55 protein-coding genes (1 of these 55 only partly in view) are annotated in these 56,024 nt (G+C 71.7%); 20 read left to right on the top strand and 35 right to left on the bottom strand.

Annotated elements, in window-relative coordinates; genetic code table 11:
* Positions 1-86: 86 nt before the first annotated feature.
* From AC3DE3_RS10355 to AC3DE3_RS10320, 8 genes are all read right to left on the bottom strand, one after another.
* On the bottom strand, positions 87-1,052 hold the full coding sequence (locus AC3DE3_RS10355; RefSeq protein WP_488369893.1) for a cutinase family protein: 966 nt from the start codon (positions 1,050-1,052) through the stop codon (positions 87-89).
* 162 nt (positions 1,053-1,214) lie between these two features.
* The gene (locus tag AC3DE3_RS10350) at positions 1,215-1,709 is read right to left on the bottom strand and encodes a DUF732 domain-containing protein (protein WP_488369892.1); all 495 of its coding nucleotides are present in this window, start codon (positions 1,707-1,709) and stop codon (positions 1,215-1,217) included.
* A complete protein-coding gene (locus AC3DE3_RS10345; RefSeq protein WP_488369891.1) occupies positions 1,706-3,664 on the bottom strand; it encodes an alpha/beta hydrolase-fold protein in 1,959 nt (652 codons plus the stop codon). The genes AC3DE3_RS10350 and AC3DE3_RS10345 overlap by 4 nt, the downstream gene beginning before the upstream one ends.
* A gap of 240 nt (positions 3,665-3,904) precedes the next feature.
* Entirely contained in the window at positions 3,905-5,029 is a 1,125-nt protein-coding gene (locus AC3DE3_RS10340) for an alpha/beta hydrolase (protein WP_488369890.1), read from the bottom strand.
* 195 nt (positions 5,030-5,224) lie between these two features.
* On the bottom strand, positions 5,225-7,255 hold the full coding sequence (locus AC3DE3_RS10335; RefSeq protein ID WP_488369889.1) for an arabinofuranosyltransferase AftB family protein: 2,031 nt from the start codon (positions 7,253-7,255) through the stop codon (positions 5,225-5,227).
* A 16-nt stretch (positions 7,256-7,271) separates the two neighbouring features.
* Complete coding sequence (locus AC3DE3_RS10330; protein ID WP_260486400.1) at positions 7,272-8,309, bottom strand: decaprenyl-phosphate phosphoribosyltransferase; 1,038 nt, start codon at positions 8,307-8,309, stop codon at positions 7,272-7,274.
* Positions 8,306-8,941: a phosphatase PAP2 family protein gene (locus AC3DE3_RS10325; RefSeq protein ID WP_260486399.1), complete on the bottom strand. Its 636-nt coding sequence runs from the start codon at positions 8,939-8,941 to the stop codon at positions 8,306-8,308. The genes AC3DE3_RS10330 and AC3DE3_RS10325 overlap by 4 nt, the downstream gene beginning before the upstream one ends.
* Positions 8,925-10,925, bottom strand: a complete 2,001-nt coding sequence (locus AC3DE3_RS10320; protein WP_488369888.1) for a glycosyltransferase — start codon at positions 10,923-10,925, stop codon at positions 8,925-8,927. Before AC3DE3_RS10320 ends, AC3DE3_RS10325 begins: the two co-directional genes overlap by 17 nt.
* Before the next feature lie 176 nt (positions 10,926-11,101).
* Between AC3DE3_RS10320 and AC3DE3_RS10315 the strand changes: the two genes are divergently transcribed.
* Complete coding sequence (locus tag AC3DE3_RS10315; protein ID WP_488369887.1) at positions 11,102-11,839, top strand: peptidylprolyl isomerase; 738 nt, start codon at positions 11,102-11,104, stop codon at positions 11,837-11,839.
* Positions 11,840-11,897: 58 nt separating this feature from the next.
* Here AC3DE3_RS10315 and AC3DE3_RS10310 read toward each other — a convergent pair whose 3' ends face one another.
* A complete protein-coding gene (locus AC3DE3_RS10310) occupies positions 11,898-13,328 on the bottom strand; it encodes a DUF5129 domain-containing protein (protein ID WP_488369886.1) in 1,431 nt (476 codons plus the stop codon).
* Between the two features lie 64 nt (positions 13,329-13,392).
* Between AC3DE3_RS10310 and AC3DE3_RS10305 the strand changes: the two genes are divergently transcribed.
* Entirely contained in the window at positions 13,393-14,745 is a 1,353-nt protein-coding gene (locus tag AC3DE3_RS10305) for a hypothetical protein (protein ID WP_488369885.1), read from the top strand.
* A 120-nt stretch (positions 14,746-14,865) separates the two neighbouring features.
* Here the strand turns inward: AC3DE3_RS10305 and glf are convergent, their stop codons facing one another.
* Positions 14,866-16,068 (bottom strand): UDP-galactopyranose mutase, encoded by a 1,203-nt coding sequence (gene glf, locus AC3DE3_RS10300; RefSeq protein WP_488369884.1) that lies wholly within the window; start codon positions 16,066-16,068, stop codon positions 14,866-14,868.
* 380 nt (positions 16,069-16,448) lie between these two features.
* Between glf and AC3DE3_RS10295 the strand changes: the two genes are divergently transcribed.
* A complete protein-coding gene (locus tag AC3DE3_RS10295) occupies positions 16,449-18,629 on the top strand; it encodes an N-acetylmuramoyl-L-alanine amidase (RefSeq protein ID WP_488369883.1) in 2,181 nt (726 codons plus the stop codon).
* Positions 18,630-18,783: 154 nt separating this feature from the next.
* Here the strand turns inward: AC3DE3_RS10295 and AC3DE3_RS10290 are convergent, their stop codons facing one another.
* Together AC3DE3_RS10290 and AC3DE3_RS10285 are read right to left on the bottom strand one after the other, a co-directional pair.
* Positions 18,784-19,617 (bottom strand): HAD family hydrolase, encoded by an 834-nt coding sequence (locus tag AC3DE3_RS10290; protein WP_488369882.1) that lies wholly within the window; start codon positions 19,615-19,617, stop codon positions 18,784-18,786.
* Positions 19,614-20,435, bottom strand: coding sequence for a lysophospholipid acyltransferase family protein (locus AC3DE3_RS10285; protein WP_260486391.1), 822 nt, complete (start codon positions 20,433-20,435; stop codon positions 19,614-19,616). Before AC3DE3_RS10285 ends, AC3DE3_RS10290 begins: the two co-directional genes overlap by 4 nt.
* A 60-nt stretch (positions 20,436-20,495) precedes the next feature.
* Here AC3DE3_RS10285 and AC3DE3_RS10280 point away from each other — a divergent pair, with 60 nt between their 5' ends.
* Positions 20,496-21,029 carry a PaaI family thioesterase gene (locus tag AC3DE3_RS10280; RefSeq protein WP_260486390.1) on the top strand — a complete coding sequence of 178 codons (534 nt, stop codon included), beginning with the start codon at positions 20,496-20,498 and terminating at the stop codon, positions 21,027-21,029.
* A 78-nt stretch (positions 21,030-21,107) separates the two neighbouring features.
* Here the strand turns inward: AC3DE3_RS10280 and serS are convergent, their stop codons facing one another.
* Complete coding sequence (gene serS, locus AC3DE3_RS10275) at positions 21,108-22,370, bottom strand: serine--tRNA ligase (protein ID WP_260486389.1); 1,263 nt, start codon at positions 22,368-22,370, stop codon at positions 21,108-21,110.
* Between the two features lie 60 nt (positions 22,371-22,430).
* Positions 22,431-22,874 (bottom strand): ankyrin repeat domain-containing protein, encoded by a 444-nt coding sequence (locus AC3DE3_RS10270; protein ID WP_260486388.1) that lies wholly within the window; start codon positions 22,872-22,874, stop codon positions 22,431-22,433.
* 47 nt (positions 22,875-22,921) lie between these two features.
* On the opposite strand from AC3DE3_RS10270, the gene AC3DE3_RS10265 reads away from it, so the two are divergent.
* Both AC3DE3_RS10265 and AC3DE3_RS10260 read left to right on the top strand, forming a co-directional pair.
* A complete protein-coding gene (locus AC3DE3_RS10265; RefSeq protein WP_260486387.1) occupies positions 22,922-24,040 on the top strand; it encodes a septum formation family protein in 1,119 nt (372 codons plus the stop codon).
* Positions 24,037-24,387 (top strand): metallopeptidase family protein, encoded by a 351-nt coding sequence (locus AC3DE3_RS10260; protein ID WP_260486386.1) that lies wholly within the window; start codon positions 24,037-24,039, stop codon positions 24,385-24,387. The genes AC3DE3_RS10265 and AC3DE3_RS10260 overlap by 4 nt, the downstream gene beginning before the upstream one ends.
* Before the next feature lie 74 nt (positions 24,388-24,461).
* Here the strand turns inward: AC3DE3_RS10260 and AC3DE3_RS10255 are convergent, their stop codons facing one another.
* The 3 genes from AC3DE3_RS10255 to AC3DE3_RS10245 are packed head-to-tail and all read right to left on the bottom strand — an operon-like array spanning position 24,462 to position 26,583.
* Positions 24,462-25,094, bottom strand: coding sequence for a histidine phosphatase family protein (locus AC3DE3_RS10255; protein ID WP_488369881.1), 633 nt, complete (start codon positions 25,092-25,094; stop codon positions 24,462-24,464).
* The gene (gene pheA / locus AC3DE3_RS10250) at positions 25,091-26,023 is read right to left on the bottom strand and encodes a prephenate dehydratase (RefSeq protein ID WP_260486384.1); all 933 of its coding nucleotides are present in this window, start codon (positions 26,021-26,023) and stop codon (positions 25,091-25,093) included. The genes AC3DE3_RS10255 and pheA overlap by 4 nt, the downstream gene beginning before the upstream one ends.
* A 20-nt stretch (positions 26,024-26,043) precedes the next feature.
* On the bottom strand, positions 26,044-26,583 hold the full coding sequence (locus tag AC3DE3_RS10245) for a hypothetical protein (protein ID WP_260486383.1): 540 nt from the start codon (positions 26,581-26,583) through the stop codon (positions 26,044-26,046).
* 67 nt (positions 26,584-26,650) lie between these two features.
* Here AC3DE3_RS10245 and AC3DE3_RS10240 point away from each other — a divergent pair, with 67 nt between their 5' ends.
* From AC3DE3_RS10240 to AC3DE3_RS10230, 3 genes are all read left to right on the top strand, one after another.
* Entirely contained in the window at positions 26,651-27,343 is a 693-nt protein-coding gene (locus AC3DE3_RS10240; RefSeq protein WP_488369880.1) for an APA family fibronectin-binding glycoprotein, read from the top strand.
* A complete protein-coding gene (locus AC3DE3_RS10235) occupies positions 27,324-28,205 on the top strand; it encodes a CPBP family intramembrane glutamic endopeptidase (protein ID WP_488369879.1) in 882 nt (293 codons plus the stop codon). Before AC3DE3_RS10240 ends, AC3DE3_RS10235 begins: the two co-directional genes overlap by 20 nt.
* Before the next feature lie 219 nt (positions 28,206-28,424).
* On the top strand, positions 28,425-29,933 hold the full coding sequence (locus AC3DE3_RS10230; protein WP_488369878.1) for an LCP family protein: 1,509 nt from the start codon (positions 28,425-28,427) through the stop codon (positions 29,931-29,933).
* 10 nt (positions 29,934-29,943) lie between these two features.
* On the opposite strand, the gene AC3DE3_RS10225 is transcribed toward AC3DE3_RS10230, so the two are convergent.
* From AC3DE3_RS10225 to AC3DE3_RS10210, 4 genes are all read right to left on the bottom strand, one after another.
* Positions 29,944-30,900, bottom strand: coding sequence for a DUF8176 domain-containing protein (locus tag AC3DE3_RS10225; protein WP_488369877.1), 957 nt, complete (start codon positions 30,898-30,900; stop codon positions 29,944-29,946).
* Between the two features lie 156 nt (positions 30,901-31,056).
* On the bottom strand, positions 31,057-31,968 hold the full coding sequence (locus AC3DE3_RS10220) for a DUF5926 family protein (RefSeq protein WP_396119793.1): 912 nt from the start codon (positions 31,966-31,968) through the stop codon (positions 31,057-31,059).
* A gap of 71 nt (positions 31,969-32,039) precedes the next feature.
* The gene (locus AC3DE3_RS10215; protein WP_260486377.1) at positions 32,040-32,870 is read right to left on the bottom strand and encodes a glycerophosphodiester phosphodiesterase family protein; all 831 of its coding nucleotides are present in this window, start codon (positions 32,868-32,870) and stop codon (positions 32,040-32,042) included.
* 3 nt (positions 32,871-32,873) lie between these two features.
* On the bottom strand, positions 32,874-33,716 hold the full coding sequence (locus AC3DE3_RS10210; RefSeq protein WP_260486376.1) for a DUF4328 domain-containing protein: 843 nt from the start codon (positions 33,714-33,716) through the stop codon (positions 32,874-32,876).
* A 59-nt stretch (positions 33,717-33,775) separates the two neighbouring features.
* On the opposite strand from AC3DE3_RS10210, the gene AC3DE3_RS10205 reads away from it, so the two are divergent.
* Both AC3DE3_RS10205 and AC3DE3_RS10200 read left to right on the top strand, forming a co-directional pair.
* Positions 33,776-34,144 (top strand): DUF488 domain-containing protein, encoded by a 369-nt coding sequence (locus tag AC3DE3_RS10205; RefSeq protein ID WP_260486375.1) that lies wholly within the window; start codon positions 33,776-33,778, stop codon positions 34,142-34,144.
* Positions 34,145-34,345: 201 nt separating this feature from the next.
* Entirely contained in the window at positions 34,346-34,549 is a 204-nt protein-coding gene (locus tag AC3DE3_RS10200) for a cold-shock protein (RefSeq protein WP_007629661.1), read from the top strand.
* 148 nt (positions 34,550-34,697) lie between these two features.
* Here the strand turns inward: AC3DE3_RS10200 and msrA are convergent, their stop codons facing one another.
* Positions 34,698-35,375 carry a peptide-methionine (S)-S-oxide reductase MsrA gene (gene msrA, locus AC3DE3_RS10195; protein ID WP_488369876.1) on the bottom strand — a complete coding sequence of 226 codons (678 nt, stop codon included), beginning with the start codon at positions 35,373-35,375 and terminating at the stop codon, positions 34,698-34,700.
* Between the two features lie 74 nt (positions 35,376-35,449).
* Between msrA and AC3DE3_RS10190 the strand changes: the two genes are divergently transcribed.
* A complete protein-coding gene (locus AC3DE3_RS10190; RefSeq protein ID WP_260486373.1) occupies positions 35,450-35,653 on the top strand; it encodes a hypothetical protein in 204 nt (67 codons plus the stop codon).
* Between the two features lie 10 nt (positions 35,654-35,663).
* On the opposite strand, the gene AC3DE3_RS10185 is transcribed toward AC3DE3_RS10190, so the two are convergent.
* Positions 35,664-36,110: an NUDIX hydrolase gene (locus AC3DE3_RS10185; protein ID WP_260486372.1), complete on the bottom strand. Its 447-nt coding sequence runs from the start codon at positions 36,108-36,110 to the stop codon at positions 35,664-35,666.
* 159 nt (positions 36,111-36,269) lie between these two features.
* On the opposite strand from AC3DE3_RS10185, the gene AC3DE3_RS10180 reads away from it, so the two are divergent.
* From AC3DE3_RS10180 to AC3DE3_RS10170, 3 genes are all read left to right on the top strand, one after another.
* Positions 36,270-36,872, top strand: coding sequence for a superoxide dismutase (locus AC3DE3_RS10180; RefSeq protein WP_260486371.1), 603 nt, complete (start codon positions 36,270-36,272; stop codon positions 36,870-36,872).
* Positions 36,873-37,072: 200 nt separating this feature from the next.
* The gene (locus AC3DE3_RS10175) at positions 37,073-39,151 is read left to right on the top strand and encodes a neutral/alkaline non-lysosomal ceramidase N-terminal domain-containing protein (RefSeq protein WP_488369875.1); all 2,079 of its coding nucleotides are present in this window, start codon (positions 37,073-37,075) and stop codon (positions 39,149-39,151) included.
* Between the two features lie 77 nt (positions 39,152-39,228).
* Positions 39,229-39,996 (top strand): SDR family NAD(P)-dependent oxidoreductase, encoded by a 768-nt coding sequence (locus AC3DE3_RS10170; RefSeq protein WP_260486369.1) that lies wholly within the window; start codon positions 39,229-39,231, stop codon positions 39,994-39,996.
* 110 nt (positions 39,997-40,106) lie between these two features.
* On the opposite strand, the gene AC3DE3_RS10165 is transcribed toward AC3DE3_RS10170, so the two are convergent.
* Both AC3DE3_RS10165 and AC3DE3_RS10160 read right to left on the bottom strand, forming a co-directional pair.
* Positions 40,107-40,841, bottom strand: a complete 735-nt coding sequence (locus AC3DE3_RS10165) for a hypothetical protein (RefSeq protein WP_488369874.1) — start codon at positions 40,839-40,841, stop codon at positions 40,107-40,109.
* A gap of 277 nt (positions 40,842-41,118) precedes the next feature.
* Positions 41,119-42,798, bottom strand: coding sequence for a TM0106 family RecB-like putative nuclease (locus AC3DE3_RS10160; RefSeq protein ID WP_260486367.1), 1,680 nt, complete (start codon positions 42,796-42,798; stop codon positions 41,119-41,121).
* 111 nt (positions 42,799-42,909) lie between these two features.
* Here AC3DE3_RS10160 and AC3DE3_RS10155 point away from each other — a divergent pair, with 111 nt between their 5' ends.
* Positions 42,910-43,755 carry a DUF6474 family protein gene (locus AC3DE3_RS10155; RefSeq protein ID WP_488369873.1) on the top strand — a complete coding sequence of 282 codons (846 nt, stop codon included), beginning with the start codon at positions 42,910-42,912 and terminating at the stop codon, positions 43,753-43,755.
* Entirely contained in the window at positions 43,752-44,360 is a 609-nt protein-coding gene (locus tag AC3DE3_RS10150) for a copper resistance CopC family protein (protein WP_488369872.1), read from the top strand. Before AC3DE3_RS10155 ends, AC3DE3_RS10150 begins: the two co-directional genes overlap by 4 nt.
* A gap of 168 nt (positions 44,361-44,528) precedes the next feature.
* On the opposite strand, the gene AC3DE3_RS10145 is transcribed toward AC3DE3_RS10150, so the two are convergent.
* Positions 44,529-46,094: a succinic semialdehyde dehydrogenase gene (locus AC3DE3_RS10145; protein ID WP_260486364.1), complete on the bottom strand. Its 1,566-nt coding sequence runs from the start codon at positions 46,092-46,094 to the stop codon at positions 44,529-44,531.
* 136 nt (positions 46,095-46,230) lie between these two features.
* Here AC3DE3_RS10145 and AC3DE3_RS10140 point away from each other — a divergent pair, with 136 nt between their 5' ends.
* Complete coding sequence (locus AC3DE3_RS10140; protein ID WP_488369871.1) at positions 46,231-47,025, top strand: MerR family transcriptional regulator; 795 nt, start codon at positions 46,231-46,233, stop codon at positions 47,023-47,025.
* A 55-nt stretch (positions 47,026-47,080) separates the two neighbouring features.
* Entirely contained in the window at positions 47,081-47,968 is an 888-nt protein-coding gene (locus AC3DE3_RS10135; protein WP_488369870.1) for an oxidoreductase, read from the top strand.
* Between the two features lie 42 nt (positions 47,969-48,010).
* Here the strand turns inward: AC3DE3_RS10135 and AC3DE3_RS10130 are convergent, their stop codons facing one another.
* The 3 genes from AC3DE3_RS10130 to AC3DE3_RS10120 form a co-directional block, all read right to left on the bottom strand.
* Positions 48,011-49,090, bottom strand: a complete 1,080-nt coding sequence (locus AC3DE3_RS10130) for a hypothetical protein (protein WP_488369869.1) — start codon at positions 49,088-49,090, stop codon at positions 48,011-48,013.
* 108 nt (positions 49,091-49,198) lie between these two features.
* The gene (locus tag AC3DE3_RS10125; protein WP_488369868.1) at positions 49,199-50,716 is read right to left on the bottom strand and encodes a phospholipase D-like domain-containing protein; all 1,518 of its coding nucleotides are present in this window, start codon (positions 50,714-50,716) and stop codon (positions 49,199-49,201) included.
* Complete coding sequence (locus AC3DE3_RS10120; protein WP_488369867.1) at positions 50,713-51,879, bottom strand: amidohydrolase family protein; 1,167 nt, start codon at positions 51,877-51,879, stop codon at positions 50,713-50,715. Before AC3DE3_RS10120 ends, AC3DE3_RS10125 begins: the two co-directional genes overlap by 4 nt.
* 134 nt (positions 51,880-52,013) lie before the next feature.
* Between AC3DE3_RS10120 and rraA the strand changes: the two genes are divergently transcribed.
* Positions 52,014-52,496: a ribonuclease E activity regulator RraA gene (rraA, locus tag AC3DE3_RS10115; protein ID WP_488369866.1), complete on the top strand. Its 483-nt coding sequence runs from the start codon at positions 52,014-52,016 to the stop codon at positions 52,494-52,496.
* Positions 52,497-52,587: 91 nt separating this feature from the next.
* Here rraA and AC3DE3_RS10110 read toward each other — a convergent pair whose 3' ends face one another.
* The 6 genes from AC3DE3_RS10110 to gltB all read right to left on the bottom strand — a co-directional run.
* Positions 52,588-52,998 carry a hypothetical protein gene (locus tag AC3DE3_RS10110; RefSeq protein ID WP_488369865.1) on the bottom strand — a complete coding sequence of 137 codons (411 nt, stop codon included), beginning with the start codon at positions 52,996-52,998 and terminating at the stop codon, positions 52,588-52,590.
* A gap of 112 nt (positions 52,999-53,110) precedes the next feature.
* Complete coding sequence (locus tag AC3DE3_RS10105; RefSeq protein ID WP_260486356.1) at positions 53,111-53,665, bottom strand: hypothetical protein; 555 nt, start codon at positions 53,663-53,665, stop codon at positions 53,111-53,113.
* Complete coding sequence (locus AC3DE3_RS10100) at positions 53,665-53,877, bottom strand: RNA-binding S4 domain-containing protein (protein WP_260489242.1); 213 nt, start codon at positions 53,875-53,877, stop codon at positions 53,665-53,667. The genes AC3DE3_RS10105 and AC3DE3_RS10100 overlap by 1 nt, the downstream gene beginning before the upstream one ends.
* Positions 53,878-53,986: 109 nt before the next feature.
* Positions 53,987-54,337: a hypothetical protein gene (locus tag AC3DE3_RS10095; RefSeq protein WP_488369864.1), complete on the bottom strand. Its 351-nt coding sequence runs from the start codon at positions 54,335-54,337 to the stop codon at positions 53,987-53,989.
* 88 nt (positions 54,338-54,425) lie between these two features.
* Positions 54,426-55,898 (bottom strand): glutamate synthase subunit beta, encoded by a 1,473-nt coding sequence (locus tag AC3DE3_RS10090; RefSeq protein WP_260486353.1) that lies wholly within the window; start codon positions 55,896-55,898, stop codon positions 54,426-54,428.
* Positions 55,891-56,024 carry the 3' portion of a glutamate synthase large subunit gene (gltB, locus tag AC3DE3_RS10085; protein WP_488369863.1) on the bottom strand. The gene runs 4,468 nt beyond the window's last position, so the window shows 134 of its 4,602 coding nt (coding positions 4,469-4,602); the start codon falls outside the window, past its right edge — the gene reads right to left on this strand; it ends in the stop codon at positions 55,891-55,893. The genes AC3DE3_RS10090 and gltB overlap by 8 nt, the downstream gene beginning before the upstream one ends.

Raw genomic sequence — 56,024 nt, 5'->3', positions numbered from 1 at the left:
ACAGCCTGCCCCAGAGCACATCCGAACTCCGAATCATCCGGAACGTCAGGCGTGTCGCCCGGGCCCCCGGAGGCGGGGCCCACCTCTCACCCGTGGGCGATCTCCGGGGCGCCGTCGACGAGCTCGCGAACGTGCCCGATCGTCCACTCCGGGACCGTGGTGCCCTCGATGACGTCCGGGTTGGTGGCGTACATCGCGTGGATGGCGTTGTTGGCGACGAACTCCTGGAACCGGGCCGCGCCGTCCACGACGTTGAGCGGGGCGTTGCAGATCAGGTCGCGGGAGTCGCAGATCTGGGCCGTCCTCTCGGCGAGTTCGCCGAACCCACCCGGGCGCGGCCCGGTCATGGTGGCGCCGGCGATGAGCTGGGTGAGCCCGGTGGCCGGCTGCAGGGAGATCTCCATGCCCTGGCCGTTTCCGGGGGACAGACCGGGTGACAGCCCCTCGCCCGGCAGTCGGCGGCCGTCGGCGATGAGCACCGATCCGCGGACCAGGTCGGCGGGCACCGGACCGTTGCCGGTGCCGATCTCGCTCGTGAGGTCACCGGCGATCACCGCGCCCTGGGAGAAGCCCAGCAGCACGAACGAGGTGTACGGGCACCGCTCGTGGGTGGCCGTGAGCTCGGCACGGGCACGCTCGGTGCCCTCCGCCCGACTCTGGTCGTAGGGGATCTCGTTGGGCGCCTGCGGATTCCTGAACTGCGCCACGTAGGGGACGGTGAACACCTCGAGCCGGTCGTCCGGGTACTGCTGGCTCAGCGGGTCGGTGATCGTCCGCAGCAGGGCGTTCGGCAGGAAGCCCGGGTTGTACGGGTCGTCCGTCGGGCTGCTCTCCCACGTCCCCGGCACGGCGATCAGCTCCACGTCCGGGCAGTCCGCCGGCTGGGACACCTCCGGCTCCCCCGGGGTCGGCAGCGGTCCGTCGGGGCCCGTGGGGAGTCCGCGGTTCCCGATCCACCATCCGACGCCCACGACGAGCAGGACCACCAGCACGAGCGCCCCCAGCGAGCAGCCGAGACGACGGCCTCCGCCACGACGGGATCCACGAGCCACGATACGACCTCCTTCCCGGCCTGCCCACGCGACTGTGGCGGGCGGCCGACGATCGGTCAACGTCCCGAGGACGGTCGGGGTTCCGTGAGACCCCTGAGGGTGTCGGGGCTCACCTCTCGGCGGTGCGTGCCGGGGCCCGGGCGCGTGGGGGTCGCCGGGGAGCTACGGGCAGAGCTGGCCCGCCGAGGCGTCCACCACGATGCGCGAGAGCTCGTCGACCTCACGGTCCGAGTACCCACCCGCCGAGATCTGCCCCGCCACCGCGTCCGCGATCGTCGTGGTCTCGTCGGCGGCTCCCCCGGTCGTCCGGATCCGGCAGATGGTGTTACCCGCAGCGACGAGCGAATCGGAGAGCTCCGCGGTCTCGATGCCCTCGTTCTCGAGGGCCGCGAGGTACCCGCGCTCCCGCGCACCGACGGCCGGCGCCGTGTACCCGGAGGCGTCCGGGTCGACCGGTGCGGGCGCCTCGGTGTAGCGGCCGGAGTCCTCCGTCGCGGGCACGCGCGAGGCGCCGGGCGTCCCGCCGCCACCCGGCGGCGGGGCCAGCGTCTCGGAGTCGGGCACGCCGGAGACCGTCGAGTCCCCTCCGCCGCAGGCGGTGAGCATCCCGCCCGCGATGAGCAGCGCGCCGGTCAGGGTCGCCAGCCGGGATCTCACGACGAGATCTCCGCCCGGCCGCCGCTCACGGTGATGCTGCCGCCCTCGAACTCCATCACCTGGCCGTCCCTGGTGTTACGCAGCGGGCCGGTCGGGTACCCGAGCCGGCCGCGCTCGTAGTCGACAGTGCCCCAGGCATCGAACACCGGCCCGCGCGGGACCACGTGTGCCCCGGTGCGCGGGGACCAGTAGATCGCACCGCCCTGGAACCTGTTGAACGCCCCTCGACGGGTGCTCAGGGCGATCTCGTCGGTGGTCGGGTACCCCAGCTCGGAGTTCTCGGCCCCGGCCGCACGGTAGGTCTGGAGGATCGCACCTTCGACGACCTTCGGACCCGTCTCCTCGGACCAGTAGACCGTTCCGCCCTGGAAGCCCTGGACGACGCCCGGCTTGTTGGGGTTCGTGATCTCGTCGGTGGTCGGGTAGCCGAGCTCGCCGCGCTCGGAGCCGCGCTCCTGCCACATCGCCCGGATGCCGCCGCGGACGGCGTGCGCGCCCGTGGCGGGCGACCAGTAGATGACACCGTTCTGGAAGGTGGAGAACCGGCCGCGGCCGTCCGGGGTGGCGGTCTCACCGGAGGTCGGCAGACCGAGCACCCCGTCGGGGCCGCCCTCGGCCTGGTAGGCGGCACCGATCGCGCCGAGGACCGAATGGGCGCCGGTCTGCTGAGACCAGAACACGCGACCGAAGCGGAAGTCGGTCGCCTTGCCGCCGCGGACGTCGTACTCGCCGGTCAGGCACGGACCGAGACCGGGCTGGCGCTCGGCCAGGCGGGCGATGTCGCCGCTCGCCGCGCACGGCTTCTCCACGTTCTCGATCCCCACCGCGGTCGCGAACTGCGGCCACGCCTGGGTCATCTCGAACTGCCAGTACGGCCAGGTGTGCGTGCCGGACGGGCGGAAGTTGGCGGTGACCTCGACCCCGGCGGCGCGGGCCCTGTTGACGAAGGTCTGCGTGGTCATCCGGGAGAGCAGTTCCAGGCCGTAGCCGGGGAAGTTGGTGGGGATGTCCGGCAGTCCGGACGGCTGGTCCCAGGGCCCGGTGTTGCCGCTGCCGGCGGAGACGTAGACGCTCTGCCCGCGCATCCTCTCGGTGTGTAGCTTCGGGTCCTGCTCCTGCCAGCGGCGCGACCCGAGCGGGCCCCACATGTTCTCGGCCGGGTAGCCGCCGGCGTCCTGCATGGCCACCTTGACGGCCTCGGGCATACCGAAGCTGGTGGTGTCGAGGAACCCCGAGTAGCTGGCGGCGAAGTTGAAGTGATCCGGGTAGCGCTGCGACAGCATCATGGCGGCCGTGCCGCCCATGGACAGCCCGGCGACGCCGTGCTTGTCACCCACCCGCCAGTCGCGGGCCAGCAGCGGCGGCAGTTCCTGCATGAGGAACGTCTCCCACTGGTAGGCCGAGCCCTTGGCGTCGGCGACCCAGTCCGTGTAGAAGCTCGACTCGCCACCGACGGGCAGCACGATGACCGCGTTCTTGGCGTCGAAGAACTGTGAGATCTTGGTCTCGAGCGTCCAGCCGCTGGCGTCGTCGCGGGCCCGCAGCCCGTCGAGCAGCAGCAGGGAGGGATAGGTGCGCTCGGGGTCCGCGTTCCACTGGGCCGGGAGCATGAGCTGCACCTGGATCGCCTGTTTCATGGCCGGCGACTGGACCCAGAGCGCCACCCGGTTGGCGGACTTCCACTCGACCTTGTCGAGACGGACGCCCGACGGTGGTGCCGAGGGCACGCGCAGGCTGGGCGCCTCGGGCGCGTTGGCCGGACTCTCCGCGGGGGTCGACCGGGCCGGACTCTCCGCCGGGCTGGTCTGCCCCTGGGTCGGCCGGACTGGCGTCTCCTGCGCCGCGGCGACGGGCGGGAGGACGAGGCCGGATCCCACCACGGACGCCACGAGGGGAGCCGCGAGGAGGGACGTCCACCGGGAACGGGGGCTCGCGTGTGCGCTGGGGGTCGCCATGTGTTGTTCTCTTCCTTGCCGCGTCGTGTCGCCGAATAGTTAGTGGGCGCGCGTCTCACCGACCCGCGTCACCTGTATCCGGAGCCCGGGTCCCGGTGCGCCCGCGGGTTCCCCTCCCGCGGCCGAACCCGGTGGTCACACAACGACCGGGGCCCCGCACGAGAATCTACGCGCGGGGCCCCGGTGTGACGGGTGAGGACTCGCTGATGGGAGTCCGATTCGTCGGCTAACTCGGTGTGATCACCACGCGTGGGCGTTCATCACGTCGAGGATCTGCGCCGAGCGGGCCGCGATGAGGTCGTCGTTCCAGTAACCCCAGCCGTGGATGCCGGTGGTGCGGTACTCGAACGTGGCCTTGTTCGGCGCGGCGTTCATGGTGTTCTGGAACGCCAGCGTCGAGCCGCGGGACAGGCCCTCGAGGATGATGCCGTTGAACGTGTTGAACACGGCCTGCAGGCTGGAGGGCTGGTCGTACCGGCCCGGGATCGCCGATCCGGCGGTCACGTACATCGGGATGTTGCGCAGTTTCGCGGCGTTGAGCAGCGGGTCGTTCTCGCCCCAGCGCGGCGAGCCGGGCAGGCCCCACATCGCGAACGGGTCGCACTTGCACTGGTCGAACATCGCAAGCGGGATCATGGTGTACATGCCCGGCGCGGTCGGGTTCATGTAGCCGGAGAACACCGAGACCTGCTTGAACTGGTTCGGGTGCTTGGCGGCGAGTGTCGCGGCCGCCGAGCCGCCCATCGACAGTCCGGCGATGGCGTTGTTGTCGCGTCGGACGCCGAAGTGGGCCGCGAGGTAGTCCGGCAGCTCCTTGGTCAGGAACGTCTCGTACTTGTACTGGAGCAGGGTGCCGCCCAGGTTGATGGGCCGCTCCCAGTCGGAGTAGAAGGACACCTGACCGCCGACGGGCATGACCAGGGTGATGTTGTCCTGCAGGAAGATGCGCTGCGCCTGGGCGTCGTGGGTCCACGCGTTCCAGTCGTCACGGGCACGCAGGCCGTCGAGCAGGTACAGCCCGGCGTTGCCGCCGAAGCGGGCCGGCTGCACCTGGACCTTGATGGGCCGGTTCATCGACGGCGAGTGGACCGTGCAGAGCTGGACCCAGGAGGCGACCGGGTCCCACTCACAGCCGGGACGCAGCCAGTTGCGGAAACCAACCGGGTTCTCGTTACCTCCGGCCGGCCGGAACGCGGGGGCGGCGGGCGGCGGGGCAGCCGAGCCAGCGGACCCGAGGCTGGCCGACGAGCCCTGCTCGGTCGCCTGCGCGCCGACCAGTGCCGGGGCCCCGACGATGAGCCCTGCGGCCGTCGCCAGAGCGGTGAGCCCGGCGGCGAACCTGCGCCGGAGGGTGGATTGGGACATTCGTTGGTTCCTTTGTTCGTTCCTGGTGCCCTGGAGGGCATCGGTGACGTTCATCGGACCGGCCCCACCAGGGGAGGACCGGAACTGCGACATCGAGTTCATCGATACTGTCGCGCACTTTGGGACAGGTGTTACAGGTCAGGGACCAATTCGACCCCCGACTGTTACCGTTTCGAGATAACAGCTTGGGCCACACTACCGAGTGCCCTGGTACTTCTCCACTTTCTCAGGCATCGGTAACCCGCACCTCTGCACCTCGTACGCAGGGATTCTGTTGATCCGGTACTCGGCGTATGAAAATGCGTTCATGACGTTCGACCAGCGCTTCTCCAGCGTCAACGGACCCGAGTACGACTCGATCAACGCCTGGGTGGCCGGGCACTGCAGCGCGACCTCCGCCTGGTTCACCCAGTTCACGTCGATCCACCGCGGGAAGTTGACCGGATCCTCGACCACACCGGTGCGGGCGAGCACCCAGTCGTACGGCAGGAACTTGTCGTGCCCGATCCGACCGTCCTCCATCCGATCCGTGTGCGCGGCGAGCGGCGACGCGAGCCCCACGGTGTCGTAGACGTCCACGTCGAGCGGCAGGTTCATGCTCGTCATGCCGAGATTGAGGAACACGACGGTCTTGAGCGGCTCCTCGGGCAGCTCGAACGGCGCCAGCCCGGGCATGGGGCGGTCGTAGGAGACCACGTCCCACCGGTCCTGGAATCCCGGCACGGGCAGGAAGACCGCACCCGTCCGGTTAGCGGTGACGTCCCGCACCAGCGCCCGCATCCGGGGGAAGTCCAGGTAGTCCTCGGCGAGCAACGGATGCTTGTGGCCCGTGCGCTGGATGTAGAACTGGCGCTCGTCGACGATCCCCGCCGCCGTGATCGACTCCGGTTCCTCGCGGAAGGGGTCCTCGGTGACCTGGACGGTCACCGCCCAGCCGACGACGACGAGCCATGCGACCACGGTGAGCGGGACGGTCACCCGGCGCACCGAGGCCTCCGCGGACCCGCGGGCGGGACCGACGGGAAGGGGCACCACCGAGACCGGCAGGAGGAACAGGAACAGGGACGGCAGCAGCACGCGGCCGTGCATGAAGTCGCCGCCCACGCGGACCACGTAGAGCAGCATCACCAGGGCCACCCCGAGGAAGACGGCCGTGACGACCGGGGTGGAGCGGACCCGCTGGCGCAGCCGGAGCAGGCGGCCGGCCTCGTCGTCGTCGTCGTCGGCGCTGCCCCGCGGATCCGCTACCGTCCCTCCGGATCCGCTACCCGAATGCGGGTAGCGGATCCGGAGCGGGAGTAGCGGATTTCCGCGGCGGGGGGCCAGGCGGGCCCAGAGCGCGACCAGTCCCGCGATCAGGACGGCGGCCAACGGCAGCAGCAACGCGTACGGCGCCACCAGGTTCCACGCATACTCGGCGCCCTTGTCCCACTTCGCCCCGCCGGCGTCCTTGGCCACCGCCGTGAGCGGGTACGGAAGGGCGTAGTACGACATCCGCCAGAGCTGGTACAGAACGGGGACCGTGCCGGCGATGACCACCAGCCAGCCGAGGTGACGCCACGACTGGCGGGCCGCGGCCATCAGCGCGAGGAACGCGGCCGCGGCCAACGCCATCTCGGGGCGCACCAGGGGACCGAGACCGGCGAGGAAGGCGACCGCGGCGGTGCCCGACGCGGGCAGACCGAACCGCCCCTCACGGCGGGGCGCGCGGGCCCAGAGCTGCAGCCCCATCCACATGGCGCCGATCCAGCAGATCACCAGACCCGTCTCGAGGCCCGAGGTGGCGAAGTCGCGGGCCGGCGGCAACATGACGTAGACCAGCACGCCGAACGGCAGGAGCAGCACCGGCCCACCGGCGGGCGCACGGCGGGTGCCGCGGTACATCACGCGGGTGCCGACCATCGCGCACACCACCGCGACCATGCTCAGCGTGAGCGCCACGCCCAGGACCACCAGCTCGAGCCGGTACCCGACGAGCTCATGGACCCCGTAGATGAGATAGGTCCACAGCGTGGAGGTGTTGGACTCGACCCGCTCCCCCGCATTGAACACCGGGCCGTTGCCGGCGATGAGGTTGCGGACGGTGCGCAGGACGATGAGTCCGTCGTCGGCGATCCACCGCCGCTGCCAGGCCCCGGCGAGGAAGATCGCCACCACCACCACGACCCCGGTCCAGAAGACCGGTGCGGTGCGCCCGGTCCGGCGCGCCGCCGTCACCTCCGACATCGACCGTCCGCCGGACTCAGGAGATCGACGGGACGATATAGACGCCGATCACCACGGTGAGGACCCACAGGGCCGCGAGGACCTGCAGGACCCGGTCGCCGAGCGCGATGTCCTCGGGCTCGCCGGCCTGCGCGGCGTCGACGTCGACCGCGTACCGCAGGACCGCGATGGTGAACGGGACGATGGAGATCTGCAGCCAGATCGCCGCGCCGGCCGGCTGCGTGGGGTCGGACCCGCGGTCGTACGCCCACAGGGCATAGCAGAGCACGAGCACCGTCGCGGACAGCGTCCAGACGAACCGCAGGTAGGTGGGGGTGTAGCTCTCCAGAGCCTTGCGGATCTTGGCGCCGGTCTTGAGGTGCAGGTTCAGCTCGGCGTACCGCTTGCCGGCTGCCATGAACAGCGAACCGAACGCCATGACCAGCAGGAACCACTGCGAGATCTCGACCTCGGCGGCCGCGCCACCGGCGACCGCGCGCAGCAGGAAGCCGGAGGAGACGAACGCGATGTCGAGCACCGGCTGGTGCTTGAGACCGAAGCAGTACATGAGCTGCAGCACGATGTACACGGCCACGACGATCGCCAGCGCCGGGTGGGTGAACAGCACCGAGATGGCGAGCGAGGCGATGATGAGCACCACCGCCATGCCGTAGGCCAACCCGACGGGGAGCACGCCCGCGGCGATGGGGCGGAACCGCTTGGTCGGGTGGGCGCGGTCGGCCTCGACGTCCATCGCGTCGTTGATGAGGTACACGCTCGAGGCGGCCATGCAGAACGCCACGAACGCGATGAACACCGAGAACAGGACGTTGCCGTCGGTGAGGGTCTGCGACCCGGCCGCCGCGGGGGCGGCGATGACGAGGACGTTCTTGACCCACTGGCGCGGCCGGAGGGCCTTGATCATGCCGTCGAGGAGGTTCTTGGGCGGCGCGCCCTTCGCATCCTCCTCCGCCTCGGCGATGTCGTCTATCTCGTTGGCCGTGTGGGGTTCGGCTCCGACGAGGTGGTGGTCTGCCACGCCCCGGGACGCCGGCGCTCCGGAATGATCGGTCATCGCTTCTCCTCGGGATTCTGGGTGAGGCCTGGGCCGGACGCACCGTCGCGCAACGCCTCGGGCAGCACGTTCTGGACGGCTGCGGAGGGCCACACCGCACGGGTGAGCGCAGCGCAGCCCGCACCGACCGCGGCACCGGCGAACACATCCGAAGGGTAGTGGACTCCCAGCACCAGCCTGGACGCCAGCATCACCGGCACGAGCGCCGGCGCCACCGGGACCCCGGCCACCGACCCCGCGAGCAGGGCGAACGCGGTGGTCGAGGTGGCATGGGAGGACGGGAAGCTGAGCTTGGAGGGGGTACCGACGCCGACGGTCACCGTGGGGTGGTCCGGGCGCCGGCGGCGGATGACGCGCTTGACGACAACAGAGGTGGCGTGGGCACCGAAGCTGCCGACCCCCACCATCGCCCAGCGGCCGCGCCGGGCCGGATCGACCGCCATGCCGGCGGCCGAGATCGCCATCCACCCCAGGGCGTGCTCGCCGACATGAGACAGCGTCACGGCCGCCTCCCGCGAACCGGGCACGGCCAACAGCTGACGCTGGATCGCCGCCAGCAACCGGACCTCGCCGGTCGGTACGGGGATCTCCACGGCGGGATCGGACACCACCGGATCAGGATTCGAAGACACGGCCCCAGGCCTCCTTGGTCACGAGATCGGCGTGGGCGTCGCGGTAGCGGCGGCGCATCTCCGGGAATCGACGGAACAGCTCACGGTGCACGGCGGCCGATTCCTTGAACAGGGCGGCGGCGAGGTCGCGGTCGCGCTTGCGGTAGACGACCCCGCGACCGTCGGCGGTGGTGACGGTCGCACCGTCGACCCTGCTGAGCGAGTACCAACGGGCCTCGATCGGCGGGAAGTTGGCCTGCGGCACCTCGTGGTGCGTCTTGTCGTCCCTGCTCAGGGTGTGGGCCAGGCCGCGGGCCAGTGCCACGGCCTTGCGGACCGGGCCGCGGGGTTCGGAATGGATGCCGGCCGGGCCGCCGGACGGGGCGGGCAGGTCCACGGCCGACGGGATGACCACCGCGTCGGGGAACTCCGCTCGCATGGCCCGCACCTTGGGCAGGGCGGTGGGCAGCAGTTCGTACAGGGCCTCCGGGCCGCGCAGGAAGTCGCGGATGGCCTCGATCTGGATGGCCACCGTCGAGTACTCCAGGCACACCAGATGCTTGACCAGCGCCTTGAGGCTGGACTGCATGATGCCCTTGTGGTCGCCCTCGTGGTACATCGACGCCACCACGAGGCGGTTCCGCAGGTGGAAGTAGGCCTGCCAGTCGATCGCGTCGTCCTTGTCCGACCACGCCATGTGCCAGATCGCCACACCCGGCATGGTGACCGTGGGGTGGCCGGCCTTCCGCGCGCGCAACCCGTACTCCGCGTCATCCCATTTGATGAACAGTGGGAGCGGCTGCCCGATCTTCTCGGCGACCACGCGCGGGATGAGGCACATCCACCACCCGTTGTAGTCCACGTCGATACGGCGGTGCAGCGGCTTGGGGTTGTCCCGGTCCGTCAACTGGTGGCGCGAGAAGTCGTAGTCGTAGTCCGCGTGCGGCGCGGCGGTCCACATGAAGTCGTGGGCGCCCACCACCTCGCCCATCGTGTGCAGGTGACTGCGTTCCTGCAGGTTGAGCATCTGGCCGCCGACCAGCATCGGGACGGTGGAGAAACGCCCGAAGGCCAGGGCCCGCAGGATCGAGTCGGGCTCGATCTCGATGTCGTCGTCCATGTACAGGATGTACGGCGAATCGGTGAGACGCCTGGCCTCGTACATGATGCGGCTGTACCCGCCCGAACCACCGAGGTTGGGCTGGTCGAAGATGTGGAGCCTGTCGCCGAGGAACTCCGCCGCCTCCGCGAACCCGGGCTCGTCGCGGACCTTGCGATCGCCCTGGTCGGGCATGAGGACGGCGTCGATCACGGCGTCGACCTCGGGATCGGAGGTCAGTGCCCGCAGCGCGGCCACCGCGTCGCCGGGCCGGTTGAACGTGGGGATGCCGACGGTGAGCCGGCGGTCGTTGGGCACCTGCACCGCCGGGTCGGGCGTGCCGTCGGGGTGGGCGTCGGGGCGCGTGTCCGGGGCGTCGACAGACGAGTACCACCCGCCCGCGAGCAACTCGACGTCCGTGTCGGAGGTGAGGTCGAACCAGATCCACCCGCCGTCCTCGAACGGCCCCAGGTCGCAGGTGAACTCGACCGTCGTCACCTGGTCGGCCCGACCCCGCTCGCCGACGACGTCACCGGTGATCGCGATGCGCGACCCGTCGATCTTGGAGCGGTACAGGTCCACCCGTCCGGACCCGCGCACAGTCAGCCTCAGGACGACCTCGCCGAGAACTGACCACCGCCGCCAGTACGCCGCGGCGAACGCATTGAAGTACGTGGCGAACGAGACCTCGGAGTCTGCGCCGATGCTCAGCGAGGTCCGCGAGGAGGAGTGCGCCCGTCGGACGTTGGTGGACGCCTCCGCGAGGTAGAGCGAGCGCACGTCGAGCGGCTCACCGGCCCGCGGGAGGATGATGCGCTGGAGGCATTCCCGGCCACGTGGAGTGGAGAGCGCGACGACCGACCGCTCGATCTCGTCGATCAGTTCGTGGTGGCCGTGGTGTTCCATATATGCCAGTCCCCGTCCCGACGGCCGGGGGCCGCCCTCATCAGCCTTGCTGCGCCTCGCCCTACCCGCACCCGCGGGCAGGAAAGCCGGGTCGATCGTACCCGGCGGGGGCGACACGGCCCGTCCAGCACGCGCCGGGGCCCCACCCGGGAGGACAGAAGAAGTAGGTTCGGTACATGCGCCTCACCGGATCCGCCCGTCGCCGCCCGACCGTCCGCACCGCCCTGGGGGTGCTCGCACTCGCCACTCCCCTCGCCCTCGCCGGGTGTGGTTCCGATGACGCCCCGTCCGACGACGCGGCGACCAACGGAGCCACCGCGGCATCGCAGTCCGAGGGCCGCGAGTCCGGTGGGTCCGCCGGGGGCGCAGCCGAGTGCCCGCCCGCCGAGGGCACAGCGGAGCGCACCACCTCGTTCGACTCGGCCCCGCCGATGTGTCTGACCGACGGCGTCGATTACTCCGCCGTCATCAGCACCGACGCCGGCCCCGTCACCGTGGACCTGCTCGAGGAGAAGGCCCCGGAGACGGTGAACAACTTCGTGTTCCTGGCCCGCAACAAGTACTACGAGGGCATCACCTTCCACCGTGTCATCCCCGGCTTCATGATCCAGGGCGGCGACCCGCAGGGCACCGGCAGCGGCGGCCCGGGATACGAGTTCGCCGACGAGCTGCCCGAGTCCGGCGAGTACGAGATCGGGTCGATGGCCATGGCCAACGCCGGACCGGACACCAACGGCTCCCAGTTCTTCATCGTCACCGGCGATTCCGGCGTCTCGCTGCCGCCGGATTACAGCCTCTTCGGCACCGTCACCGACGGGATGGACGCCGTCACCGCGATAGAGGACGACGGCAGCCCGCAGGGCCGCCCGCAGTCGCTGCACACGATCGAATCCGTGGAGATCGTCGAGGGCTGAGCCACGACCCGCGCGCCCCTGCCGGAGCGCGCGGGTCGCGCCGGTCGCGGGCCGGGAGTCAGTACCCGCTGGAGCCGCCGCCGCCGGAGAACGACGCGTTCGAGTAGCCGGTGTTGGTGGAGCTGGCCGCCTGCGCCGCCTGCACGTCGTGGGCGTGCCAGCCGGATACCACGTAGTACGGCACGAAACCGTTGTAGCCGTACCCGGCCCGCCAGTCGCGGTCGTACAGCCTCGGCGCGTGGCGGTCGCCCGCGTCCTTCGCCGCCTCGACGTCCGCCATCTCGCGGGCCCGGATCGCCTCCACGACGAGCCGGTAGTCCACGACGAGCCGGGCGTAGCGGCCCATGAAGTCGGGGGCCTGCGTATCCCGGGCCAGCTCGTCGGCGCGGGCGTCCAGGGCCCGGGCCTCGGCGGCCAGCCGCTCGTCCTTCGTCCCCAGCGCGGCGGCGAGCATGTCCTCGTGCAGCTCGCCGAGCTGGCGACGGCGCACGTCGGCGTCGCCCTGCTCCATGCGGAAGAGCTGGTCGATGTTCTGTTCCGCCGTGAGCATCTGGTCGACGGTGGTGTGGGCGGTGTCGATGTCGCCGGCCTTGGCGCGGAACTCGGCGTCCGTCGAGTCGGGCCGCAGGTCTCCGATCCGGCCCATGACCTCATCCAGCGCGAGGAACCGACCGCGGACGTCCTCCCACTGGGACCGCAGCTCGTCGTCCGCCAACGGGGAGGTGAGCGAGTTGGCGCGGATGTCCAGCCCGCTGAGCTCCCCCGCGACCCGCCCGTACTCGCGGGAGACCCGGTCGTAGCGCTCCCTCGCCGTCGTCGCCTTCTTCTTGCGGCTCGCCGCGACCCCGGCGCCGACCGCGCCCGCGACGACCACCCCCGCTCCGGCGAAGGCCCACGGCAGCCACGCCGGCGCGGGCTCGGGCTCCGGCGCCTGCACGGTGGGATCGGCTGCGGCCCGCGCCCCCGCCAGCAGCCCGACCGCGTGGTTCTCGCGCCGCATCGGGTCCTTCATCGCCTCGAGTGAACCGTCGAGGTGACCGCCCTCGAACAGGTCGAGCGCTGCGCACACGTCGTCTCCGCAGTAGATGCCGACGTCACGCGCCTCCGTGTCGTTGGCCACGATGAGCGTCCCGGGCGCCCATTTCTCCCGGTCCTCCGCCACGAGGTCCGGTCGATCGTCCTGGGCGAAGCGCTCGGTGGTGTCGTTGAGGTTGTCGCCGTCGTCATCGAAGACCAGGTACTCGACGCGCGCGACCTGCGGCGGGAACCCGATGCGCCCGGTCTCGGTGCGGAGCAGGTCCTGGTCTCCGGGTGAGAGCACGCCCGCGCGGTCGGTGATACCGACCTCGACCGCCCGGGCTGGCGCCTCCGCGGGGGCGGGGGCCTGCGCGCGGGCCGACGCGAGCGGGAACAGGAGCAGCAGCAGTCCCACGACACCGGCGACCACCGGCAGCAGGCGCAGGGTCGGGGCGGTGGTCGTCCGTGTCATGACCCGAGCCTAGTGCCGCGGGTGGTCAGTGGCGCCCGCGATCGTCGGCGATAGTCTCGATCGGGTGTTCGTCCTGGAAACGCTCATCGCCCTGACCGTCGCACTGACCACCGCGTTCGGTGGCCTCGTCGCCGAGGACCTCATCACCCGGGACGCCTCGTGCACGATCTCCTCCGTGCCGGACCTGTGGTCGGAGGCCTGCACGTCGCCGTCGCGGCTGGGGTGGTTCGTCGGCACCCTGGTCGTGCTCGTGGTGGCGATGGCCCTGCGCGCGTGGCTCCTCGCCCACAACGGCACCCTCTATTACCTACGACTGCTGCCGGCCGAGAGCGCGGACCGGATGCGCGCCGCGGTGGACGTGGCGAACGCCCGCAGCCTGGGCTTCCGCTCCGCCACCGGCTGGTTCGGCACCGCGAACGACGTGGTGGACCTGCGCCGGGAGGTCGACCACGTCTCCGACGAGCTCGAGCGCGCGATGAACGACGACGACGACGCGACCGGCTTCGTCCTGGCCCCGAACCTCGCGTTCCCGGCGGCGCTGGCGGTCGGATACGACGTCCTCCTGCGCGAGCGCACCCACCTGGCCGAGTTGCCGACCGAGGCCCGCAGGCGCCGTCTGCCCGGAGGCGACACGGGCGTGCGGACGGTGTACTTCGACGACGGCGACGACATGTGGGCCGAGCGCCGGTGGCGGTCCCGCCGTGGCCAACCGGGAGCCGAACTGTCGATGGTCACCCTCCCCGCCGGGTCGGCTGCCGCGGCGCGGGCCGACCGGACCTCCGTGCAGCTGGTCTGGCTCTCCCTCCAGCTGGACGGGGGCGGTCCCGTCTCCGAGGTCGACGCGGGTCATCCACTGAGGGAGGCGGCGGACCTCGTCGTCGTCGTCGCCCCCACCGACGGCGGACCCGCCACCGGCACGAACGGTGACCGCACGGGCGACGCCGGCCCGGGCGCAGCCCAGACCCTCGTCCCATGGACGCTGCCCTCGGGGCGCTGGTACCCGGGCGCGAGCGGGCGGCAGATCGACCGGCGGGCCTTCGCGCGGCTCGTCGAGGAGCTGTCCGGCGCGGTCGAGCAGGTCCTCGACGAGTACCCGGAGGCGCAGGTCCTGCTGACCGGGCGGATGCCGCGGAGTGTGGCGTTCGCGCTGGGTTACGTGATCTCGCAGCGCAAGGACGACCGGATCGAGGGCAAGCGCGCGGCCCTGCACCCGACCCGCGCCGACGACACCCGCGCCGAACGCGCCCAGGCCCGGGCGGAGAACGAGGGGCTGAGCTCGCTGAGCCGCTTCTGGACCTCGGTCACCCCGGTGCTCGAGCACCTCGGCGAGGCCAAGCCCACGCTCGTGCACGCGGCCCAGCGCGATGCGGTCGTGCGCGAGCTCGCCGCCCCGGCCGGCAGCACCACCGCCGACTGACCTCTGCCGGCACGCGCGCGCGATTCCTGCAGACGCAGAGGAAAGTTCGTGCGCGGCTGCAGGAACTGCGCGCGGCTGTGGGGCGGCGGCGGTCGTTCCGTCAGGCCGCGGCGAGCACGCTCAGGCCTCGGCCAGCGGGGCCCCGTCGCGCAGGTGCGGCGCCAGGGTGTTGTCGAACATCGTCAGCGCCGAGGCGATCGCCATGTGCATGTCGAGGTACTGATAGGTGCCCAGGCGTCCGCCGAACAGCACCTTGTTGGCCGCGGTCTCGGCCTTGGCCCGCTCGCGGTAGGCGGCCAGCCGCTCCCGGTCGGTGGACTCGTTGATCGGGTAGTACGGCTCGTCGTCGCGCTCGGCGAAACGGCTGTACTCGCGCATGATCACTGTCTTGTCGGTGGGGTAGTTCTTGCGCTCCGGGTGGAAGTGACGGAACTCGTGGATGCGGGTGTAGTCGTACTCCGCGTCGTTGTAGTTCATCACCGGGGTGCCCTGGAAGTCGCCGGTCGGCAGGACCTCGGTCTCGAAGTCCAGGGTGCGCCAGCCCAGCTCGCCGTCGGCGTAGTCGAAGTACCGGTCCAGCGGGCCGGTGTAGACGACCGGCGCGTCGGGGCTCGCGGCGCGGACGGCCTCGCGGACGTCGAACCAGTCGGTGTCCAGGACGACGTCGATCCGCTCGTCGGCGGCCATGTTCTCCAGCCAGGCGGTGTAGCCCTCGACGGGCAGGCCCTCGTGGGTGTCGTTGAAGTAGCGGTTGTCGAACGTGTACCGCACGGGCAGGCGCGTGATGTTGCCGGCGGGCAGGTTCTTGGGGTCGGTCTGCCACTGCTTGGCGGTGTAGTCCTTGATGAACGCCTCGTACAGCGGGCGGCCGATCAGGGAGATGGCCTTCTCCTCGAAGTTCGCCGCGTCCTCGGCGGAGAACTCGGAGGCCTGCTCGGCGATGAGCGCGCGCGCCTCGTCGGGCGAGTAGTAGCGGCCGAAGAACTGGTTGATCAGGCCCAGCCCCATGGGGAACTGGTACGCCGTGCCCTTGTGCATGGCGAACACGCGGTGCTGGTAGCCGGTGAAGTCGGTGAAGCGGTTGACGTACTCCCACACGCGCTCGTTGGAGGTGTGGAAGAGGTGCGCACCGTACTTGTGGATCTCGATGCCGGTCTCGGGCTCGGCCTCGGAGTAGGCGTTGCCGCCGATGTGGTGGCGCCGATCGAGCACCAGTACGCGCTTGCCGAGTTCGGTCGCCGCCCGCTCCGCGACCGTCAGGCCGTAGAAGCCCGACCCCACCACGATGAGGTCATAGGTGTCCCACTGCCGCTCGCCTGCCATAACCGTCGGGCCTTTCCGTAGTACGTCGCCGCGGTGCGTCCGGGAGTAGTGCGCCCGCCGACCGCTCGCCTGACCACGCGCCGGTCGGCGCGGGTACGGGTCCCAGGGTATCCGGCGGGTCGGGGGTGGGTTCAGGGCACGCCGACGACGACGAGGTGGACGACTTCTCGAACCGACCGCGGTGGCCCACGGTGCAGGTGGGGCGTTCCCGTCGTCGTACGCCGGTTCGAAACTACATCCCTGTAGTCCCAATATTCACGTCTTTATCACTTGGTTTCACACGTTTCTTGGATAACATTGACCCCGTTCGTCACATTCGTCCCAGTGGTCACGCCCCGGCGTGGCCCCCGGGCAGTTGTGCCCCGCGGGTGAGCACCCGCGTGACACAGACATCTGATCTGGAGAAGCCCTTGAGAACACGACGCCGCCCCCTGTACGTCAGTGGTCGACGCCGGACCCTCGCCCTGGCGGTGGCGGTCGCGGCATCCGTCGTCACGCCCCTCGCCGTATACGGGGCGGACCAGGTCGTCCAGTCCGGCGACAAGATCGCCACCACCGCGGGCAGCGCCCTCCCCACCGCCGAGACCGAGGTCCCCCTCGCCGGGGCACCGCCCGCCGTCGGCGTGGACACGGACATCGCCTCCGGCGGCGGCCCCGTCCGGGAGGTCACCTCCGAGACCCCGTTCTCGATGGTCGGCGTCACGTGGAAGGGGCACAACCCCGCCGCCCTGGCCGCCGTTCGTGCGAAGAACCCGGACGGCTCCTGGGGGCCCTGGTACGAGGCGGAATCGGTCGACGGCAAGGGTGAGAGCGTCAACGGGACCGGCGGCACCGAGCCCGTCTACCTGGGCACGGACACCACCGCCGTCCAGATCAAGCTCTCCGGTGTCGACCCCGCCGACACCTCGCTGGCCGACGCGCCCGAGGTCACCGGCCCCGAAGACGCGCCCGACGCCGCCGCGGGGCCCGCCACGGAGCCCGCCACGGCCTCGGCCCCGGCTTCGGCGGAGCCCGCCGATGACGCGGACGCCGATGACGCGGCCACCGCGGACTCAGACACCGCGGGCGCAGACGCCGCGGACGCAGACGCCGCCGCCACGCGCGCGGCCGAACCCGCCGCCGACCGTACCCCGCCCGTGCCCACCCGCTACGCGGACATCAGGCCCGTCGCCGAGACCTCAGACCTCGGGTCCGGCTCGAACAGCGCCGACTCGAGCAGCGTCGACTCGAACAGCACCGACTCGAACACAGCCGACTCCGTCAAGGCCGTCCTGCTCTCCCCCGACGACACGCCGACGCCCGATCCCGAGGCGTTCTCCGACATCACCGCCTCCGGCGGGACCGGCACCCACGGCGACATCGCCGCCAAGCAGCCGTCGATCATCAGCCGCTCGGGCTGGGGCGCCGACGAGTCCATCCGTTGCCGCAACGCCACGTACGACCCGTCACTCGCCGCGGCCGTCGTCCACCACACGGCGGGCAGCAACAACTACACCCGCGAGGGTTCCGCCGGCGTCATGCGCGGCATCTACACCTACCACGCACGCACCCTCGGCTGGTGCGACGTCGGCTACAACGTGCTGGTCGACAAGTACGGCCAGGCTTTCGAGGGTCGCCACGGCGGGCTCAGCCGCAACGTCCAGGGCGCCCACGCCGGCGGCTTCAACGGCAACACCTGGGGCATCTCGATGATGGGCGACTACTCCACCGTCGCCCCGTCCGACGCGACCGTCCGCAAGGTCGGCGAGATCGTCGGATGGCGCCTCTCGGTCGCGGGGATCGACCCCAAGGGCTCGGACACCCACTACTCCGAGGGCACCTCGTACACCAAGTACTCGTACGGCACCGCCGTCCGGCTGCCGAACATCTTCGCCCACCGCGACGTCGGCCTCACGTCCTGCCCGGGCAACGCGGGCTACGCCAAGATGGGTCAGATCCGCGACATCGCGGCGTCGTACGCCAAGAGCGGCGGAGGCGGCGGCGCGGCCCCGTCCAACCCGAGCCCCGGCCCGGGTACCGGTGGCGGTGGCGGTGGGGGCACCGGCGGTGGCGCCGGCGCCGGTAGCACCGACCTCCCGTCGACCATCACCCAGGGCAGCGTCCAGGACGCCGTCACCACGGCCCTGCGGACCGTCCTCACGGGCGGCAGGCTCGACCCCGCGACCCTGACCCGGATCCTCACCGGCGGCAAGACGCTGGCGGACATCCCGCTCGACGCGGGGTCGGTGCAGAACGCGATCGGCGGCGACTTCTCCGCGCTCGCCCAGCGGCTCGCGGGCCCGCTCGGCAAGGCCCTGTCCGGGATCCAGCGCTTCGGCAACGTCTCCCTCGTCAAACACGAGAACGGTGCGCTGTACTCCTCCCCCGAGACGGGCACGCACCCGGTGTGGGGCGTGATCGGTGACGCGTGGGCCGCCCAGGGCTACGAGCACGGTCCGCTCGGCCTGCCGGTCGCCGCGGAGGCCGAGCGCGCCGACGGGACGGTCGCACAGCGGTTCCTCGGAGGCACGCTGGTCTACGACCCGGCCACCAGGGAGCTCACCGTCGAGCCGAACCCCTGATCTCCGGCCGGGCGCCGCTCCCGCGAGGAGCGGCGCCCGGCCGACCAGACTTGCGGACCGGGTCCCACCAGGTGTGCCCGCCTCCCCCACCAGGGGCGGCGGGCACACCGGGGAAGTGGTGGGGACCGGTCCGCAACCTATTTCCCCGGAGCCCTCAGCTCCACCAACGCCGCAGGACGTGGGCGATACCGGCCTCATCGTTGGTGAGCGTGATCTCGTCGGCGGCGGCGTGCACGGAGGGGAGGGCATTGCCCATCGCGACTCCGTGATCGGCCCAGCGCAGCATCTCCAGGTCGTTGGGCATGTCGCCGAACGCGACGGTGACCGGCACCGCGGAGGACGGCACGGCCGCGCCGGCCGCCGTGCGCGAGGCGATCTGAGAGAGCCCGCTCGCCTTGGTCACACCGCGCGCCGCGAACTCGATCAGTCCGTCGGTGGTGGAGTAGGTGACGTCGGCCAGGTGGTCCACCTCGCCGTGCAGGGCGGCCACCATCTCGCCACTGGGCATCCCCGGCACTCGGGCCAACAGTTTGAGCACCGGCTCGGAGAGGACCTCGTCGTGGCCCACCTCGAGGTGCGCCGGGTGGATCCAGGCGTGCTCGTAGTCGGGGCTGGCCACGAAGTCGGCGTCCGCGGCATCGGCACCGAGGCGCTCGGCCGCGATCCCGCTGCCGGGCAGCAGACGGCGCAACACCGCGTCGATCGCCGCCAGCGTCTCGGGGTCGAGCAGGCTGGTGGCCAGGAACTCGCCGGTGTCGGTGTCCATGATGACGGCACCGTTCGCGCAGACCGCCAGTGGCGCGACGGGCAGTTGGTCGACCACCTGGGGTAGCCAGCGCGGCGGGCGCCCGGTGGCCAGGACGAACGTGGCGCCGTCCGCGACGAGGTCCTCCACCACGGCCCTGTTCGCGGCCGGGACGAGGTGGTCGTTGTCGATCAGGGTCCCGTCGACGTCGGAGGCGACGAGAAGCGGCCGGGAACGGGTCACGGAGCGTCCGGGCCCGCCGGTCCCGTCGGTTCGTCACGGGCGTCGGCCTCCGGGTCGACCGCCTTCTGCGCGCGGCGACGGAGGCGCTCGGCGTGCTCGGCCTCGTCCAGGGCCGTGGCCTCCTCCAGGGTGGGGGCGGAACCGCCGAGACGGGCGGGCACCCAGTTGGCGCCGGCCGGGTAGGCGCCGTAGCGCTCCGCGTACTCCTGCTGGAGTCGCTCGAGCGTGGCCTGCATCCGTGAGCGCAACTCCTGCGTGCACTCCTCGACCGGCTCGTACGCGGCCATCGGCTCGCCGACCTCCATCATGATCGGCACCCGGGGACGCAGCAGCTTCTTGGGCAGGCCCTTGGTCCACACCCGCTGCGATCCCCACAGGGTCACGGTGATGATGGGAACGTCGGCCGCCAACGCCATCCGGACCGCGCCCGACTTGAAACCCTTGACCTCGAAGCTGCGGCTGATGGTGGCCTCCGGGAACACACCGACCAACTCCCCGGCCCTCAGCCGGGCGACGGCCTCGTCGAAGGACGCCTTACCGGCCGTCCGGTCGACGGGGATGTGCTTCAGCTCGCGCATGATCGGCCCGGACACCTTGTGCTCGAACACCTCGACCTTGGCCATGTAGCGGATGAACCGCTTGTGCACGCGGGCCGGGATGCCGCCGTAGACGAAGTCGAGGTACCCGGTGTGGTTCATCACCACCACCGCCCCGCCGACCTCGGGGAAGTTGCGCTCCCCGCGAATCGTGAGGTCCAGGCCCTGGACCCTGAACATTGTCCGGGCGAACCCGATGATCCCCGTATAGAGCAGCTCCACGTCCCCCAGCCTAGCGGGCCGCCCCGACGGGCGGCTGTCCCCGCCGGTAGGTTCGACGACGTGGACGACGCCCCCCGCGACCTGAGTGCCCCCTTCGATTCCGTCGACCCGGAGGCGCGCAGCCGCCACTACTCCTGGCCCGCCCAGCCGGCCGCGGGCGACCGCTCCCCCCATGCGGGCCTCGACGCGCTGCGCCTGATCATCGACGGCGAGCGCCACCTCTCCCCCGGCGCGCACACGCTGGGCCTCCGCCTGGCCGCCGCGGAGGAGGGTGCGGTCACCATGACGGCCGAACCGGCGGAGTGGGCGCTCAACAACGGCGGGACGGTCCACGGCGGGATCGTCTCCGGGTGGGTGGACTCGGCGCTCGGATACGCCACGGCGACGGTCGTGGAGGAGGGTGTCGGCTACAGCACCCTGGACCTCACCGTCCGCTACCTCCGGGCACTACGGCTGGACAAGACCCCCGCCACGATCCGCGCGGAGGTCGAGCACGCGGGCCGGTCGACGTGCGTGGTGCAGGTCCGGGTCACCGACACCGATGGTCGGACCTGCGCCAGCGCGAGTGGCGTGATGATGCTCTTCCGGCCCTGACCCCGGCGGCGGCCCGCGAGGCGTCCGAAGACCTCGTCGTCGTCCCCGGAGACCCCGGCGACCACCCGCGGTTCGGGGTCAGCGGATCGGCTCGAGCACGTCCTTGCCCACGAACGGCCGAAGCGCCTCAGGGACCACCACGGACCCGTCGGCCTGCTGGTGGTTCTCCAGGATCGCGACCAGCCACCGCGTGGTGGCCAGCGTGCCGTTGAGTGTCGCGGCGGTCTGGGTACGACCCTCGTCGTCGCGGTAGCGCACGCCCAACCGGCGAGCCTGGAAGGTCGTGCAGTTGGAGGTCGAGGTGAGCTCCCGGTAGGTGCCCTGGGTGGGGACCCACGCCTCGCAGTCGTACTTCCGGGCCGCCGAGGAGCCGAGGTCGCCGCCGGCGATGTCGATCACCCGGAAGGGCAGGCCCATCGCCTCGAGCATCTCCTTCTCGAACCCCAGCAGCCGCTTGTGCTCGGCGTGGGCCTCCTCGGGCTTGCACCAGGAGAACATCTCGACCTTGTCGAACTGGTGGACGCGGATGATGCCGCGGGTGTCCTTGCCGTGACTGCCGGCCTCGCGGCGGAAGCAGGAGGACCAGCCGCAATAGCGCCTGGGCCCGTCCGACAGGTCGAGGATCTCGCCCTGGTGGTAGCCGGCGAGCGCGACCTCGGAGGTGCCGACCAGGTAGAGGTCGTCGGCCTCGAGCTTGTAGACCTCATCGGCGTGCGCACCCAGGAACCCGGTGCCCTGCATGATCTCGGGCCGCACCAGAACGGGCGGGATCATCATCGTGAAGCCGTTCGCGGTGGCCTTCTGCGCGGCCAGCTGCAGCATGCCCAGCTGTAGAAGGGCGCCGTAGCCGGTGAGGAAGTAGAAGCGCGCGCCGGAGACCTTGGCACCGCGCTCCATGTCGAGCAGCCCCAGGCTCTCGCCGAGCTCGAGGTGGTCCTTCGGCTCGAAGTCGAAGCTCGGGATCTCGCCGACGCGCTCGATCTCCACGAAGTCGTCCTCGCCGCCGGCGGGCGTGCCCTCCTCGACGATGTTGGACAGCATCCGCTGGAGCCGGTCGACCTCCGCGGCGGCGGTCTTCTCGGCTTCCTCCGCGTCCTTGACCGCCTGCTTCAACGCGCCCGCGGCCTCAAGCAGCGCGGGGCGTTCGTCGGGCGTGGCCCGGCCCACCTTCTTGCCGTGGGCCTTCTGCTCGGCGCGGGCGCCGTCCGCGGCCGCGATCGAGGACCGGCGGGCCTCGTCCGCCGCGAGCAGCTGGTCGACCAGCGACGGGTCCTCACCACGGGTGCGCTGGGAGTCGCGGACGACGTCGGGGTTCTCGCGGAGCAGCTTGAGATCGATCACGCGTCCCAGCCTAGCGGCCCCGCCCGCGCGCCCCGATCCGCGACCGCGACCGCGGGGTGGTCAGACGCCGAACAGTTCGAGGAAGGCGTCCTTCTCGAACATGCGCGCCGTGTCGACCGCGGTGGGCGTCCCGCCGTAGGGATCCGCACCCGCCTCGAAGAGCGCGCGGACGACCTCGCCGTATCCCTTGAACACCGCGCCCGCCAGCGGGGTCTGGCCCCGGTCGTTGGCGCGGTCCACCTGGGCGCCGCGTGCGAGCAACGCGCGAACGGTGTCCGGGTGACCGTTGTAGGCGGCGAGCATGAGCAGGGCGTCGCCCCGCTCGTTGGTCAGGTCCGGGCTCACCCCGGCGTCGACATACGCCGCGAGCCGCTCCGTCTCGCCGTCGCGCGCCAGCTGGAACAGCATCTGCGCGAACTCGAGGACCTCCGGGTCCACCCCGTCCCGCGGCGAGCGCACCTCGCCGTCCGCACCGGCCGGCTCGTCGTGGTTCTGTCCGCTCATGCCGAGGATCCTATCGGGACCGCGCGATTGCGGCATCATGGAAGGCGATGACCACTCCCACCCGATCGTCGCGCCGTGGTCGATCGCTGCTCCGCACACGGGGCGCGGTCATGGCCTCCCTCCTCGCCGTCCTGTCCGGCGGGGCGGTCACCGGTGCACTCATGGCGTCGGCGATCAACGATCCCAACTCGTCCCGCGCCGAGCGCATCGCGGCGGTCGTGCCCCAGGTCGACCCGCGAACCCTGTCCGGGCCCGCGTACGCCGAGGCCGCGCCGGGGACGTGCCTGACCTGGTCGCTCGACGCCGCGGACCGCGTGACCTCGTTCGACACGGTCGACTGCGCCGAGCCACACCGGTTCGAGGTGGCGGCCCGGATCGACCTGTCGAAGGTCCCCGGCTTCGGGGAGGGTGCGCCGCTGCCGGTCAGTGCCGAGCTGGCGCCGGTGGGGACCGAGCGCTGTCTCCCGCTGATCTCCGGGTACGCCGGCGGGCGCGAGGTCGACCCCGGCGGACGCTTCACCGGGCTGGTCGTGCCGCCGTCCGAGGAGGGTTGGGAGAAGGGCGACCGCAGCGTGCTCTGCGGTGTCGCCGCCGCCGAACTCGACGGCCGCTCCGCCCTGTCGACGGGAACGTTCGCCGAGGCCGACCAGCACCGCCGATGGGAGCCGGGCACCTGCCTGGGATTCACCGACGCGGGCCTGCCCGGCGCGACCACGCCCTGTTCCGAGGACCATTCGATCGAGATCGTCGCCGACGTGGACGTGACCGGTACGTTCCCGGAGGGGCCGGTCCCGCCGGATCCCCGCCAGCAGTCCGAGCTCACCGCGGACGCCTGTCGGGAGGCCGGTGTCTCCTACCTCGGTGACTCCGAGGCGCTCCGACGGACGACCCTCATCTCGACTCTGGTCAACCCGATCTCGGAGGTCTCGTGGCAGACGGGTAGCCGGACCGTCAACTGCGGGTTGATGAAGGCCGCGGAGCCCGGCCCGTTCGCCGTACTGCGGGGGTCGGCGCGGCAGGGCGTGCTGATCGACGGGGCCACCCCGGTCGCGCCCACCACCACCCAGATCCCACCGCCGGGTCAGCCGCCGGGGGGCGTCCCCGGAGCCCCGACCGACACGGGCCAGGGCACGGTGTCGGTGCCGGTGCCCGGCGGGACGCCGTGAGCCTGAGGGTCGACGAGACCCGCTTCGAGGAACTGGTGGACGACGCGTTGGACTCGGTCCCGGACGCGCTGTTCGAGGCGATGGACAACGTCGTGGTGCTCATCGCCGACCGCCACCCGGACGAGCCCGACCTGCTGGGCCTGTACGAGGGGGTGGCGCTGACCGAACGCGACACCACCTATTCGGGCTTCCTACCGGACACCATCACCATCTACCGGGGCGCGCTGTGCGCGTTCTGCTCCACCGAGGAGGAGCTGGTCCACGAGGTGGCGGTGACGGTGATCCACGAGATCGCACACCACTTCGGGATCGACGAGGAGACCCTCCACGAGCTCGGCTGGGGCTGAGCCCGATCAGAGCTGAGCCCGATCAGAGCTGAGCCGATCGGGGCTGAGCCCGATCAGAGCTGGACCCGCCGCGATCAGTAGCCGGGCCGCCCCGGGTGGTCGCCCCACCGTTCGCACGACCAGCCGCCGCCGTCCGGTGCGAGCTCGATGACCCCGCAGTTGGGGATCCGGTTGTCCAGCGCCCACTGCGACGGCACGGCCCCGGCGAACACCGCGAGCATCCGCATGAGCGTGCCGTGCACCACCAGCACCACGTCGACCGCGTTGTCCAGGTACGACTCGCGCAGCTCGGCGATCAACGGCATGGCGCGGTCCTGCACGTCCAGGGCGCTCTCGCCGCCGGGGAGCCGGGAGTCGAGGTCGCCGTTCTCCAGCCAGTCGCGCACCATCCGGTTGTAGGCCAGGAGCGCCTCGGTCCCGGTCCGCATCTCGTAGTCGCCGGCCTGCACCTCGTGGACGCCGGGCACGGCCTGGGTGGGCAGCGCCATCTCCCGGGCGATGAGCCCGGCGGTCTCACGGGCACGCGCGGCCTCGGAACTGAGCACCACCGACGGCCTGATCCCCGAGCCGGCGAGCTCCTCCCCCACCAGCCGGGCCTGGTCGCGGCCGAGGTCGGTGAGCGGCGCCCCGGGCAGGGCGGTGTCGAGGGAACCGGCGACGTTCGAGGGGGTCTGTCCGTGGCGGACCAGGTGGAGGCGGGCGCTCACCCGGCGTCCTCCCCGCGACGCAGGCGGTCCAACCAGTCGAGTTCGGCGGCGCGGTCCGGCGGCGGGGCGCCGGCCTCGTCACCGTCCGCGACGGGCCACGACCCGAGGTAGCGCAGGTCCGCGGTCCGGTGGCGCAGGGCGACGAGCGCCTCGGCCACCGCCGGGTCCTCGATGTGGCCGACGAGGTCCACGTGGAACAGGTAGGTGAACCGCTCGACGCGGGTGGGTCGGGAGCCGATGCGGGTGAGGTCGATGTCGCGGATCGACAATTCCGTGAGCGCCTGGACCAGGGAATTGGGCTCGTGGGGCAGTCCGAAGATCACGCAGGTCCGGTCACTGCCGGTGCGCGCCGGCGGCGGGCCGGGGCGACCGACCAGCACGAACCGGGTGCGGGCACCGCCCACGTCGGCGACGTTCTCGGCCAGCGCGACCAGTCCGTTGATCTCACCGGCCCGCGCGGGGGCCGCGGTGGCGTCGGCGGTGCCGGCTGCGACCTCCTCGGCACCGGCCGCGGTGGAGGAGGTGGTCTCGATGTGCGCCTGCGGCAGGTGCACGCCCACCCAGCGGCGGACCTGCGCGGCGGCGACGGGGTGGGTCCGCAGGACGCGGACGTCGGCGGCGGTGGTGCCGGGCCGCACCAGGATGGAGAACTCCACGTCGAGCTCGGTCTCGGCGAAGATCTGCAGCCGGTCCCCCACCGCGAGTGCGTCGCTGGTCGGGTTGACGGTGCCGTCGACCGAGTTCTCGAACGGGACGCACGCGTAGTCGGCGGTGCCGGCGCGGACCATCGCCAGCGCCTCGTCGGGGGTGCCGGCGGGGACCGCCTCGGCGTCGCCGAGCAGCGTCGAGGTGCGCACGTCGGTGCGCAGTCGGTGCAGGGCGGCATCGGTGAACGTGCCGGGCGGGCCGAGGTAGGCGACGGTGACCACGACGACAAGCCTAGCCAGCGTCAGGGGGCGTCGACGGACGCGAGGTCCGCCGAGACGGCGTCGACCCGCCCGTCGGGCACGAGGACGCACGTGATCACGTCGCGGATCGCCTCCCGGGCCGACCTCGACAGGCCCAGGAGCCGGGCCGGGTCCGGTCCGGCGAGCGCATCGCGGACGTCCGCCCCGGTCATGGCCGCCACCGCCCCGGCGAGCATCGCCCACACCTCGCCGGCGTCGGCACAGCGGGGCACCAGCCCGGAACCGAACCCCACCCCGGAGTGCGCGGCCACGGCCAGCAGGTCCGCGAGCTGATCGGCGGCGGGGCCCGGCCCGGCCAGCCCGGGGGCGACGTCGACGACCGCGGGGGTGCCCGCGGCGAGCACCTCGGCGACCGCGTCGAGATCGGGCAGACGCGTGTCGGAGGTGGGATCCACCGCCACGGGGACGGGCGCCGACCACCTCGTCAGGGCCGGGACCATCGACTCCTCGTCCACCACGAGGTCGTCCAGGAGATCCGGCCGGGAGGGACCGCGACCGAGCAGTTCGAGCGACACCGTCATGACCTCAGGTCTACACCCCTCGCGAGGGCCCCGGGATCACGCCCCGCGCGTTGCTACGCTCTCCCCGATGGGTACCGACGACTCCCCCGTGCCCGAGTACGCGGCCGACTACGCCCCCGCCCCGGACGACGCCCCGGACGCCTCCCACCTCACGCCCGAGGAGAAGCGCGGACCGCGGACCGTCCACGTGGCGCTGGCCCTGCTGGCCGGGTTGCTCGTGATCGCCGTGGCCACCAACCCCGCGTCGGTGCTGCCCAGGGACTCGACCCTGCACGGTGCGTACCACGTCGACCGGGACTCGGGGCTCGAGCTGCAGGTGCCGGTCGGATGGCGCGTGAGCGGCGACCCCGACTTCGGGACCGTGCAGATGCGACCTGTCGGCACCGGTCGGGCCCTGGACACCCGCATCCTCGCCGGGCCCCTGGAGTCCGGGATCGCCGCCGCGGCCGTCACCGACGATCAGGGGGCCGCCACCGCGCTCGCCGAGACCATCCAGATGTACGTGTTGGGCGTGGCCGGGACCCGTGACGAACAACGGACCGTTCCCGTGGACAACGAGGCGGGCACGGGCGCCGCGATCTCCTACGTGGTGGTCCCGGACGGGAGCGCCGACCAGGACTCCGGGGGGCTGGTCTACACCGCCGTCTTCGGTTCCGAGGGGCGCCGCTGGTGGGTGGCGTACGTGACCACCTCTCAGCAGTCCGCACCCGGCATCCGGTGGATGGACCGGATCGTCGATCATGTCCGGCTCCCCCGGTGAGCAGGTCGGGGTGAGCGGGTCGACGCCGCCCGCATCCGGCGCGGGACGACTCCTTCGCACTCTCTCGCCGGGCGAGGCGTTCACCCGGTACACGGCTCGGTTCGACCCGGTCACCGACCCCCGTGTCCGCCGGCTCGTGACGGCCGAGCTCGTCGTCGTCCTGGCCGTCACCTTCGGATTGTCCGGCGCCTACGCCGTGCTCGACCTGGTCTCCGCGCTGCTCGCGCCCGCCGACCTCGCGGAGCAGACCGCCGCCCTCAACGTCTCGCGCTCCGAGCACTCCTGGCTCGACCTGTCCTACCAGGCACTAGGGGTACTGCGGCTGCTGGCGTGGGCGCTGCTCCCGCTGGTGCTGCTCGCGCACTCCGGGATCCGTGCGCGGGCGATCGGGCTGACCCGCGCGCGTCCGGGGCGGCAGGTGGCGTGGGGGCTGGCGTTGACCGCCGTCATCGGCATCCCCGGCCTGGCGCTGTACGTCGGCGCGGTCACCGCAGGGGTCAATCTGCAGGTGTCCGCGTCCGGCCTGGGTGAGACGTGGTGGCGGCCCGTCGTGCTGGTGCTCTCCGCTGCCGGGAACGGTGCCGCCGAGGAGATCCTCGTGGTGGGCTACCTGCTCGTCCGGCTGCGCCAACTGGGGGTGCCGCCCGTTCTGGCCCTGGCCGCGAGCGCGCTGCTGCGCGGGTCGTATCACCTCTACCAGGGGTTCGGCGGGGGGCTCGGCAATCTCGCGATGGGCGTGGTGTTCGCCCTCTGGTGGATGCGGACCCGTCGGTTGTGGCCCCTGGTGCTGGCGCACACGCTGCTCGACGTGGTCGCGTTCCTCGGCTACGCGCTGCTCGCCCCGCACGTGTCGTGGCTGTGACGGCCCAGCCGTCGCTCCGCGCAAGCTACAGCTCCGCGCCCACCACCGCCCCGGGTTGCGCGTCCCGAATGGTCCATTCCGGCAGCGCACCTGGCCGAAATGCGTGCATAGAGGCAGCGCATCCCGGTGCAGAGGGGCGGCCCCCGCGGCTGTGACGCTGGTCCCGCCGGGACCGTGGGACCCGCCGACCGCGGGGCACGCCAAGTAGAGTCCGATCCCATGACCGACGACCCCAGGCGCCGGCACCTCACCCCGGAGGAGGCCGCCGAGCTCCGGCGACGCGCGCGCGAGCGCCGCGGTTACGCCGACCCCGGCACTCCGCACGAAGCGTCGGGCCGGCCCGACCCGGCCGCCCGGCGGGCCCCGCGCACCCCGGGCCGTGAGCGGCCGGTGGGTCGCACCGGCTACCAACCGCGACAGCAGCCCGAGCCGCTGTCCCCGGAGGAACGGGCGCGGTACGCCGCACGTGACCGCCGCGACCCAGCGGACCCCCGTGCCGCACGAGATCCGCGCTCCGCCGGTGACCCCCGGGCCGCACGTGACCCCCGCGATCCGCGGGCGGCACGCGACCCCCGGGCCGCACGCGACCCACGCGACCCCCGTGCCGCTCGCGACCCTCGCGACCCGAGGCAGCCGTCGGCCGCCCGGGGCGGCACGCGCGACCCCTACCGCGAGCCCGTCGACCGGCGCGGCCGGCGACCCGACCGTCGGCCTGCGCGTGGGGCCTCCGGGATGCCGTCGGGAGGACGCCGCACGCGCCGCACGCCACGGCGACGGATCGGACCGCTGCGGATCCTCGGCCTGGTGCTGGTCCTCGTACTCACGCTGGGAGTGGTCAGCGTCCTGTGGGCGGACTCGAAACTGCAGCGGATCGACGCACTGACCGATTACCCGGGGCGCGGCGGCAACACGCCCGGCACCGTCACCCTGCTCGTGGGCACCGACTCGAGGGAGGGGTTGACCGCCGAGCAACAGGCCCAGCTGTCGACCGGCTCGGAGTCCGATGCCGGCGGCAAGCGCACCGACACGATGATGCTCGTCTACACCCCCCGCGGCGGGGACCGGACGATGCTCATCTCGCTACCCCGCGACCTGCTGGTCGACGTCCCCGGGTACGGCGAGAACAAACTCAACGCCGCCTACACCTTCGGCGGACCGCCCCTGCTCGCCCAGACGTTGGAGCAGCAGACCGGCGTCCGGATCGACCACTACGCGGAGATCGGGTTCGGCGGGTTCGCCGGGATCGTCGACGCCGTGGGCGGGGTGGACATCTGCATCGACGAGCCCATCAGCGATCCGCTCGCGGGCCTCGACCTCGCCGCCGGATGTCAGACCCTCGCCGGCCCGCAGGCCCTGGGCTTCGTACGCACCCGCTACGGTTTCGCCGAGCAGGACCTCCAGCGCGTCCGCAACCAGCGACAGTTCCTCGGCGCGCTCATGCGCAAGACGCTCTCGCCCGGGAACCTGCTCAACCCGTTCACCGCGGTGCCGCTGCTGGACTCGGCGGCGGAGGCCGTCACCGTGGACACCGGCGACCACATCTGGAACCTCGCCATGGTGATGCGCAGGCTCAGCGGGGACCCGCTCACCGTGACCGCGCCACACGACGGGATGTCCTCCGGGTCCGTGGGGTCCTACCTCGTGTGGGGCCCCACGACCACCGGATTCTTCGACGCGGTCGCCTCCGGGCGGACCCCGGGACCGGAGTACCTCGACGCCGGACCGTGAGCGACGACGGTCAGCCGGCCGGGGTGATGGAGACGATCCCCCACGTGCCGTCCGGGTTCTCGGCCACCCGCACACGCTGCCTGATGAGCACCGGGTCCGCCCCCGGCGGGTACTCCGTGAGGTCGACCTCCAGCAGGGTGGGTGACAGTTCGCGCACCTCCACACAGTGGCCTGTGCCCTCGGGGACCTGTTCCACCCCGTCGACGCGCAACTGCTCCACGGTCATTCGACTGGACGGAGCGACCACGGCGAAGGCCTTCTCCGCGGAACGCTCCACGTAGTACGAGTGGTCGAAGGCCAGCACCGCTCCGGCCGGCGTCTCGAGCGAGCCCGGTCCGGAACCCACCACCCGGCCGGGCTCGGACACCTCCGGGCAGCCGGCGACCTCCCCGGTCGCCGGGCCGACGGCCCCGCGGGCCACGATGTACCCCAGTACCGCCGATCCGCCCAGCACCGCGACGCCGGCGGCGGCGAGCAGGACGATCCTCATCGGACGACGGTCGACTACCGCAGGTACGGGCTGAACCTCGTCGTCCGCCCGACCCGGGACCCCGGCCGGGGTGCCGAGCGTGAGGGTGGACAGGTCGTCGGCCTCGCGTCGACCATTAGCGGAACCGACCGGCACTGCCAGGGGTGTCGGGTCGTCCCCGACCGGGGGGCGGGTGCCGACGGGCCCCGGCGACCGGGTCCCACCGGTCGCGGCGGGAGTCGGCCGGCCGGGGTCGGAACCGCCGGCTGCACCCAGGGTGATCCGGGTGGGCGGCGGGCCATCCCGCCGGGACCCCTGCTCGCCCGACCCGGCCCGCGCGGAATCCGGACCGGTGGCTGCGCCGGCCGACCGGCCCGCCGCGGGTCCGCCGGGGATCGACTGGTCGGGGGTCGGCCCGGTCCGCAGCCACGGCGGAACCGTCACCTCCGGGAGACGGGGCGCCTCGTCGTCGTCGCCCGCCCTCGGCCCGTCCGCCACGCCGCCCCACCCCCTTAACCCCGCTCCGGGTCGACTCATCGCGTCATGCGCGACCGCGGTCGTATCGGAGAGGATCCTAGAGGCCAGCGCGCCGGACCGGGGAGTGATACCGCGCGGAGCGCGGCGGCTCGGCAGTGGCGGGCGCCGGGCGCCGGGTCAGCGCAGGGTCACCTGGCGGGCGCGTAGCCCGTCGCGGGAGGAGCGCTCGTCCGAGGTGAGCGGGGTGTCGTCGGCGAGCGCCTCACGGAGCGCGGCGTCGAGCACCTGCAGCCCCGGCGCCCACTCCTGGTGGTGCATCTCGCGGTCCAGGTCGAACACCGGCACGAGCACCCCGTGGGTGCGGAACGACCCGGCGAAACGGGATCCCTCACCGAGATGGAGCCCACCGGCGGCGTGCACGCGGGCGAGGGCCTCGAACAGCTCGTCCTCGTCCTCCGGGCGCACCCAGCGGATGTGTGCCTTCTCACCGGCGTCGACCCACCAGGCGGCCTCGATGCCGTCGGCGGTGACGCGCGCCGAGGGCATCATGACCTCGTTGGCGTTGCGGACCGCCTGCGCGATCTCCGGGGCGACCTCCACGCCCTCGGCCACCCACCACGAGAAGTCGTCGTGCACGACGATCTCCAGCGGCGCATCGGCGACGATCACGTCGGCCAGGGCCGGGGTGGAGTCGGTCGGGTGCGACGAGGTGAGCGTCTCCCCGCCACCGGCGCGGGACGCCCAGTCCACCGCGTACGCCAAGTCGACGGCCGGGTCCGGCCCGTGGACCTGCACCTGCAGCCCGACCATGGCCTCACCGCCGAGCTGCTCGTCGCGGACCAGGCCCGCGATGGCGCCGGGCAGGACGGTCGCCAGTGTGACGTCCCGACCTCCGTCGACCGTGGTGAGCCGCGCGGTGGCCGACGGCACGAACTCGCGCATCGCCACCATGTCGCACTCCCCGGCGAACCCGGCGAACGGCCGTGGCTCGACGCTCAGTTCCTCACGCTCGGCCGCGCGTGCGGCGATCTTGGCCTGGCGGTTGCCGCCGGACTTGGGCTCGTTGTTCCGATTGCGTCTACCCACGATCACCACGATACGGTGCGCCTCCGACGACCGCCCGCACAGGCGGCGGAGACGCACCACACGGGACCCGCCGGTCAGCCGCGCGCGGGTCCCTCGAGCCGGGGCGCGCCCCCGTCGAGGACGGTCAGCGCACGCGACGGGACGTTTGTGCCCACCCAGTCCACCCCGAGGTCGCGGCACAGCAGCAGGTCGGCGGGATCGTCGACCGTCCAGCAGTAGGTGCCCATCCCCCGCGACCGCCAGTATTCGACCAGCCACGGCCGCGCCCGCAGCGCCCCGATGCTCGGGCCCATCAACTGGGCTCCGAACCCCTCGGCGGGCCACGACTTGAGGACGTTCCGGCGCTCGCGCAGTTGCACGGTGGGCACGTCCGGGGCGAGCCGGCGGAAGCGCCGCACGGCCGTGACCGAGAAGCTCATCATCACCGCGCGCGAGTCGGCGAACGACGCGGCCCGGTCGAGGCCGAAGTACCTCAACTCGTCGTACAGCGCGGTCTCGACCCGGCCGCCGGACGGCACCGGGTGCTTCGTCTCGAGGAACAGGCGGACGTCCGGGTACGCCTCGGCCATGACGAGGAAGCTGCGCAACGTGAGCACCGGCTCGGGGGCGCGGTGCACGGGGTGCCACGACCCCACATCGAGTGCGGAGATCTGTTCGAGGGTGCTCGCGTGGACCCAGAGGTCCTCGTCCGCGACGCGGGACGTGCGCGGATCGTGGAGCAGGACGGGGACGCCGTCGGCGGTGAGCCGGACGTCCACCTCGAGCGCCTCGGCACCCTGCTCGAGGGCCTGCCGGAAGGCGACCTGGGTGAGTTCGGGGTATTCCGCGGAGGCGCCGCGGTGGGCGACGATCCCGCTGCGCGTGGAGACGGGCGAGGGCAGGTGGGTGGTCGCGTGGACCGTCACGTCTCAATCCTTCCGGGTTGCGGACGCCTCCACGATCCCCGCCGCGATGAACCTGCGCGTGAACCGCGGGGAAGGGGCACTGAAACTCCTCATGACACCCCGGGTCTCGCGCGCCGCCCACACCGCGGCGAGCGCGGCCAGGGCCGTGAGCAGGACGGTGTCGGCGGCGGCCTGGGCGCCCTCGCCGCCACCGCGCCACAGGGCGGCCGCGACCGCCAGCGCGTTGACCGCCCAGGCCACCCACCAGCGCCTCAGATCGGACCGGGACGGGGCGCGGGTCGACACCCGGCGCAGTTCCTCCAGGTAGACGGGCAGGCGGAAGAAGTTGACGACGACGAGGAGACCGCCCACCCACAGGCCCGCCCGTGACCGGGGGTCCCGAACCGGTGCGTACGCCCGCCGCCGTGTCTCCACGAGCCAGGCCGTCGCGGTAACCGCCGCCGCGACCCCCACGGCGATCGCCACGATCCCGGTCACCCAGACCAGAGCGGTAGTGAGGGCCTCGAGCCACCACGGTGCGAGCCGGTCGGCGTACCAGGCCAGAGCGAGGTATCTCAGTCCGTGGGCCACGGCGGTGGCGAGGAACCAGGCGCCGGCCGCCCGCATGATGCCGGGGGCGGCGGTGGCCAGCCGCGCGGGCGCCGGGCCGGCCGGCTGCGTGAGCCGGCGCGGGACCGCGACCGGCGGCAGTCCCCACCGCGGGGTGGCGGAATAGGCCGGGGTGCGGTCTCCCCACGCCGGCCCGGTGCGGTGCCGCGGGACGGGCGGCCGCGCCACGGGTGTCGGGGGGCGCCACGGCGGGTGGGCGACCCAACGCCACTGTCCCTGCCGCCGCGGTGTGGTCATGGCGACCATGCTGGCACAGCCGGGTGGCGTCGGACGGCGGTGTGCCGGAGCCTGGGGTCATGTCGGTGAGCTGCCTGCGTGTCCACGACCTCGTCTCGGGAGAGGCCGATCCGGCGGGTGGCCACGTCGTCCTCGTGGACCGCTTGTGGCCACGGGGCGTGCGCAAGGACTCCCTCGATCACGACGAATGGTGCAGGGACGTGGCTCCGTCCGCCGACCTGCGCCGCGAGTTCCACCGCGGTGAACTGGACTTCGAGCACTTCGCGGAGAGGTATCGGGAGGAGTTGTCACGCGAGCCCGCCGCCGGGGAGGTGGACCGCCTGGCGACGCTTGCGGCCCGCGGCGACCTGGTGCTGGCCTATGCGGCGAGGGACACCGGGCACAACCACGCCCTCGTTCTGGCGGACGAGATCAGGCAGCACATGTAGCCGTCGTCACATCAGGGGTGACGGAACGCGACTGCGTGTGTATGGTCGTTCTCAGTAGTTGAAATCGTTCGTTGTATTTCTGTAGATCCACCGTCCTTGAGAGAGGGCAGTGCGGCACCGCAGGGAAACACACAGCACGCTCTCTGCTGCAGCACCTGGTATCCCGACAAGCGGGGTACCGACTCTCGAAAGGACGCCAATATGGCTACCGGCACCGTTAAGTGGTTCAACGCTGACAAGGGCTTCGGCTTCATCGCCCCCGACGACGGCTCGGCCGACGTCTTCGCCCACTTCTCCGCCATCCAGGGCTCGGGCTACCGCTCGCTCGAGGAGAACCAGCAGGTCTCCTTCGACGTCGCGCAGGGCGCCAAGGGCCTGCAGGCGGAGAACATCACCCCGATGTGATCTGACGTCAGAGCGATCTGACGTCCTTCGGAATTAGCAAGAGGGCCCGGCAGGAGAGATCCTGCCGGGCCCTCTCGTATTTCCGTTCCGCCCGATTCGGCGGTGCGGGAATCCGCTCCCGCGCCCGGTCAGACGCGGGAGCGCCCGGTCAGATGGGGCAGGCGACGCCGCTGCGGACATGGCAGTCGTAGCCGCCCGGATTCTTGACCAGGTACTGCTGGTGGTAGTCCTCGGCGTAGTAGAAAGTGCCGGACCGGACCTCCTCCAGCGCGCCGATCTCGGTGGTCAGCGGTCCGTGGCCGGCGGCGTCGAGCTCCTTCTGGTAGCCCTGTGCGATCCGGCGGGCCGCCTCCAGCTGCTGCGGCGTGGTGGTGAAGACGGCCGAGCGGTACTGGGTGCCCATGTCATTGCCCTGGCGCATCCCCTGCGTGGGATCGTGCCACTCGAAGAACGTGGCCAGCAGCTTCTCCACCGGCAGCACCTCGGGGTCGAAGACCACCAGGACGGCCTCGGTGTGTCCGCTCGCGCCCGTGCAGGTCTCCTCGTAGGTGGGGTTCGGAGTCCAACCGCCGGCATAGCCGGCAGCGGTGGTCCAGACTCCGTCGAGCTGCCAGAGCACCTTCTCCGCGCCCCAGAAGCAGCCCATACCGAGCACTATCGATTCGTGACCCTCCGGGAACGGCGGGACCATCGGATTCCCGGTGACGATGTTCGCCGGTGCCACCGCGACCGGGTCGGCCCGGCCGGGGAGAGCCGCCTCGGCGTCGACGACGGTGCTCGCCGTACGCATTGCGGATTGTCTGATCGCGTCCTGTAGCCAGCCCATGCCGCCAGGGTAACCCTCTATCCCGGTCGTGATCGGAACGTGTTGTGACCTATCCCATACACACGGTTAGGGTGGTGGCCAGTACGACCGAGGGGGAGCTCGACGTGACTTCTGGACAGCCCGCCGCACAGCGTCTGCGCGCCATCTTCGACGGTGACCCGCGTCAGCCCTTCGAGGGCTCCGGCTGCAGCGACCACGTCCGTCGCCGCAACGTCCGCGCGAGCGTCGTCGTCGCCCTGACCCTGCTGATCGTCCTCATCGCGCTGCTCGTGGTCTGACCAGGGACGTTCATCGCGCGAGGCAGTCGCGGGCGACCCGCACCAGCAGCGGGGCCCACGGCGCACAGTCGTCCTCCGGCAGCGTCGCCACGTCGGCCATCGCCGCGGCGGAGACCCACCGGAGTTCCGCGATCTCAGCGCAGGGGCGCTGACTACCGTCCACCTCCGCGGCGAAGACCTCGGACACCAGTGAGAAGCCGGGCTCATTGGCCGTGGCGGTGTCGAACCGGCCCAGGAAGGTGAGTTCGCCGGGGGCGACGGACACCCCCAGTTCCTCGCCGATCTCGCGGACGGCGCACTCCAGGGGGGACTCCCCTGCCTCCCACTTCCCGCCGGGGAGCATGAAGCGACGAGTGCCCGTCTTGCGGACGGTCGCCACCGCCCCGTCGGGGCGGGTGAGCACCACCGCCGAGACCGAGATGATGCCGGGGGCGGCGGACGTATCGGAGTGATCCACGATCCCGATCATGGCAGGCCACGAGATCCGGTGTGGACGGGCGCTCGCGCGGCCCGACGCGCCGGTGGCCGGATCACTATGGTGGAGGTGGACGTCGTGACGGGCGTTACGGGGGAATCCCGCGCGCAGCCCGCCACCCAACTGAAAGGACACTCCACTATGGCCGAGTACGTTCTTCCCGATCTCGACTACGACTACGGCGCTCTCGAGCCGCACATCTCCGGCGAGATCATGGAGCTGCACCACTCCAAGCACCACGCGACCTACGTCAAGGGCGCGAACGACGCCATCGAGCAGCTCGCCGCGGCCCGCGAGGACGGCAGCATCGCCGCCAAGGCCCCGCTGCTGAGCAAGAACCTGGCCTTCCACCTCGGTGGCCACACCAACCACTCCGTGTTCTGGAAGAACATGTCGCCGAACGGTGGCGACAAGCCCGAGGGCGAGCTGGCCTCCGCGATCGACGCCGAGTTCGGTTCCTTCGACAAGTTCCAGGCCCACTTCAACGCCGCCGCCACGACCCTGCAGGGTTCGGGCTGGGCCGTCCTGGGGTGGGACCACATCGGGCAGCGCCTGATCATCCAGCAGCTCACGGACCAGCAGGGCAACATCTCGATCAACATCACCCCGCTGCTCATGCTGGACATGTGGGAGCACGCCTTCTACCTGCAGTACAAGAACGTCAAGCCGGACTATGTCAAGGCCTGGTGGAACGTCATCAACTGGGCGGACGTGGCCGAGCGCTACGCGGCCGCCAAGGGCTGAACACCGGCCTAGCGCCTCACGGCTCAGCAGAGCTCGCAGCGGCCCGGGTGGGGACCTCCCCACCCGGGCCGCTGCTCGTCTGTCGCCCGGCTCGTCCGCCCGGCCCACAGAGGGTTCCCCGGACGAGCGTCCACTTGGGTAGCGTCACTTCCCGATGCGGGGATGCGAGTCACCGCGATACGTGCACCCGGGGAGAGTCGATGTCCGCCAACCGAATGACCGCCAGCCGAACGTCCGCCAGCCGGATGGCCGTCAACCGCCGCGCCGTCCTGGGCGGGGCCGCCGCACTCGGCGGGGTCGCCGCGCTGCAGTCGCTCCTCCCGGCCGTCGCCGCGGGCCAGTCCACGGACATGTACGTCGGCCGCGGGATCGGGGACATGACCGGAGAGCCGCTGGGCGCGGGCATGAACGGGTACGCGGACACCGAGCAGCTCTCCGTCGGGCTGCACCTGCGTCAGCGGGCCCGCGCCTTCGTCTTTGCCGACTCGCCGTCGTCGCCCCGGTTCCTCCACGTCACCGCCGAGATCGGCCTCGTCTTCCAATCGATCCAGCAGGAGGTGTTGCGCCGGCTGGCCGCCGAGTTCGGCGACACCTACCACGAGGGCAACGTGGTCATCACCGCCACTCACACCCACGTGGCGCCCGGTGGGACGTCCGGCCACCCCATGGTCGACCTGTCGATGCTGGGCTTCCGGCCGGTCACGTTCGAGGCCAATGTCTCCGGGATCGTCGACGCCGCACGGATGGCCCACCACGACCTCGCGCCGTCGAGCGTCGGTGTCACCACCGGCACCCTCCACGACGCCGGGGTCCAACGCTCCCGCGGCTCCTTCGACCGCGACGCCCCCGAGGAGCGCGCGCACTTCCCCGAGGGGATCGATCCGCGGTCGCAGTCGCTGCAGATCACCCGCGACGGCCGGCTCGTGGGCGTGCTCAACTGGTTCGGCGTCCACGCCACCTCGATGACCTCCCACAACACGATCGCGTCCTCGGACAACAAGGGCTTCGCCGCATGGCACTGGGAGCGGGAGGTGGCCGGGCAGGACTACCTCGACGGCCGCACGCCGGAGCTGGTCACCGCGTTCGCCCAGACCAACCCCGGGGACGTGAGCCCCAACCTCCACCTCGCCCCCGGCCTGGGCCCGACGCCCGACGAGTGGCTCAACACCCGGATCATCGGCGAGCGGCAGTTCGCGGCCGCGCGCGACCAGGTGGGCAAGGGAATCCGGCCGCTCGGCAGCGGAATCGACGTGAGGCACCGCTGGGTGGACATGTCGGCGGTCGAGGTGCGGCCCGAGTTCACCGGCGACGGGCGCACCCACCGGACGGCGGTGGCCGCGCTCGGGGCGTCATTCGCCTCCGGGAGCCAGGAGGACGGTGGCGGCGGGGACGAACTGCCGTTCGCCGAGGGCGACCGCGGTGGTAACCCGGTCATCGCGGCGATCACCGACGTGGTGATCCCCGCCTGGCTCCGCGAGGCCCACGGCGCCAAAGACGTGCTGCTTCCGGTGGGCCTGGTACCGCAGGCCGTCCAGCGCGTGTACCCGTTCCACCTCGTACGCCTGGGCGGGCACTACCTGTTCACCCTGGGGTTCGAGCCGACCGTGGTCGCGGGGCTGCGCCTGCGCCGCACTCTGGCCTCCGAGCTCGGGGTGCCCGAGGACCACGTCACCGTCCAGGGGTATTCCAACGCCTACGGCCACTACGTGACCACGCCCGAGGAGTACTCGGCCCAGAACTACGAGGGCGGCGCGACGATCTTCGGGCCGTGGACCCTGCCCGCGATCCAGCAGACGGCCGCGGAGCTCGCCCGCTCGATGCGCGCGGGCACCCCGCTCGACCCGGGCACCTCCGAACGCGACCTCACCGGACAGATCCCGGTCTCGCCACTGGGCAACCCGCTCGTCGACACCCCGGCGCCGCTCAAGAACTTCGGCGACGTCCTGGACCCGCCGCTCGCGGAGTACCGCGTGGGCCAGCGTGTGCTGGTCCGGTTCTGCGGGACCCACCCGAACTCCGACCTGCGCCGCGGAGACACCTACCTCGCGGTCGAGCGCCGGGAGGGCGACCGGTGGGTACGGGTCCACGACGACGGCGACTGGTCCACGATGATCGTGTTCGAGGGCCTGCTCACCGTGACGAACGCGCTCATCACCTGGGACATCCCGCCGGGCACCCCGGCCGGCGCGTACCGCGTGGTGTACACGGCGTCGGGCCGCGGGATCGACGGGCGCCTGTTCCCCGTTAGGGGGGAGAGCCCGGCCTTCGACGTGCGCTGACGACCGGTCTGGGACACTGGAGACGTTAATGCTTGCACTTCCTAGTGCTTGCGTCGTCAACAGAAAGGACATCGCCCGTGGACATCAAGGGTGCTTCCGTCATCGTCACCGGTGCCGCCTCCGGCCTGGGCAACGCCACCGCGCGTTCGTTCGCCGAAAAGGGCGCGGTCGTGTTCGGCCTCGACCTCCAGCAGTCCATCGACAAGGCCGTCGAGCAGGGCATCGATGAGGGCATCACCCTCATCGCCGCCGACGTCACCAGCGAGGACGACGTCAAGGCCGCCATCGCCCGCGCCACCGAGGCCGCCCCGCTGCGCGTGGTGGTCAACTGCGCCGGCATCGCCCCGGCCGCCCGCATCGTCTCCAAGAAGGGCGTGCACGCGCTCGACCTGTTCCAGACCTGCATCTCGGTGAACCTGGTGGGCACGTTCAACGTGCTGCGCCTGGCCGCCGAGGCCATGTCCACCCAGGACACCGTGGACGAGGACGGCCAGCGCGGCGTCATCATCAACACCGCCTCCGTCGCCGCCTACGAGGGCCAGGTCGGCCAGATCGCCTACGCCGCCTCGAAGGGTGGCGTGTACTCGATGGGCATCTGCGCCGCGCGCGACCTCGCGCAGTTCGGTATCCGCGTCAACACCATCGCCCCGGGCACCATCGAGACCCCGATGCTGAAGGGTCTGACCGAGGAGTTCCAGAAGTCCCTCGAGGCCGCGATCCCGTTCCCGTCGCGCCTCGGCCGCCCGTCCGACTACGCGCAGCTGGCCAACGCGATCGTCGAGCAGGACTACCTCAACGGCGAGAGCTTCCGCATGGACGGCGCCCTGCGCATGGCGCCGCGCTAACAGCCCGACCGGGCCCGGGTACGGGTCCGAGCCGGCAACGACCGAGGCCCGCCCCCTTCGCAGGGGGCGGGCCTCAGTGCTGCGCCTGCGTCAGTCGATGTGACCCGGGGTCAGCCGCGACCGTTGTCCGCCTGGTCACCGACCGGGCCGGGAGCCGGCGCGGGCGCCGGTGCGGCACCGGGGGCCGGGGCCCACGGCAGCGGCGGCAGCGGCGGGAGGGCGATGCCGGCAGCGGTGAGCGCCGCGTGGATCTCCGGCAGGAAGTAGACGCCGGCGCCGATCGCGGCCACGGAGCCGAGGCCCAGGGTCGCGGGCACGAGCGAGCCCGTGCCCGGCAGCGATCCGGCGTCGGAGCCGAGGACGAGGGTGGCACCCTCGCCGATTCCGAGCGAGCCGGCGATCGGCGCGTAGATCGGGGCCAGCGAGCCGGTGGTCGGCTCACCGAGGAGCGCCGAACCCGAGGTGTCGACCGAACCCGTGCCGTCTGCCGGGGTGAGGATGTCGACCGAGCCGGTCGCGAGCGGGGCGACCGAACCCGCGAGCGGCGCGAGCGAACCGGTGGAGGGCTCACCGAGCAGCGCCGAACCCGAGGTGTCGAGGGAGCCCTCACCGGTGGCGTTGGCATCCAGGATGAGCGAACCCAGGTCCTGGGGAACGGACCCGTTACCGGCCGACTCCCCGCTACCCGCCGACTCGGTGCTGCCCTCCGCCGAGCCGCCGACGAGGCTTCCGAGGTCGAGACTGCCCGTCGCCTCGTCCTGCGCGGCGGCGACGCCGGTGGCGCCCGAGAGTGCCAGGGCAGCCGCGGCTGCGACGGCAGCGGCCTTGCGGGTGGTGAACGTCATTGCGTCTCCTCGTGTGGAAAGGGGTTCCCAGGCGCGGAGGCTCGTGGCCGACCCACCCCGGGCGGGGTTCATGGGACTCGAGAACGGTGTTACGAGAACGGGGTTCATCGGCCCGAACCTCACCCTATCCGTGTATTCAGGAGATGAACGGCGAGATCTCAGTTAAATCTTAGTTAGGGAAGGGTGCCGAAATCCGCTCACCCACTGCGCATATCACCGACCGCCCGCCCGGCACAGGATCAACGGGCCCGGTCGGCCGTCGATCGGAGCACGGCGATCACACGAAGTGGGAGATCCATTCGCGTACAGCGCGCGTCGCCCGGACGTCGTCCTCGTTGTAGGTGAGGATGCGATTCCGGCCGGCATCTCGCTCGACACCCCTCGCCGCCTGCGCGTCGCGATACCACCCGAGCGAGGCCTCGCCCCCGGCCTCGGGATCACGCCATGTGAACCCGGCGGCCGGGGCGACCACCTTGAGTCCCAGGCCGGAGGTCGAGACGAACTGGGTGGAGACAGCCTCGTGGACGTCCACCCACAGCGGGGAGGAGATGAAGCGCCGCACCTCGGCGACGGAGGGGACCCCCTTGACGACGACGACCGTGCCCTCCGGGCCGAACCTGCTCGCCGACGAGAGCATCCACCCGTTCTCCGCCGACCGGGAATAGCAGTACGCCCGGAACGTGCGCCCCTGCCCTGCGGCCCGGTCGCGGATCCCGGTGAGCCAGCGCCAGAACTCCGCGAACGAGCGCCCCTCGTCCGGATCCGGCAACCGGGCCCAGGTGGCGAACGGCCTGTACTCCTCGGCCTCCAGGGGGCGCCCGTCCCTCAGCGTGAGCAGGGTCCCCCACAGGTAGGCGCCGTCGTCGAGGTGACTCTCGAGGTCGACGTCCACCTCGATGTCCGCGCGGGGGATGCTCGGCCGGGCCACCTTCGGCACCACGACCTCGCCGTCCCGGTGCGCCCGCGCGCGCCGGACCGCGTCCGCGAACGGCTCGCCGTTCCAGTCCGTGGGCCGTTCCGGTCCGGCTTCCGCCAGGTCCGCCACGGTCCGGATCCCCCGCGCCCGGAGGGGTCCCACATGCCCCCCGCCGACGACGAGGCTGACGTCATCGTCCGCGACGAGCCGGTCGCGACACCCCTCGACGGGCCCGTCCCGGTCATCCCAGCCCTCCCACCAGGGGCAGGTGCGGCACTCGCCGATCCGGCTGGGCGCGGTGTCCAGCTCCCCCCGCACCACCGCCAGCCGCGTGGCGTGGGTGCGGTCGGCCGGGTCGAGCACCGGCCCCAGGTCGTGCACCACCGCGCGCGCCGACCCCAACCCCAGCACCGCACCGACCGGGGACCCCGCCGCGTGGCCCACGGACTCGAGCAACCGCCACGCGTGGACGAGCCGGTCCAGGTCCGCGGGGTGACGCCGCACCCGCAGCGTGGGATCCGGCGCGGGCGCCCAGTCGAGCAACCGGGTGACCGTCGCCGTCGCGGACCCCCTGCCACGCCGCGGGTCGACCACCTTGTGGTTGACCACCAGGACCGGCGCGTACCCGCCGCCGGGCACGGCCGCCAGGGTGCACCTGAGGCCCGCCCGGCCACTCGGCGGATCGGCGGGAAGAGCCGCGCCCCACACCAGGGTCGCCCCGTCTGCCAGGGCCCGGAGTGTCGCCCTCTCGTCGTCGTCACCCGGGACGTCCCCCGGCAGATCCGTCCAGTGATCCCCCACGACGTCCACCACCGTGGAATCGGGGCGCGCGCCCCGCAGCGCCCGTTCCCGGAGACCCGCGCGACGATCCGCCGCCGCCATGGCCCGCAGCCGCACGCCCTCGTCGAGCGGCGCCGTCCGCCACCACCCCGGTCGGGCGTCACGCTCGCGGGCCACACGGTGCAGACATCTGGCCCCCGAGGCCGGCCCCACCACCGTCACGTCGGGGGCCCGGTACGTGGTGTTCCCGGCGTCCTCCATCGCCATCCATCATGGACCAGCCGCGCCCCGCGCGACGGTCCGGTCCTCGTTGCGACCCGATTCGCCTAGGCTGGAGTCCTGATGTCCGCGACGAGAGAAGGATCGACGCCCATGGGCAAGCTGACGACCTACCGCGACAAGCGTGCCGAACTCCGCGCCCATGCTTCGGCGCTCAAGTCCACGGCCATGACCGAGGCCAAGCTCGCGGCCAAGGAGACGCGCAAGAAGGCCAAGGAGGCCCACCGCGTGGAGCTGGCCGAGGCCAAGGAGCGCGCCAAGCTCGAGCGCAAGAACGCCGACCGCAAGGCCCGCCGCGCGGAGAAGCGCGCCGAGAAGCGGGACAAGCTCGACCGCAGATCCGCCAAGCGGAACCGCAAGAACGAGAAGGTCCACGCCAAGCAGGAGCGCGCCACCATCAAGCGCGAGGCCAAGCTACTGGCCAAGGACCGCAAGCTGGCCGAGAAGATCGACTCCGCCGGCCGCAAGCACGAGTACCAGCTCGCCGAGATGGAGCTGAAGAAGCTCGAGGGCACCAAGCTCAACAAGGACGACCTGCAGCGGTGGCTGAACATGGCCAAGGTCGCCACCCCGGTGCTGCTGCCGATGGTCTACAAGGCCGTCTCCAACGCCCAGGGGTCGCCGGGCAAGCCCACCGGGCCAGGTGGGGTGGACCTCGAGGCCGCCGGCATCAACGCCACCGGCCCCGGTGCCGCACTCGGCGTGCGCATCGTCCGCCTCGAGCAGACCCTCGACCAGCTCGAGGTGAGCCGCGGCAGCGAGCGGGAGGTCAAGGACTTCATCACCTCCAGCCGGGCCCGACTCACGGACCTGCGCACGGCGGTCGAGACCGCCGAGACCACGCCCACCGCACAGCGGCGCGAGATCCACTCGTCTATCTCCGGCGAGCTCGACCGCATCAACAAGGACATCTTCGCCCGCCTGGGCGTCAAGGCGTGACGGCGCTCCGGGGGCGGATGGCCTCCATCGCGGTGGCGGCCGCCCTCATCGGCGGGGCGGCCGCCCCCGCAGTGGTGCTCGCGCCGGCCGCCGCCGCGCACTCCGTGTTGACCTCCGTCGTCCCGCAGGACGGTTCGGAGCTCGGCGCCCCACCCGGCGAGATCGTCCTGACCTTCAACGAGGAGATCAACCAGAACTTCGCCTCGGTCGCCGTGACCGCCGGGGACGACCGGACCAACCGGGTGGTCGGCGACCCCTCCGTCGCGGGCGAGACCGTCACGGTCGAACTCGACGATCTCGAGCCCGGCGCCTACACCGTCGGATACCGGGTGACCTCGTCCGACGGGCACGTGGTGAGCGGATCGTCGGTCTTCACCGTGGCGGGCGGGGCCGGGGACGCGGATGCGAGGGCGGCGGGTGGCGAGACCGCGGCTGAGGCGTCGGCGACGGCAGGTAGCGGCGCCTCCGGGGCTGACGCCGAGGCGGACGTCTCCGACGAGACCTCGGGCGAGGAGTCCGGCACCAACCCCGCGATCTGGGTCGTCGGCGGTCTGGCGATCCTGCTCATCGGCGGCGCGTTCGTGCTGTTGCGCCGCGGGAACTGACGGGCGGGGTCGCTCCCGGCCCCGGGCGGGCTCGCTCGCGGCCCCGGGCGCCTTCGGCTTACGAGCCCTCTTTGGTCCACTCCCCCAGCGCAACCCCCGCTGAAACGTACATTCCCCACGCGCAGGCCACCGGGGCAGCGGCCGCCCGCGCCGGCGCCCGCCGCCCGCCTACCGCCCCGGCAGGAAGCGCATCGCGTCGGTGGCGGGCGCGAGCAACTGCTGCCACCGCTTGCGGGGCAGGAACGACGGCCCGCCCATGTGCATGACCCGCTGCGTGGCGATCGTCTGCGATTCGGTGTACTTGAGCAGTCCCTCGTCACCGTGGCGCCGCCCCACCCCTGAGGCGCCCATGCCGCCCATCGGACCCGCCACCGAGCCCCAGCCGGCGACGTAGCCCTCGCCGACGTTGACGGTGCCGGTCCGCAGACGCGCGGCGATCTGCTCGCCCTCGGCGTCGGATCCGGCGAACACCGACGAGTTGAGCCCGTACTCGGTGTCGTTCGCCTCGGCGATCGCCTCCTCGACCGAGTCGACGGGGTAGATCGACACGACGGGGCCGAAGGTCTCCTCGTCGTAGCAGGTCGCGTCGGAGGGCACGTCGGTGAGCAGCGTGGGCTCGTAGAACAGTGGTCCGAGATCGGGCCGGGCGCGTCCGCCGGCGAGGACCCGGGCACCCTTGGCGACGGCGTCGTCGACGTGCGCGGAGACGGTGTCCAACTGGTCGCGGGAGATGAGGCTGCCCATCTCGGCCTCGAAGTCGTAGCCGGGTCCGACGCTCATGGCCTGCACGCGTGCGGAGAGCTTCTCGATGAGCTCCGGCGCCACGGACCGCTCCACGTAGACCCGCTCCACGGAGATGCACAGCTGACCGGAGTTGGAGAAGAACGCGCGGGTGGCGACCTCGGCCACCTCGTCGAGGTCGGCGCCGGCGGTGACGATCATGGCGTTCTTCCCGCCGAGTTCCGCGGAGAATCCGATCAGGCGTTCGCCGCACTGGCGGCCCAGCGTGCGGCCGGTGGCGGTGGATCCGGTGAACATGAGGTAGTCCACGTTCTCGACGATCGCGCCGCCGACGGTCCCACCCGAACCGGGCACCACCTGGAACAGGTCGCGCGGCAGGCCCGCCTGGTAGAGCATGTCTGCGGCGGCGAGGGCGCAGAACGGGGTGATGGACGCGGGCTTGATCACCACGGCGTTGCCCGCGAGCAGGGCGGCGAGCGCGTCGGTGGCGGCGAGGTTGAGCGGGTAGTTCCACGGGGCGATCACGCCCACGACGCCCTTGGGCTGGCGGCGCACCACGGCCTTGGTCAGACCCGGCAGCATGCCCTGGACCCGCTTGGGGGCGAGCAGGCCGGGTGCGGTCCGGGCGTAGTGGCGCGCGGTGATGAGGCAGTCCAGCACCTCCTCCTGCGCGGAGGCGCGGCTCTTTCCGGTCTCGGCCTGCACGATGTCCATGAGCTCGCCGCGATTGCGCATGACCTGCCTGGCGAACCGGGTGATCACGGCGACGCGGTCGGAGATGTCGCGTTCGGCCCACGCGACCTGCGCGGCCCGGGCCCGGTCGACGGCGGCGGTCACGTCGTCGGCGGTGCCCACGGGGATCTCCGCCAGCGGTTCGCCGGTGAAGACCTCGTTGATCACCGCCGACGGGCGGCTCGAGGGGTCGGCCCGGAACTCGGGGATCGCGACGAGGTCGCGGAGACGGTCGTACACACGGGGCGCGGGTCGGGTCATGGCCCAGATGTTACCGGCGGGTAAGGACGAGCGGTACCGCCTGCCGCGGTTCCCCGCCCGCCGGTCGCCGGATCCCGGGCTTGACCCTGACGTCGCGTCAGGCACCACGCTCGTGGATGTGAGAGATGCTGGAGGGATGACGACGAGAGACGGGCTCACCGTAGGTGCGGTCGCCGCGCTCGTCGGCGTGAGCGTCCGGACCCTGCACCACTGGGACCGGATCGGGCTGGCGCCGGCGAGCGGCAGGACGTGGTCGGACTACCGGGTATATGACGACGACGACGTCGCCCGCATCCACCGGATCCTGGTCTACCGCGAGCTGGGCTTCCCACTGGCGCAGATCGGGGGGCTGCTGGACGACCCGGAGGCCGACGCCCTGGCTCACCTGACCCGCCAGCGGGAGCTGCTGGTCGGACGCATCTCGCACCTGCAGGAGATGGTCTCCGCAGTCGACCGCATGAAGGAGGCGATCGATATGAACGCACCACTGACCCCGGAGGACCGGGCCGAGATCTTCGGCACGGACTGGAAGGAGGAGTACCGGGAGGAGGCCGAGCAGCGCTGGGGCGACTCCCCGCAGTGGGCGCAGTCGCAGGAACGCACGGCGCGCATGTCCAAGGAGGAATGGAGGCGGGTCAAGGCCGAGGGTGACGCGCTGAACGCCGACCTCGCCGCCGCCAAGCGCGCCGACGTCGACCCGGCCTCGCCCGAGGCCGCCGCGCTGGCCGAGCGGCACCGGTCCTCGATCGCCCGGTTCTACGACTGCACGCACTCGATGCAGGTCTGCCTGGCGCGGATGTACGTCGAGGACCAACGGTTCGCCGCGACGTACGACGCGCACGAGCCGGGTCTGACGCAGTGGCTGGTCGCCGCCGTCGAGGCCAACGCCCGGGCGCACGGCGTCGACCCGGACACCGCCACCTGGGAGTGAGCCGGTCCGCATGAGCCGGTGGGCGATGTCGGTACGCGGCCGTACGCTGGCCCGCATGAGCCGATGGACCACAACCGACATCCCCGACCAGACCGGCCGGACCTTCGTGGTCACCGGAGCGAACTCCGGGCTGGGCCTGCAGTCCACCCGCGCGCTGACCGACGCGGGCGCACGCGTGATCATGGCCTGCCGTGACACCGGCCGCGCCGAGACCGCCCGCGCGACACTCGCGCACCCGGAGCGCGCCGAGGTCGTGGAGCTGGATCTGGCCGACCTCGACTCCGTACACGCGGCGGGTGAGCTCCTCGCGGGTCGTGCACCCGACGTGCTCATCAACAACGCGGGACTGATGAACATCCCGCGGTCGAGCACGGCGCAGGGCCACGAGATGCAGTTCGGCGTCAACGTGCTCGGCCACTTCGCCCTCACCGAGCACGTCGCGCCGGCGCTCACCGACAGGGTGGTGTGGTTGGGCTCGATGATGCACCGCTTCGGCTCGGTGGACCCGGACGATCTGGACTGGACCCGCCGCCGCTACTCGCCGATGCCGGTCTACGCCGCGTCCAAGCTGGCGTGTGTGATGCTCGCCTACGAGCAGCAGCGTCGCCTGGATGCCGCGGGGTCGTCGCTCAAGGCGGTGGCCGCGCACCCGGGGTACTCGGCGACCAATCTGCAGTACCGCAGCGGCAGCCGCGTGCAGGACCTGCTCATGAAGGGCGTCGAGAGGATCCCGTTCCTGGTGCAGCCGGCAGAGCGAGGTGCCCTACCGCAGCTCTACGCGGCGACCGTGGGGTCCGTTCCGGGCGGCGCGTACATCGGCCCCGACGGCCCCGGCGAACTCACCGGGTACCCCACCACCGTGCACTCCACCAAGGCGTCCCACGACCACGACGTCGCCGCCGCGCTGTGGGACCGGTGCCGGGAGATGACCGCGCAGGGGTGATCCCCCCGGGACGCCCGGGGGGACGACGACGAGGCCTGGGCCCTACGCGCGCCGGCGAGCGAAGGCCAGCAGCAGCCCGCCCAGCAGAACCGTCACGGCGGCCACGCCCACCAGCGTGGTGGTCTCCACGCCGGTGACGGCCAGCGCGGCGGGGGCCGACGGCGCCGCCGCGGCGGGAGCCTCCCCCGCAGGCGTGGCGGCGGCAACCGGAGTGGCCGCGGCGCCGAGGGTGGCGCCCACGCCGTCGGTTCCGCTCTGCCCATCGCGGGCGGGACCGTTCGCGCCGGCCGGGGAGTCGCCGGTCTCGTCGTCGTCTCCCTCGCCCGTCGCGCCCGATTCGCCGTCGGCGGCACCGGCGGTGTCGGGCTCGGAGACCCCGGCGACCTCAGCGGCCCCCTCCTCCGCCTCGGCCTCGGCCTCGGCGCGACGACGTTCGTTCTCCTCGTGGGGGTCCGCCAGCGCGGCGATCTGGACCGCCTCGATGCTCCCCGCCAGCCCGCCGGGCAGCTCGGTGCCCGCGGCGTCCGCGGCGTCGGTGAGCAGGGCACCGCCCTCGGCCGACCCCTCGACGATCCCGTGCCAGAAGTCCAACTCGTGCGGGTAGAGCTCGCCGACCTCTTGCCGCTCCCCCAGCGCGGTGAAGAATCCACCCGCGAGCTGCACGCTCAGAACAGGGAAGATGTACTCGGGGATCATGATCGACCCCAGCCCGATGGTGCCCGACCCGATCGATCCGGTCGGATTGGCGTAGACGGACCCCGGCAGGCTCCCGGAGGACGCCACCGACGCCGCGGCGGACCCGCCCGCCGACCCCAGCGCCTCGAGCGGCGCCACCGACCCGACCGCCTGGCCCAGCGACAGACCGGCGTCGGCCACCGGCGCGCTGCCGGTGTCGCGCAGTCCCTCGGACCCGAGCGCCCCGCCGCCGATGACGATCTCCTCGGGCAGCTGGCCGATCAGCTGGTCGACACTGCTGTTGCCCGTCTCCGCGGGCAACGTCGAACCCGACCCGGACTCCTCCTGGGCGTACCCCGGCGCAGGAGCCGCGACGGCAGCCAACACGGTGGCGGTGACAGCGGCGCCGAGGCGCCTGGTCCGGACTCCGGAACGGGTCTGGGGCATCGGGGACAGCCTCTCGTCGCATGGGCGGGCCTGTGCGACCCGCGCTCCGATGAGCGTACTACTGCGGTATCGCCCGACCGTAGCGTGCGATCTACTGCAGAGTCCGCCCTACTGCAGAGCCGAGGTGAGGCGCGCGACGTTGTCGACGTACCGCCCCGGCCACGGCCGGCTCATCCACGCCTCGAGCCCCAGGGTCGTGCAGTCCTGGAGGTAGGCGTCCACGACGTCGTTGAGCTCCGCCACCGCCTCGCCACCCAGGACCAGCAGACTGATCTCGAAGTTGAGGTTGAACGAGCGCTGATCCATGTTGCTCGATCCCACGACCCCGGCGTAGTCGTCGATCAACACCGTCTTGGTGTGCAGTACCGCCGGGGAGCGGAAGCGGTGGATCACCACACCAGCCTCGAGCAACGCGCGGTAGTACGACCGCTGGGCGTGATGGACGAGGAACTGGTCGGCGTTCTCGGGGACGAACAGCTCCACCCCCACCCCGCGGAACGACGCCGACGTGATGGCGTGCAGGAGGGCGTCGTCCGGGACGAAGTACGGGCTGACGATCCGGACCCGCTCGCGTGCCTGTCCGATGAGCTGGGTGAACATCCGCAGTCCGGGTTGAGTCCGGTACCCCGGGCCGGACGGGACCAACTGGAACGCGCTGACCGGGTCCCCCGCCGTCGGGTCCCCACCCTTGCGCCCGGGGGCCAGCGGCGCCCCCTGCGCGACGTCCTCCAACGTGCCGATCACCTCGCCGGACTCGGAGTACCAGTCCACCGCGAACACGCTGTCCATCGCCTGGACGATCTCCCCGCGGACCTCCATCATGAGGTCCACCCACTCACGGCCGAGCCGGGCGTTGCGGGAACTGCCGTAGTGGCGCTCGATGAGGTTCTGCGACCCGATGAAGCCGTGGAGCCCGTCCACGATGAGCATCTTCCGGTGGTTACGCAGGTCAGGGCGGCGGAAACGGCCCCGGAACGGGTTGACCGGCAGCATCAGGTGGAACTCGACCGGGGTACGCCGCAGCCGCTTGCGCAGCTTCTTGAATCCCCGGTAGCGCAGGGAACCGAGGTGGTCGACCAGCACCCGGACCGCGACCCCCCGCTCGGCGGCCTCCACCGCGGCGATGAAGAACTCATCGGTCTCGGAGTCCCACGACTGCGCGTAGAACTCGATGTGCACGTGGTCCCGAGCGGTCCGCACCGCCTGTGTCATCGCCGCCAGCGATCGTCTGTAGTCCGAGTGCAGTGCGACGAAGTCGCCGGACATGGCGGGGATCGCCGTGAGGGTGCGGTTCATCTCCAGGATCGTCCGCACCCCGGGGCCCACCTGCACACCGTCGGGCACCGTGGGCCGCTGCTCGAGCGCGTTCGCGTACAACAGGTTCGCCTCGGCCTGGATGATGTGGCGCCTACCGGTGATGTAGGGGTTGCCCAGCAGCAGGAACAGCGGTACCCCCACCACCGGGATGAAGAGGATCGCCAACAGCCACGCCTGCGACGACGAGGGTTGCCGGTTCTCCGGCACCATCCCCAGCGCGAGGATCTTGATGACGTACTCGGTGATGAGCAGCGCCGAGGTGACGCCCTCCGGGAACGGCAGGTCGAGACCGATCGTCGTGGGGTTCACGCGGTCGGGCGGGTCAGGACCGTCCCGAGGGCGAGCGCTCGGGGGTCGATCACCGTTCCGCCCCGCATCGTCCACCGCACCACGCCCGCCAGGGCGCGTTGGGCGTACACCGAGTCCGCCGAACCCAACTCGCGGGTCCCCGGCAGGACGACGAAGGCCTCGTCGTCACCGACCGCGGCGAAGTCCGCGCGCAGACCGACCCGGATCTCACCGCGGTCGCGCAGGCCCACGACCCCGGCCGTGCGCACGGCCATCCAGTTCGCCACGTCGGAGAGATCGAACCCGCGGCGGCGGGCCTCGGTCCACACCACCGACAGTCCCAACCGGGCCGAGGCCACGGCGTCGATCGTGCCGTCACGCAGCGCATCCCACAACAGTTCGCGGTTGGCGGCGTCCCGGATCGGCGGGTCGAGTCGCGCGACCGCGGGGCCACCGTGGGTGACCTCGGAGACCAGGGCCAGCATGTGCGGGCTGGTCGAGGCGGTCACCGCCACCCCGTCCGCCCGGGCCTCGCGCAGCAGTGGCAGTTCCTCGTGGTCGGACACCGCCCGCACGTGCAGCCGACCGCCCGTACGTCGGCAGACCTCCAGAAGATCGGGCAGGTCGTCCACCCCGGCGTCCACGGCGAACAGGCCGCCGGCCGCGGCGACCTCCTCGGCGGCGGCCACGAGTTGCGCCGAGTCCAGTGTCGGTGCGCCGTCGACGCCCTTTCCGGTGGCCACGGCGGACACCCCGAACACGCCACGGTCCAGGAGGGCCCCGAGCCTGCCGAGATTCCCCGGCACCGCCGCGCCCCAGAGCCCCACGTCGACCGTGGACTCGCCCGTGACCTTCTCCCGCCACCGGTCCACGTCCTCCGGCTGGACGGCGACCGGGTCCCCGTCGGTGCCGTAGTCCACCACCGTGGTGATCCCGCCCTGGGCCGCCGAGCGCGTCCCCACCGCGACGTCCTCGGTACTGACGTGGGGGTCGACGAGCCCGGGCATGAGGACCACATCGTCACCGAGCGCGATCGTGTGATCCCCCGCCAGGCCGATGTCCCGCGCGTCGGACCCCGTCCGCACCGACGAGATCACACCACCGTCCACCGTGACCGCCGCCTGCTGGATCCGACCGTCGACAACCGCGCGTCGGGCGTGGATCAGGAGTTCGTACTGGGCCACGGAGGGCTCCTTCCGGGTTCTCGGACGATGGCGGCGCACCCTTCACCGGTTATTGTCCCCCACGGGCGGGCTCCCCCGCGGGAGCGCGCCCGGATAGCGTTGCCATGAACAGTCCACGTCACAGGAGGCCCCGCATGACCGACACCCCCGCCGGATTCGTCCCCACCGCGGACCTCGTCGACGAGATCGGCGAGGACGTTCGAAGCTGCGACACCCAGTTCCGCGACCTCGGCGGAAGGACCGAGTTCTTCGGTCCCGTCTCCACCGTCCGGTGCTTCCAGGACAACGCGCTGCTCAAGAGCGTGCTCGGCGAGCCCGGCGAGGGCCGTGTCCTGGTGATCGACGGCGGCGGCAGCCTCCACACCGCCCTGGTGGGCGACCTGATCGCCGAGCTCGGTCGTTCCAACGGGTGGGCGGGCGTCGTGGTCAACGGCGCCATCCGCGACTCGGCGGTCGTGGGCGGCATGGACTTCGGCTGTAAGGCCCTGGGGACCAACCCCCGTAAGTCCTCCAAGACCGGTGCGGGCGAGCGCGACGTCACCGTGAGCTTCGGCGGGGTCGAGTTCGTCCCCGGCGACACCCTCTACGCCGATTCCGACGGGATCGTGCTGCGCTGACTCCTCGCCGACGCCGTCGCGCCTCCGACGTGGGCGCGAGGGCGGCGCGGAACGGCTCGGTGCGGGCTGGGCCAGATGACCCCGGACGTGGTCAGGAGGCTCCCCCGAGGCTGGCGACCGGGATCGTGAGCACGTCACCGATCGATGCCTCGGGCCCGTAGCTGCCCAGCGAACCGGGCGCATACGAGCCCGTCGAGTTGGGCAGATCGACGGACAGGACCACCGATCCGGTGTTGATCAGCTGGCCGAGCAGGTCCATCAGCGAGGCGGTGCCGAGCGACCCGTAGCCGATGCTGCCGCCGGTGGCGGCGAACACGGCTTGATCGAGGTTCATGCACCGGGTCGCGCCCCCGAACACGGGGATGTTCACGCATCCGGCCACGGCGTCGGGATCCACGGGGTCCACCCGGTCGATCTGCTCTGCCGCCGCCGTTCCGGCTCCGGACAGCAAGGCGGCGGCGGCGAGCGCCGAGGCGGCCGCGGCGAGGGTGGTCGTGCGCATGGAGATCCTCCGGGTCATCGACCCGCCCCGCGGCGAGGTCGTCCGCAGGTGATCGTATCGGTGGTCACACCCCGGCGGCACGTGACACGGGGTTTTCTGCCCGTCCGAACGGTCAGGCCTCGCGGCGGATCCAGCGCAGCAGGGGCCCCAGCGAGGCCCGGTCGGTGAGGTCCAGCCCACCCAGCTCGAGCATGGCGTCCTCCTCCGGCGTGCGCTCGGGCTTGCGCCGCAGCGCCGCGAGAGCGGTCTTGATGCCCAGCCGCTGACGGAATCCCAGCTGGTCCGGGGTTATCACGCCGCGCAGCTGGAAGAGCTTGAGGTCGCGGAGTTGGTCCCCGGAGAACTCGCTCGACATGAGCTCGATCCTGGCGTCATCGGTGACCGGGGTCGGGCCCACCATGACCACCGCGACCCGACGTCCGGCCTCGACGAGCGCCTCCCAGTTGTCCCGGATGAACGCCGAACCGCCCAGCCCACCGCCGGACCGCATACCGGTGATGAGAACGACCGTCCCGGCGACGACGAGTTCGGCCGGGTCGGCGTCGTCGTGATGGGTGGAGCCGGTGTCGAACTCCTCGGCGAGCCAGGCGGCGTACCGTCTGGCGCCGGGGTCATCGTCGTGCAGCACCACCGGAGCCTGGACCCTGCCCTGCGTCTCGTCAGCCATCAGGCCTCTCCCCGTCGATCACCCGCGACCACGCGGGCCGAACGGCCCCCGAACTCCACCACGTCACCGTCGACCAGCCCACGTCCCCGCCGCGCGTCGACCTCGCCGTTGACGCTCACGGCACCGGAGGCGACCGCGTCCTTGGCCTCGGCGCCCGAATCGATCAGCGACGCCAACTTGAGGAACTGGCCCAGTGTCAGTTTGGTCCCCAGGTCGCATTCGACCTCGTCGACCGGCGGACGGGCCGACGGGGGCGTCGCCCGCCCGGCCCGTCCTCGTCCTGCGATGTGGCGGCTCATGGGTTCGAGCCTATCGGGCGCCTCATCGGGCGGACGGACCCGTCCTCCGCGGCGGCTCGTCCGGAAGTGCCCCGCGCCCGCGCCGCGTCACCAGAGCCAGGCCGGTCCCGCCGGCCACGAGTACGGCGGCGGCGAGGGCCAGGGCGGTGATCTGCACTCCCGACATGCCCGAGGAGCCGGTGTCCTCCTGCTCGTCCACGTGCGGGGACTCGCCCTTCGACGGCAGCGGTGGCAACTCGCTGAGTACGGGCAGATCCGTCATCTCCGCGCGGACACCGGGATCCGGGAACTGCGCCGACGCGCCCGGCGCCCCGACCAGGACGAACGTTGCGCAGAGCGCGACGACCATGCTGGCGGGGCGGCGGCGGACCATGGATGCCTTCCGTGACGGAGGCCGGACGGCCTGGTGTCAGAGTAACCCTGATCTTATGTTCCATTAAGGTCAGGCGCCACGTCGGATCTCAGCGCTGCGCGACGTCCGTCGGGCGAACCGGCGCGGGCAGCGCCGTCTCGCCCATCAGGAAGCGGTCCACCGATGCGGCAGCGGCACGGCCCTCCGCGATCGCCCACACGATCAGCGACTGACCGCGGCCCATGTCACCGGCGACGAACACGCCGTCGACGTTGGTGGCGTAGGTGCCGTCTCGATCGACGTTGCCGCGGTCGGTGAAGTCCACCCCGAGGTCCGAACACAGCCCGGCCTTCTGCGCACCGGTGAACCCCATCGCCAGCAGGACCAGGTCCGCCGGGTACTCGAAGTCCGTACCGGGAACGGGCTCGAAGCGCCCGTCCACCATCCTCACCTCGGAACCCTTGAGTGCGGTCACATGCCCGTTCTCACCGACGAACTCCGCGGTGGACACGCCGTAGACGCGCTCACCGTTCTCCTCGTGCGCCGAGGCCGTGCGGAACATCAGCGGGTACACCGGCCACGGCGTCGAGGCCGCGCGGGTGGCCGGCGGGCGGGGCATGATCTCGAAGCTCTTGACCGACTTGGCGCCCTGACGGGTCGCCGTACCGAGGCAGTCCGCTCCGGTGTCGCCGCCACCGATGATGATGACGTGCTTGTCACGCGCGTGGATCGCGGGCAGCCCGTCGGCATCCACCACCGGGTCGCCGACCGCTGCCTTGTTGGCCAGGGGCAGGTAGTCCATGGCCTGATGGATGCCGTCCAGCTCCCGGCCCGGCACGGGCAGATCCCGCCTCATGGTGGCGCCACCGCTCAGCACCACCGCGTCGAACTGCTCGCGCAGCTGCGACGCCGTGATGTCCTTGCCGACGTTGACACCGGGACGGAAGACCGTTCCCTCCGCCTCCATCTGTGCCAGGCGGCGGTCGAGGATCGCCTTCTCCATCTTGAACTCGGGGATCCCGTATCGCATGAGCCCACCGATGCGGTCGTCCCGCTCGAACACCGTGACCGAGTGACCGGCGCGCGTGAGCTGCTGAGCGGCCGCCAGGCCCGCCGGTCCCGAACCCACGACCGCGACGGTCTGGCCCGTGCGGAATGACGGGATGACCGGCTCCATGCCGCCGTCGGCCCACGCCGCCTCGGCGATCTCGACCTCGATCTGCTTGATCGTCACCGGCGGCTGGTTGATGCCCAGGACGCACGAGCCCTCACAGGGTGCGGGGCAGAGACGGCCGGTGAACTCCGGGAAGTTGTTGGTCGCGTGCAACCGGTCGACCGCGGCGTCCCACTTCCCGCGGTGCACGAGGTCGTTCCACTCCGGGATGATGTTGCCCAGCGGACACCCCTGGTGACAGAACGGGATACCGCAGCTCATGCAGCGGCTGGCCTGGGTCTTCAGGTCGTCTTCCGGGAGGGTCGTCGACTCGTAGACTTCCTTCCAGTCCATGATTCGCAGATCGACGGGGCGGCGCTCGGGCAGCTCCCGCTCGGTGTGCTTGAGAAAGCCCTTCGGGTCAGCCATTTGCGGCCTCCATGATCGCCTCGTCCACGTTGCGTCCGTCCTTCTCCGCCTGCTCGATGGCCAGCAGCACACGCTTGTAGTCGCGCGGCATGACCTTGGCGAAATGGTTCACGTTCTGGGCCCAGC

Source organism: Dietzia sp. IBK-p2-16D, from assembly GCF_057773085.1.
Note: the sequence above shows the minus strand (reverse complement) of the source record. Positions and strands in the feature narration are given on the sequence as shown.

Bases quoted from the DNA above. Each gene is read 5' to 3' on its own strand.
- AC3DE3_RS10345 (WP_488369891.1), bottom strand. From the start codon at position 3,664: ATGGCGACCCCCAGCGCACACGCGAGCCCCCGTTCCCGGTGGACGTCC.
- AC3DE3_RS10340 (WP_488369890.1), bottom strand. From the start codon at position 5,029: ATGTCCCAATCCACCCTCCGGCGCAGGTTCGCCGCCGGGCTCACCGCT.
- AC3DE3_RS10335 (WP_488369889.1), bottom strand. From the start codon at position 7,255: ATGTCGGAGGTGACGGCGGCGCGCCGGACCGGGCGCACCGCACCGGTC.
- AC3DE3_RS10330 (WP_260486400.1), bottom strand. From the start codon at position 8,309: ATGACCGATCATTCCGGAGCGCCGGCGTCCCGGGGCGTGGCAGACCAC.
- AC3DE3_RS10320 (WP_488369888.1), bottom strand. From the start codon at position 10,925: ATGGAACACCACGGCCACCACGAACTGATCGACGAGATCGAGCGGTCG.
- AC3DE3_RS10315 (WP_488369887.1), top strand. From the start codon at position 11,102: ATGCGCCTCACCGGATCCGCCCGTCGCCGCCCGACCGTCCGCACCGCC.
- AC3DE3_RS10310 (WP_488369886.1), bottom strand. From the start codon at position 13,328: ATGACACGGACGACCACCGCCCCGACCCTGCGCCTGCTGCCGGTGGTC.
- glf (WP_488369884.1), bottom strand. From the start codon at position 16,068: ATGGCAGGCGAGCGGCAGTGGGACACCTATGACCTCATCGTGGTGGGG.
- AC3DE3_RS10270 (WP_260486388.1), bottom strand. From the start codon at position 22,874: ATGAGCGGACAGAACCACGACGAGCCGGCCGGTGCGGACGGCGAGGTG.
- AC3DE3_RS10265 (WP_260486387.1), top strand. From the start codon at position 22,922: ATGACCACTCCCACCCGATCGTCGCGCCGTGGTCGATCGCTGCTCCGC.
- AC3DE3_RS10245 (WP_260486383.1), bottom strand. From the start codon at position 26,583: ATGACGGTGTCGCTCGAACTGCTCGGTCGCGGTCCCTCCCGGCCGGAT.
- AC3DE3_RS10240 (WP_488369880.1), top strand. From the start codon at position 26,651: ATGGGTACCGACGACTCCCCCGTGCCCGAGTACGCGGCCGACTACGCC.
- AC3DE3_RS10235 (WP_488369879.1), top strand. From the start codon at position 27,324: ATGTCCGGCTCCCCCGGTGAGCAGGTCGGGGTGAGCGGGTCGACGCCG.
- AC3DE3_RS10230 (WP_488369878.1), top strand. From the start codon at position 28,425: ATGACCGACGACCCCAGGCGCCGGCACCTCACCCCGGAGGAGGCCGCC.
- AC3DE3_RS10210 (WP_260486376.1), bottom strand. From the start codon at position 33,716: ATGACCACACCGCGGCGGCAGGGACAGTGGCGTTGGGTCGCCCACCCG.
- AC3DE3_RS10205 (WP_260486375.1), top strand. From the start codon at position 33,776: ATGTCGGTGAGCTGCCTGCGTGTCCACGACCTCGTCTCGGGAGAGGCC.
- AC3DE3_RS10200 (WP_007629661.1), top strand. From the start codon at position 34,346: ATGGCTACCGGCACCGTTAAGTGGTTCAACGCTGACAAGGGCTTCGGC.
- msrA (WP_488369876.1), bottom strand. From the start codon at position 35,375: ATGGGCTGGCTACAGGACGCGATCAGACAATCCGCAATGCGTACGGCG.
- AC3DE3_RS10180 (WP_260486371.1), top strand. From the start codon at position 36,270: ATGGCCGAGTACGTTCTTCCCGATCTCGACTACGACTACGGCGCTCTC.
- AC3DE3_RS10175 (WP_488369875.1), top strand. From the start codon at position 37,073: ATGTCCGCCAACCGAATGACCGCCAGCCGAACGTCCGCCAGCCGGATG.
- AC3DE3_RS10165 (WP_488369874.1), bottom strand. From the start codon at position 40,841: ATGACGTTCACCACCCGCAAGGCCGCTGCCGTCGCAGCCGCGGCTGCC.
- AC3DE3_RS10160 (WP_260486367.1), bottom strand. From the start codon at position 42,798: ATGGAGGACGCCGGGAACACCACGTACCGGGCCCCCGACGTGACGGTG.
- AC3DE3_RS10155 (WP_488369873.1), top strand. From the start codon at position 42,910: ATGGGCAAGCTGACGACCTACCGCGACAAGCGTGCCGAACTCCGCGCC.
- AC3DE3_RS10145 (WP_260486364.1), bottom strand. From the start codon at position 46,094: ATGACCCGACCCGCGCCCCGTGTGTACGACCGTCTCCGCGACCTCGTC.
- AC3DE3_RS10140 (WP_488369871.1), top strand. From the start codon at position 46,231: ATGACGACGAGAGACGGGCTCACCGTAGGTGCGGTCGCCGCGCTCGTC.
- AC3DE3_RS10135 (WP_488369870.1), top strand. From the start codon at position 47,081: ATGAGCCGATGGACCACAACCGACATCCCCGACCAGACCGGCCGGACC.
- AC3DE3_RS10130 (WP_488369869.1), bottom strand. From the start codon at position 49,090: ATGCCCCAGACCCGTTCCGGAGTCCGGACCAGGCGCCTCGGCGCCGCT.
- rraA (WP_488369866.1), top strand. From the start codon at position 52,014: ATGACCGACACCCCCGCCGGATTCGTCCCCACCGCGGACCTCGTCGAC.
- AC3DE3_RS10110 (WP_488369865.1), bottom strand. From the start codon at position 52,998: ATGCGCACGACCACCCTCGCCGCGGCCGCCTCGGCGCTCGCCGCCGCC.
- AC3DE3_RS10105 (WP_260486356.1), bottom strand. From the start codon at position 53,665: ATGGCTGACGAGACGCAGGGCAGGGTCCAGGCTCCGGTGGTGCTGCAC.
- AC3DE3_RS10095 (WP_488369864.1), bottom strand. From the start codon at position 54,337: ATGGTCCGCCGCCGCCCCGCCAGCATGGTCGTCGCGCTCTGCGCAACG.
- AC3DE3_RS10090 (WP_260486353.1), bottom strand. From the start codon at position 55,898: ATGGCTGACCCGAAGGGCTTTCTCAAGCACACCGAGCGGGAGCTGCCC.